Raw genomic sequence first — 57,671 nt, 5'->3', positions numbered from 1 at the left:
TCACCGCACTTTTATTGCCGAGGAATTTCTTCAGTACCCGGTTTTCCGTACGCGGCAGCGACGCCGTCACGCCCGTAGTGGTCAGTTCCGCCATTATTCGCTCCGCATTTTTGGGTTAATCAGCACGTACAGCACATCGGCCAACAGATTGAGCAACAGGAAGCCAATTGCCACCACCAGCACCACACCCTGTACCACCGCGTAATCACGGTTGAATACCGAGTCGACAATCATTTTGCCGAAGCCGGGAATGGTAAATACCTGCTCGGTCAGCACCGCACCACCCAGTAGTTCGCCAAACAGCAGCGTGGTCAGGGTGATCACCGGCACCAGCGCATTACGAAATGCGTGCTTCATGATCACCGTTTTTGGCAACAGCCCCTTCGCCCTGGCGGTGCGGATGTAATCCGCTTTCAAGACAGCAATCATGGATGCGCGGGTGTGGCGCATTAAGGTTGCCGCCAGCCCGGTGCCAAGCACCAGCGAAGGCAGCAGCAAGGTGCGCAGGTTCTGCAGCGGATCTTCGCTGAAGGGGACAAAACCCGACGCGGGCAGCCATTGCAGATTGACGGAGAAAATCAGGATCAGCAGAATCCCCAGCCAAAAGTGCGGCACCGAAATGCCGGAAATGGCGACAAAGTTCGTGCCGTGATCGATCCAGCTATTCTTGTTGACTGCCGCCATGATCCCCATGCTGATGCCGAACAGCAGCGCGAAAATCATCGCCAGCAACGACATCTCCAGCGTAACGGGCAATTTGGTGGCAATCAGATGTGTCACCGTCTCCTGAGTGCGTAAGGAGACACCAAGATCTCCTTGCAAGGCGCGGGTAAGCCAGTGGAAATATTGCACCGGGATAGGTGCATCCAGATTCAGCTCCGCGCGCAGCTGGGCGATCACCGCCGGATCGCGCTCTTCTCCCAACATGGCCGTCAGCGGATCGCCGGGCAGCAACTTTTGCAGCCCGAAGACCATCATACTGACCATCAGCAGCGTCGGGATGGCGAGCAGCAGGCGTTTGCATATCAATTCCAGCATGGTATCTCCTTACAACTCCCGTTACTTCGCGAAGGTCATACCTGCCAGACGCACAATGCCGTCCGGGTAAGGTTTAAAGCCCTCTACTTTTTTATTCAGCCCAAAAATGCGCGGCTCGAAGTAGAGGTAAGCAATCGGCATATCGGTTTGCAGTTGTTTAACGACGTTTTCATACAGCCCTTTTCGGGTGGCCGGATCGTTATGCAAACGCGCCTGCGTCAGCCAGTCATCCACCTGTGCATTGCTGTAGCGGCCATCGTTGAGAGTGCCTTTACTGTGAATAAAGCCGAAGATACTGCCGTCTGGATCCGGGCGGCCAGACCAGCCAGAGTAGCTAAGCTGGAAGTCACCGCTTTGCTGGCGATCCAGCAGCGTGGCGAATTCGGTCATTTGTAGATTGACGTTAAAACCGGCCTCGGCGGTCATCGCCTGTAACACCTGCGCCACCTGCTGTGAGGTTGGGTTATTCGGCACCAGTAGCGAAACGGTGATCGGCGTCTTCACGCCTGCCGCTTTTAGCAACGCTTTGGCTTTTTCGATATCGCGCGGCGGCACTGGCAGATTAACGTGATACGGGCTGACCGGAGAGAATGGCTGGTTCGCCGGGGCATAGAGACCTTCGAATACCACCTGGTTTAATGCCTCACGGTCAATCGCCTGCGAGAACGCTTCACGCACGCGTGCATCTTTAAACGGATCGTTAGCCGGGACTTTGCCATTGTTGATGTTAAATGTGATGCCCTGATAGCCCAGCCCGGTGACCTTCGCCAGTTTTAATTTGCCGTCGTTCTCTACCGTTTTCACATCGCTTGGTACGATGCCTTCGCTCAGATCCAGATCGCCTGCGCGCAGGTTAGCCAGACGCACCGAGGCATCCGGGATCGGCAGATAAATCACTTTGTCGAAGTGGTAAGCACCTTTGTTCCAGTAGTTGTCAAACCGCGAAAGCACGATGCGATCCTGCGAAACGCGGCTGTCGAACTTGTATGGCCCGGAGCAGACCGGATGCGCGGCGAAGTCTGGCTTTTTCGCCGCTTCAGGTGCCAGCATCGCGCCTGCGCGGTCGGTAAGCTGCATCAGCAACGCCGAATCTGGCGTTTTCAGGTGCAGAGTGATTTGCATCGGCCCGGTCACTTCCACAGATTCTACCGAGGAGATCTCGCTTTTGCGCAGCGAGCCCGGCAGCGTCAGGGCGCGATCGAGGCTGAATTTCGCCGCGGCGGCATCAAATTTCTCGCCATCATGGAAAGTCACGCCGTCGCGCAGGTTCATGGTCAGGGTTTTGCCGTCTTCACTCCACGACCAGTCTGTCGCCAGCCCCGGCACCACTTTCAGGTTTTCATCAACATCCACCAGCCGATCGCACAGCGAAGCGAAGACAAAGCGGCCATAGTAGGTACGCGCGAGGTGCGGATCGAGCATGTCTGGATCTGCGCCTAATCCAATACGCAGCACACTTTCAGCATGGGTTGGCAGCGCAGCGCCCAGCAACATAACACTTCCCAGAACGGTCAAAAGAGAATTACGCACAATCATTATTTTTTCCTTTAAAGGGATGAGTGAGAGGCCGCGTGTTCGAACAGCGCACGGCGACGCAGGAACGCGGCGGAGGGTGGAGCAATCTGGATGACCGTGCGGTCACGGTTGAGCTCCTGCCAGCGATGGCAGGAGACCTGGCGGCCGCCTTCAAGTACCTGAGCAATCGGTTCGCGTTGCCGACATTCATCGGTGACGTGCGGGCAACGGGTATGAAAACGACAGCCCTGCGGCGGACTGGCCGGATTGGGTAAATCGCCCTGTAACAGCGGCATCTCACGCTTGAGGCCGGGCTGGGTCTGCGGCGCAGAGGCGATCAGCGCCTGTGTGTACGGGTGTAGTGGCGCGTCGAAGATCTCATCAACGGTCGCCATTTCGACGATCTGCCCGAGGTACATCACCGCCACGCGATCGCTCATATGGCGGATCACCGCCAGCCCATGCGCAACGATGATCATCGTCAGCCCAAGTTGCTGTTTCAGATTTTCCAGCAGGTTTACCACTTGCGCCTGCACCGATACATCCAGCGCGGACACGGGTTCATCGCCCAGCAGCAGCTTCGGCCCGGAAGCCAGCGCGCGGGCAATGCCAATACGCTGGCGCTGTCCACCGGAGAACTCATGCGGGAAACGCCGCGCCCAGGCCGCAGGCAGACCCACGGTCGCGAGCAGTTCGGCGACGCGCGCCTGGCGATCCGCTTTGCCCATTTTCTGGTGCAGCCACAACGGTTCGCCGACGATCTGCTCCACGGTCATGCGCGGGTTCAGCGAGGCGAAGGGATCCTGAAAGATGATTTGCAGCTCGCGGCGCAGCTGGTTTAACCGTGCGCCGCTGGCGTGAGTGATCTCTTCGCCCTGGTAGTAAACGCGCCCTTCGGACGCAGACAACAGGCGTAACAGCAGACGGCCCAGCGTCGATTTACCGGAACCCGACTCCCCCACAATCGCCAGCGTTTCACCGGGATAAACGGCGAGCGAAATGCGATCGACTGCCGTGACAAAGCGTTTTGGCTCGAACAGACGCGTCGCGCCGACAAAACGTTTGCTGAGATCGTGGGCCTCAAGAATCGGTGTCTTCATGCGGTTTCTCCCAGCGCAATATGTTGTTCAAGGGGCACGCGAAAACAGGCTGCCTGATGGCCCCGGCCCAGTGGCTGTAGCGACGGTTTTTCCGCGTGGCAGCGGCTCTGCGCAAACGGGCAGCGGGTGGCGAAACGGCAGCCTTTTGGCATCGCTTCCGGTAACGGTACGGCACCGGGAATGGTGGAGAGCTGGCCTTTGCGCGCGCCCAGCGAGGGAATCGAGCCCATCAGACCGATGGTGTACGGATGCTGCGGATCGGCAAAAATCGCCTCCACGCTGCCCTGCTCAACCACTTGCCCGGCGTACATGACAGCGACTTGCTGGGCGACTTCCGCCACCACGCCGAGATCGTGGGTGATCATCAATACTGCCGTGCCGGTTTCGGCTTTCAGGGTGTTGAGCAACGCCAGGATCTGCGCCTGAATAGTGACATCCAGCGCAGTTGTCGGCTCGTCGGCAATCAGCAGCCGCGGGTTGTTAATCAGCGCCATGGCAATCATCACGCGCTGTCGCATACCGCCGGAAAGCTGGTGTGGATACGCTTTCAGACGCATCTCCGCCGCCGGAATTTGCACCTTTTCGAGGATCTGTAGCGCGATATCCCACGCGCTCTGCCGGGAGACATGCTGGTGACGCATCACCGCTTCACTCAGTTGATCGCCAAGGGTGAATGAGGGGTTCAGCGACGTCATCGGCTCCTGAAAAATCATCGCCAGCTCATTACCGCGCAGGTCAGCATATTCCCTCGGCGAAAGCTGGCGCAGATTGTGGCCGCGAAACACCATTTCGCCGCTGAGGATCTGAGCGCTGTTGGGCAACAGCCCCATCAACGCCAGCGAGGTAATACTTTTACCGCAGCCGGATTCCCCCACCAGCGCCAGCGTTTCCCCACTTTTTATAGTCAGTGAAATACCGTCCAGTATGCTGACCGGACTACCGGCAAACTGGACTTTCAGGTTGTGCAGACGCAGGACGGGCGCGGGATCGTGAAAAGGAATGGTGGTCATGGCGTATCGTCCTCGAGATGAATGGCCTGGATCAGGGCATGTTGCAGATCGAGCAGATGTTCACGCATCGCCAGGAAAGCCTCCTGCGGCTGACGCTGTCGGATGGCGTGCATAATGCGGTGGTGATGATCGTTATAGCGTTCGACCTTCGCCGGGGTACGCGCCAGCTCCCGCAGATGGTGCCAGGCGGGTTCGCGCCGCACGGCGTCAATGGCGTCAAAAAGACCGAGCATCAAACGGTTTCCCGCCGCTTCAGCGATGGCCCGGTGAAAAGCGCTGTCCCATAGCTCATTAAGATCCGGATCGTCCGGATTGACGTTATCGATGCGTTCCAGCATGCGCTGCATTAGCGCCAGGTTTTCCGGGTTGGCGCGAAGTGCCGCCAACCGCGCAAGTCCCGGCTCAACCTGCAAGCGCGCTTCCATCACTTCCAGCATATTGGTTTGTTGCACCAGTCCCTGGAGTGCCAGTGGCGCGACCGGCGCAGCGGGGCCAATAAACGTGCCTTTGCCCTGCTTACGCCAGATCCGTCCCTCTTCTTCCAGTACGTCCAGCGCGCGGCGTACTTCTCTCCGCCCGATACCTAAGCGTTCCGCCAGTTCACGTTCTGTGGGCAATGGAGTCCCTGGTGTTGACTCATGTTGATGAATAAGCCCACGAAGTTGTTCAAGCGCCGTACTGGAATTTGCCAGATAGCGTGACGGTTTTTCCATATTGGTTCATCCGTATTTGGCGTTATTTTTTTATTTAATTACATAAAGTTAATTATTTCATCTTCGATGCCTTGCCTTTATAACTAAGCAATAAACGAACCAATTTCGTATTGGTTCAGTCATATTTTTGAAATTTTTGTTAATGATTTGATTTACTAATGTTTATTTTTGCGTGCGAGACGAAGGGGTATCCGTGGCATGATTTACTGAGCAGATAATGCACAATTTTAGTGCAAGGAATGCACTAAAACGGGAAGAATGCCCTGTGGTACTGACGCTTATCGGGTTTATATTGTTGGCTGTGGTGTAAGCCGGATAAGACGGCGCCGCCATTCGCTATTTTGGGAGTATCGTGGAAAGGTTCCGCTCACCAGGAGGACGGCATTTTTGGCAGATCGTGGAATTATTCCGTTCACCAGAAGACTGGCAGACACTTACGCTTTATCTCCGTGAACGGGATAAGGGGCGCTTGCCGCGCTCCCCTTATCAATCCCCGCGGCCCTGCGGGGACTCAACCCCGTCGCTTCAGCCTTTGTGTTCATCGGAGAAAATGGTGTGTGGCACTGAACCGGGGCTGCATCATTGGCTGTGATGTTGGCCGGATAAGGCAGAGCCGCCATCCGGCAGGTTTACGGCTAAAGCTGTCCGGCGCGGCGGGCTGCGGTACGCGCCAGCGCGGCCCAGTCGAGATGTCCTTCATCATGGGCCAGGCTTTCCACATGCGCGGCACGCAGCGTACCGGCAATCGCCATTGGCACATTCACCCGCTCGGCAGCATCCTGCGCCAGACGCACATCTTTCAACCCCAACGCCAGCTTAAATCCGGCTGGCTCGAAGATATCGCTGGCAATCGCCTGGCCATAACCTTTATAGACCGGTGCGGCAAACAACGTGGAAGTGATTAAATCAATGAAATCGGCTTTACTGACCTCATATCCCTGCACCAGCGCAACCGCCTCACCCATAGAGCCAATGGCGCTGGCAATCATAAAGTTGGCCGCCAGCTTAGCGGCATTCGCCTGCTCCGGCCGTGCTCCAAGATACCAGGTCTTCTGACCCAGCACATCCAGCAGCGGCTGCACTTTTGCCAGCAGTGCGCTATCGCCAGCTGCCAGAATATTTAACTGCCCTGCTTCGGCGACATTCACCCGCCCCAGTACCGGCGCGGCAAGATAACCGATATTACGCGCTCGGTGCAGTTGCGCCAGTTCCACTGCCAGATCGACGGAGATAGTCGCCATATTCAGGTGGATAGCCCCGGGTTTCAGCATCGCCAGCACATTGCCCTCAAGCACGACGCTGCGCGTGGCGTTATCGTCCGCCAGAATGGAAATAACCACATCAGCACCCATCACCGCGTCTGCGGCCGTTTTCGCCGGAGTTGCACCCAGCGATGCCAGTTTCTCACGCGGCCCGGCGGAGCGGTTCCAGCCCTGGACCTGATAACCGGCTTTGATTAGATTCGCGGCCATTGGCAGCCCCATGGTGCCAAGCCCCAGAAACGCAATCTTCATCACAATGCTCCTGTTGTTAGGTGACTGTGTTTAACGATAAAAAAGGCAGAGATTTCTCCCTGCCTCATTGTTGACTCATTGTGTTTTAAAGTTTGATGCTGCCCTGTCAGCCTTCGTGCAGCCCGCACTCGCGTTTCAGGCCGAAGAAGCGCGTCTCTTCTTCCGCCATGCCTGGCTCCCATTTGCGGGTGGTGTGCGTGTCGCCTACGGACAGATAACCCTGATCCCACAGTGGATGATACTTCAGGCCGTGTTTTTGCAGGTACTGGTATACCGTGCGATTGTCCCAGTCGATAATCGGCAGCACTTTAAATACGCCACGCTGGATAGCCAGCACAGGCAGATTGGCACGGCTACCGGATTGTTCACGCCGCAGCCCGGCAAACCAGGTTTGCGCGTTCAGTTCAGCAAGGGCGCGATTCATCGGTTCAACTTTGTTGATTTCATTGTATTTTTCAATGCCTTCAACACCCTGTTCCCACAACTTACCGTAACGCGCTTCCTGCCACGCCGGGCTTTGTTCTGCGCGGAATACTTTCAGGTTCAGCTTGAGCGTGTCCGTCAACTCGTCGATAAACTGGTAGGTTTCCGGAAACAGGTAGCCGGTGTCAGTCAGGATCACCGGAATGTTCGGCTGAATCTGGTTTACCAGATGCAGGCTTACCGCCGCCTGGATACCGAAGCTGGAGGAGAGCACATACTCGCCCGGCAGGTTTTCCAGCGCCCAGGCGACGCGTGCTTCAGCGTTCAGCTTTTCGAGTTGCGCATTGGTTTCAGCAAGCTGAAGCACACGTTCAACTTTCGGCAGCTCATTCAGCGCATTCAGATCAAGTCTGGACATAAGTTCCTCACCGTGTTCATTGCCCGATGGCACTTCGCTTATCAGGCCTACACATTACGCAAATCGTAGGCCGGATAAGGCGTTTACGCCACCATCCGGCATAACTGCATTATTCCCAGAAATCGCGCGCCGGATCGAGTATCGGACGGACGATCCCGGCACGAATGGTGAAATCGCCGAAGCCTTCACCCTCTTCGCGCTCGCTTGCCCAGCGTGCGATCAGCTCATCGAGCGTCGCCAGAATTTCCGTTTCGGTGATATTTTCCCGGAACATACGCGGAATACGCGTACCGATGCGGTTGCCGCCGATATGCAGGTTATAGCGGCCCGGCGCTTTACCAACCAGACCCACTTCCGCCAACATGGCGCGGCCGCAGCCGTTCGGGCAACCCGTGACGCGCAACACGATATGATCGTTGCCAACGCCATGTTTCTCCATCACCGCTTCCACTTTATCAACAAATGAAGGCAGGAAGCGTTCTGCTTCGGCCATGGCCAGCGGGCAAGTCGGGAATGACACACAGGCCATGGAATTTTCACGCTGCGGTTTTACCGCATCCATTAAGCCGTGGCTGCGCGCCAGTTTTTCGATTTTCGCTTTCTGGCTTTCCGGCACACCCGCCACAATCAGATTCTGGTTCGCCGTTAAACGAAAGTCGCCTTTATGGATCTTAGCAATTTCCAGCAGACCGGTTTTCAGCGGACGGCCCGGATAATCCAGAATACGACCATTTTCAATAAACAGCGTCAGATGCCATTTATTATCGATACCTTTAACCCAGCCAATGCGATCGCCGCGACCGGTAAATTCATACGGGCGAATCGGTTCAAATTTGATCCCCGCGCGGCGTTCCACTTCCGCCTTGAACGTGTCAATGCCAACACGTTCCAGCGTATATTTGGTTTTGGCGTTTTTACGGTCGGTACGGTTACCCCAGTCGCGCTGGGTCGTAACCACCGCTTCTGCTACCGCCAGCGTATGCTCCAGCGGCAGATAACCAAACTCGCTCGCGGTGCGGGCGTAGGTTTTCTTATTGCCATGTTCAATGGAAAGCCCGCCGCCCACCAGCAGGTTAAAGCCGACCAGCTTGCCGTTTTCCGCTACCGCAACAAAGTTCATGTCGTTGGCATGCAGATCCACGTCGTTCTGCGGCGGAATAACCACTGTGGTTTTGAACTTACGCGGCAGGTAAGTTTTACCTAAGATAGGCTCTTCATCCGTGGTCGCCACTTTCTCGGCATCGTGCCAGATCTCCGCATAAGCGCGGGTACGCGGCAACAGATGCTCGGAGAGCTTTTTCGCCCACTCGTAGGCTTCTGCATGCAGTTCCGACTCAACCGGGTTCGACGTACACAGCACATTACGGTTAACGTCGTTGGCGGTCGCCAGCGCGTCCAGCCCGACTTCATGCAGCATCTGATGTGCCGGTTTGACGTTCTTCTTCAGAATACCGTGGAACTGGAATGTCTGGCGGTTGGTCAGACGAATGCTGCCGTAAAGGGTCTTATCAGCAGCAAACTTATCGATCGATAGCCACTGCTTCGGCGTAATGATGCCGCCTGGCAGTCGGCAGCGCAGCATCATCGCGTGGCGCGGCTCCAGTTTCTGCTCTGCGCGTTCGGCGCGAATATCGCGGTCATCCTGCTGATACATACCGTGAAAACGGATCAGCAGGAAATTGTCGCCGTTGAAACCGCCTGTCAGGCCGTCGTGCAGATCTTCTGCAATCGTACCGCGCAGATAGTTGCTTTCGAGCTTCAGACGCTCGGCGTCGGCCAGTTTACCTTCGACCACCAGTGGGCCGGGATGTTTTTCACTCATTAGTAGACATCTCGCTGATAACGGCGCTCAACGCGCAGCTCACTTAAGAATTCATCCGCCGCTTCGGTATCCATGCCACCGAATTCGGCAATCACGTCCAGTAAAGCCTGCTCGACATCTTTCGCCATGCGATTGGCATCGCCGCAGACATAAATGTGCGCACCGTCATTGATCCAGCGCCACAGTTCTGCGCCCTGTTCGCGCAGTTTGTCTTGTACGTAGACTTTTTCTTTTTGATCACGGGACCAGGCCAAATCAATACGATTCAGCACGCCCTCTTTAACGTAACGCTGCCACTCCACCTGATAGAGGAAATCTTCGGTAAAGTGCGGATTGCCAAAGAATAGCCAGTTTTTACCCGGCGCTTCATCAGCCGCGCGTTGTTGAATAAAGGCGCGGAACGGCGCAATACCCGTGCCCGGGCCAATCATAATGACCGGTGTTTCCGGGTTGGCTGGCAAGCGGAAGTTATCGTTGTGTTCGATGAACACACGCACTTCACCCTCTTCTTCCACACGATCCGCGAGGAAGCTGGAAGCACCGCCCATACGCGCACGCCCTTCCACGTCGTAACGCACCACACCGACGGTAACATGCACTTCGTTTTCCACTTCCGCCTGCGAAGAAGCAATAGAGTAGAGACGCGGCGTTAGCGGACGCAGCAGCCCCATCAGCGCTTGCGCATCAAGTTGCGCCGGAGAGAAACGCACCATATCGACAATCGGCGTTGTCGCGGCATAATGCTGTAACTGGGCTTTATCTCCCACCAGCGGCAACAACGTTTCGCTGCGCGTCAAAGTAGCGTAATTCTCCACAATGTTGGCGGTGTTGACCGTTAGCTCAAAGTGCCACTGCAACGCTTCAGCGAGCGGCTGTGTTTTACCGTCAACCGTCACTGGCTCATCGCCCTTCAACCACAGCAGTTCCAGTAGTTCTTTCACCAGGGCCGGATCGTTCTGATACCAGACGCCCAGTGCGTCGCCCGGCTGGTAGCGCAACCCCGAATCCCCGAGATCGATTTCGATATGACGCACGTCTTTTTCGGAATGACGACCGGTGATTTTCTGGTTCACGGATAAACTCGCCGTCAACGGCGCTTCTTTAGTATAGGGGCTGGAGAAAACCTCGTTCACCGCGCCCATCGCGCTCGCCACGGCCTGCGCCGAAGCGTCTTTCGGTACGCGGGATTTCAGCACCTCGACGATACGTGCGCGCCATTCGGCAGCCGCAGCCTGATACTCGACATCGGCGTCAACGCGGTCCAGCAGTCGCTCCGCGCCCAGTTCAGCAAGTTTGCTGTCGAAGTCTTTCCCCGCCTGACAGAAGAATTCATATGATGTATCGCCAAGGCCGAACACCGCAAAAGCAGTGCCATCCAGTTTTGGCGCTTTTTTCGAGAACAGGAATTTATGCAGTGCAACAGCTTCTTCCGGCGCTTCACCTTCGCCCTGGGTTGAGGCCACCATCACCAGCAATTTTTCGTTAGCGATTTGTTTGAACTTATAGTCGCCGGCGTTAACCAGGTTGACGTTAAGTTTCGCCGCCAGCAGATCGTCACGCAGCACTTCCGCCACGCGGCGAGCGTTACCGGTTTGCGACGCGGAAATCAGCGTAATTGCCGGAACTTCTGGCGCAGAGGTTGGCACTGTAGTAGCTGCTGAAGGCTGTTGGTTAAGCACGCCCCAGAAATAACCAGAAACCCAGGCTAACTGGGTGGGCGTCAAATCAGTGGTTGCGGCCTGAAGGCGCGCCAGTTGCTCCGGGTTTAGCGGCAGCAACGCGGAAGGTGGTGCCTGAGTTGTCATGCGTTGTTATGTTCCAGTAGCGAAAATTTCCCTTCGTTTTGCAGACAGCCTTTTTCACGGTCAACAGCGCAAAAACGATAAGGAGATATAATTTTAAAAAACGAAGTGAAGCTAAGGTTAACGGCGGGATAATAACAATTAAAGAAAGGTTGGAAATAATAAATAACCAAAAGAACTAACCTGTTTTAGCTATAGTTACTAACACTAAAACTGGTTAATTAACTTACTGAATTATAATAATAAAATAAATAGAGGTGAGCAGTATTTTGCGGGTAAACACTTTTAGCGATTTTAGTTAATGCTAAAAAAGGTCATTTCCGCTACTATGCGGCGGTTTTTTGTCAGTCTGAGAGTACATTATGCCGACCACGTTGTTTAAAGATTTCACCTTTGAAGCCGCTCACCATTTACCGCATGTCCCGCAAGGGCATAAGTGCGGTCGTCTGCATGGCCACTCCTTTCTGGTGCGCCTGGAGATCACCGGCGAGGTGGATCCTTATACCGGCTGGATCATGGACTTCGCCGAACTGAAAGCGGCGTTTAAGCCGTTGTATGACAGGCTGGATCACTATTATCTGAATGAGATCCCGGGTCTGGAAAACCCCACCAGCGAAGTGCTGGCAAAGTGGATTTGGGATCAGATGAAGCCAGTTGTGCCTCTGCTGAGCGCAGTCATGGTGAAAGAAACCTGCACCGCAGGTTGTGTCTATCGCGGCGAATAAGCGAGCCGGTCATTTCTTTCCGGGGATGTCTGACCGGTAGCCGTTAGCGAACCTGAAAGCCGCCATCAACGGTCAGCACATGGCCGTTGACAGAATCCGCTGCGCGGCTTGTAAAAATCCCCATCAGCCCCTGCTTAATCTTCTCGGCGGTTCGCCGGGACAGGATAGTAATACGTTTTGGCTTTACTGCGGGCAAACCGCGGCATATTCGTTGAATACTGGCCCGGTGCCATGAACATGAATCCTTTTTCGTCAACGATACAGAGAGTGATTAATAACGGCGCGGGCCTGGAAACGTGCCAGGCCTTGCAGTGAACATTTCATCAGGTATCATGCGGAAAAAACGGCCCACAGGTCGGGCCGTTTTATCAGGCAATGTTCAGGTATTTATGTGTCTGCATCGAGAGCCGCCAGTTGCGGGCGATGCAGGTTTCAATACACAGGCGAGTGGCATCCTCTTTCTGGCTGATAGGCTGCAAGGCGATCACCCGAGGCTTGTCATCGGTTAACTGCGCCAGCAGTTCGTCCAGCGCTTCGATATCGCGCATGCGCCCGACAGGATGCTTAATTTCATCCGCACGCTCCAGCGCCTGTAACAGCACATCGTAGCCGCCGCGCATATTCACCTTCGGCGATACCGTCACCCAGGTGGAATGGGAAGCACGCACTTCATGCGTGCCGCTGGTTTCGATCTGACAGCTAAAACCATTCAGCTCAAGCAGGCTGGTAAGCGACGTCAAATCATGAATACAGGGTTCGCCACCGGTGATCACCACATGACGCGCCGTCCAGCCCTGGCGAGCAATAATCGCCAGCAGATCTTCACTACTGGCCGCCCCCCACTTATCGCTCTCTTTGGTTTTCGCAAGGATGCTGAACAGCGACACTTCCCGATCCGCAAGCTTATCCCAGGTGTGTTTGGTGTCGCACCAGGCGCAACCAACCGGGCATCCCTGTAGACGAATAAAAATGGCAGGAACGCCGGTAAAATAACCCTCGCCTTGCAGGGTCTGGAACATCTCGTTAATCGGGTACTGCATAGTCAACTCTGATCGGAAATAAACGTTAATTATTGCAGATCCTGGCTTAACCTTCATAGCCTTTCGCGGTATCGCACTTTTCCGCCACCGGCAACCGCTTAAAAAAATGTAACTATATGTGTTTTTTATTACATATCGACGCAAATTGTCGTCGCTATGTAATGTTGTCAATAGAAATATAAAACAATTAAAATCAATGAGTTATTTTTTTGACTTTTTGTGCTGGAATTAATTACTCACTGCCGTTGTCAAAAGCAAATCCCCTATTTCCCTTTCCTTAAAACAAGCTTAAGAAAGCCCCCTTTCTCGCTCTACTTTATTGATATGGCGTTTAGCTTTCCGTGCTTACAATCCACCCTGGCAACGCTGGAGAGAAAGCATTCATGAAAACATTATTAATAACGGGCGTGACAGGATTTCTGGGTGGAGCGGTATTGGAAAAAATTCTCCACGGCAGTGAAGCCATAAATTTACTGCTGTTGGTAAGGGCAGAAGACAAAGAGGCCGGGCTTGAGCGCGTTAGAAGTAACATGCGCAAATTTGGTCTGACAGATGCAGTGCTCAGTACACTTGATACTTCGCAAATCCTGCTGGGGGATTTGGGCGAGCCGGAAGGCTTCATCAACGATCCTGCGCTGGACAGCGTCACTCACGTGCTGAACTGTGCTGCGGTTGCCTCTTTTGGCAATAACCCGCTGGTCTGGAAAGTGAATGTCGAAGGGACTCTGGCCTTTGCCCGCAGAATGTCGCAGGTTGCGGGTTTACAGCGTTTTCTTCACGTCGGTACAGCGATGTCCTGCACGCCGGAACCCGATTCTCTGGTGCCGGAAAGCGCAGAGTTTCGCGAGAATGCGGAGCATCTGGTGACCTATACCCGCTCCAAATCGACCATTGAGCAACTGATGCGCCAGGAGTGCCCGCAGATGCCGCTGGTAATTGCCCGCCCTTCTATCGTCGTTGGGCATACTCACCATGGGTGTCTGCCATCAACCAGTATTTTCTGGGTCTTCAGTATGGGGCTGATGTTGCAGAAATTTATGTGCTCGATGGAGGATCGCGTCGATGTTATCCCGGTCGATTATTGTGCCGATGCATTACTGATGCTGCTTAAAGGCCAAATCGCTCAGGGCGAAGTGGTGCACATTTCTGCCGGCGAAGAGAACAGCGTACGTTTTGCTGATATTGATAAAGCGATGGCACGAGCGCTGGAAAAAGCACCTGTGGGCGATAAATACGCGCAGGTCAGTTACGAGACGCTGGTGAAGATGCGCCGCGAGCTGAAGGGTATTTTCGGTCCCTGTAATGAGCGACTGATGTTGAAAGCGATGCGTTTGTACGGCGCGTTCGCCATGCTCAACGTGCGTTTCAGCAACGATAAGCTGCTGAGTATGGGTATGCCGAAGCCACCTCGCTTTACGGACTATATTGCCCGTTGCGTACAAACGACGCGTGGGCTGACAATCCCACAGCAGATGGAAGTGGATTTCAAATAGCAAAAAAATAGCAAAAAAAATGCCAGTCAGATGACTGGCATTTTTCATTTCACAAGGGCTTAGCGATTACGCCTGACCTTTGATCTCTTTACGACCGTTAAACGGAGCCTGTTCACCCAGCGCTTCTTCGATACGAATCAGCTGGTTGTATTTAGCAACGCGGTCAGAACGGCTCATAGAACCCGTTTTGATCTGGCCTGCAGCGGTACCAACAGCCAGGTCAGCAATCGTAGCGTCTTCAGTTTCGCCAGAACGGTGAGAAATAACAGCGGTGTAGCCAGCGTCTTTCGCCATTTTGATCGCAGCCAGAGTTTCGGTCAGAGAACCGATCTGGTTGAATTTGATCAGGATGGAGTTAACGATGCCTTTTTCGATGCCTTCTTTCAGGATCTTGGTGTTGGTTACGAACAGATCGTCACCAACCAGCTGGATTTTGTCGCCCAGAACTTTGGTCTGGTATGCGAAGCCCGCCCAGTCAGATTCGTCCAGACCATCTTCGATGGAAACGATCGGATACTGTTTGGTCAGATCTTCCAGGAAGTGGGTGAACTCTTCGGAGGTGAACGCTTTGTTACCTTCGCCAGCCAGAACGTATTTACCGTCTTTGTAGAATTCAGACGCTGCGCAGTCCATCGCCAGGGTGATGTCTTTGCCCAGTTCGTAGCCCGCAGCTTTTACCGCTTCAGCGATAACAGCCAGTGCTTCGGCGTTAGAACCCAGGTTCGGCGCATAGCCACCTTCGTCACCAACAGCAGTGTTCATGCCTTTGGATTTCAGAACTTTTGCCAGGTTATGGAACACTTCTGAACCCATACGTACAGCTTCTTTCAGGGTTTTCGCGCCAACCGGCTGAATCATGAATTCCTGAATGTCGACGTTGTTGTCAGCGTGCTCACCACCGTTGATGATGTTCATCATCGGAAGCGGCATAGAGTATTTGCCCGGGGTGCCGTTCAGTTCAGCAATGTGAGCGTACAGCGGCAGGCCTTTAGAGGCAGCAGCAGCTTTAGCAACGGCCAGAGACACGGCCAGGATTGCGTTTGCACCGAAGTTAGATTTGTTTTCGGTACCGTCCAGATCGATCATGATCTTATCGATGCCAGCCTGGTCTTTTGCATCTTTACCCAGGACTGCCTGAGCGATCGGGCCGTTAACCGCGCCAACCGCTTTCAGTACGCCTTTACCCATGAAACGGGATTTGTCGCCATCGCGCAGTTCCAGCGCTTCGCGGGAACCCGTAGAAGCACCTGACGGCGCAGCCGCCAGACCTACGAAACCACCTTCCAGGTGTACTTCGGCTTCAACAGTCGGGTTACCACGGGAGTCGATGATTTCACGACCGATGACTTTAACGATTTTGGACATTAGGTTTTCCTCAGTACAAGTTAAACTAAAACTCCAGACAAACAACGCGTACCAAAGGTACGCGTTGTCGTTGTAACTTTTTTACTTCGCCTGACGCTTTTGATGCTCGCTGGCGGCTTTTACAAAGCCAGCAAACAGCGGATGCCCATCACGCGGCGTAGAAGTAAACTCCGGATGGAACTGACAGGCGACGAACCATGGATGATTCGGTACCTCGATGATCTCGACCAACTGATCATCCCCGGAACGGCCTGCAATACGCAGACCCGCAGCTTCAATTTGTTTCAACAGCATATTGTTGACTTCGTAACGGTGGCGATGGCGTTCAACGATAGTCGGTGTGCCGTAAAGCTGACGAACCAGGCTATCATCGCCAAGCTGGCACTGCTGCGCACCGAGGCGCATCGTACCGCCGAGATCGCTCTTCTCAGAACGCTGCTCAACGTTGCCATCTTCATCACGCCACTCGGTAATCAACGCCACAACCGGGTATTTACAGTCTGGCACAAATTCCGTGGAGTTGGCGTTCTCCATCCCGACCACGTTACGTGCGAATTCAATCAACGCAACCTGCATACCCAGGCAAATGCCCAGGTAAGGAATATTGTTTTCACGCGCATAGCGTGCGGTGGCTATTTTGCCTTCCACACCGCGGTAACCGAAGCCGCCAGGGATGAGGATAGCATCCAGATCTTTCAGAATCTCCACACCGCGCGTTTCAACATCCTGTGAATCAATCAGCTTGATGTTGACAGTAACGCGGTTTTTCAGACCACCGTGTTTCAGCGCTTCGATCACCGATTTGTAGGCATCCGGCAGTTCAATGTACTTGCCGACCATACCGATGGTGACTTCGCCTGACGGATTCGCTTCCTGGTAAATAACCTGTTCCCATTCGGCCAGGTTCGCTTCCGGACAGTTCAAGCTGAATCGTTTACAAATATAATCGTCCAGCCCCTGGGATTTCAACAGGCCCGGGATTTTATAAATAGAATCGACGTCTTTCAGAGAAATCACTGCTTTTTCTGGAACGTTACAGAACAAAGCAATTTTCGCGCGTTCGTTAGCAGGAACAGCCCGATCGGAACGACAAATCAGGATATCAGGCTGAATACCGATGGAAAGGAGCTCTTTCACTGAGTGCTGTGTCGGCTTGGTTTTCACTTCGCCGGAAGCGGCCATGTACGGCACCAGCGTCAGGTGCATATAGAGCGTGCGCTCACGGCCCACTTCTACCGCCATCTGACGAATCGCTTCAAGGAATGGCAGGGATTCGATATCACCTACAGTACCGCCGATTTCAACCAGCGCGACATCGTGGCCTTCGCCGCCTTCAATGATGCGCTCTTTGATAGCGTTAGTGATATGCGGAATAACCTGTACGGTCGCGCCCAGATAGTCGCCACGACGCTCTTTACGCAGAACCTCGGAATAAATGCGACCGGTGGTAAAGTTGTTGCGACGCGTCATTTTAGTGCGGATGAAGCGCTCGTAGTGACCCAAATCAAGATCGGTTTCAGCGCCATCTTCGGTAACGAACACTTCGCCATGCTGGATTGGGCTCATCGTCCCTGGATCGACGTTAATATACGGATCCAGTTTCATCATAGTGACGTTAAGGCCACGAGCTTCGAGAATGGCTGCCAGGGAGGCTGCGGCAATGCCTTTACCCAGAGAGGATACGACCCCGCCGGTCACAAAAATATAGTTCGTTGTCATGCTGAACCTGAGAAGTTAGGTTTAAAAGACGATGGAGTAACCAAGACGGGAAAGCAGTATACCCGATCATGGCTGAGGCCACAAACTTTCATTCTCCCTCTCCTTCGTTCTTCAGGCCGCATCTGCCCTGACTTCATTCACCCATCGCGGACGCACAGCATGACGATACGCGCAGGGATTTTCACCGTTGACGCCTTGCTGCGCCCCGAATAAGTTGAAGAGGCGCTTCACAAAGCGTTCTGGCAGATATAAGGAGTGTGAAAATAGCGGCTTTCAGGTAAATGTTTTTGACGTAAATCAAGCGCTTGTTATTTAAAAAATCACACAAATGGCGCTTACTGAAACAATTCCGTTAAAGATCATGTTCCTGGCGTTTTACCTGTTGCCAGATATTTTCCATTGCTTCCAGATCCACACCGGTCATTTCCAGCCCGCGCTCGTGGACAATTCGCTCTACCTCGCGGAAACGGCGCTCAAATTTCAGGTTCGCTTTTTGCAGCGCGACTTCCGCTTTGATCCCCAGATGGCGCGACAGATTTACCGTAGCGAACAGTAAATCACCGACCTCTTCTTCCAGTCTTGCCTCATCCACCACGGCCTGTTTCGCTTCGTCCATCACTTCATCGATTTCTTCATACACCTTATCGAGTACCGGCCCAAGCGACGTCCAGTCAAAACCCACGCCGGAGCAGCGTTTCTGGATTTTATGTGCCCGCATCAGCGCAGGCAGGCTGTGGGGAATGTCGTCCAGCGCTGAGTGTTGCGCTTTCTCAGCACGTTCTTCGGTTTTGATTTGCTCCCAGCGCGCCAGCACTTCCGCGCTACTTCCGGCATGGGCGTCACCAAAAATATGCGGGTGACGGCGTTCCAGTTTGTCGCTAATCGCCGCGCAGACATCGTTAAAATCAAAGCGCCCCTCTTCCTGCGCCATCCGGGCGTAAAACACCACCTGGAACAGCAGATCGCCCAGCTCACCGCGTAGATCGTCAAAATCTTCCCGGTTGATAGCGTCCAGCACTTCGTACGTCTCTTCCAACGTATAGGGCGCAATGGTGGCGTAGGTCTGTTCGTTGTCCCACGGACAGCCGGTTTCCGGGTCGCGCAGACGTTGCATGATCCCGAGCAGACGATTAATTTGAGTCATGAGTCTTCCTGGTAAAAATGGGATCCTCTCCGCTGACGGGAGAGGATCGGATGAAGTGAAAATCAGCCACCGTGAAGACGACGGGCGTCGATAACATCCGGCACCTGGTTGAGTTTGCCAAGCACGCGGCCCAACACTTGCAGGTTGTAGATTTCGATATTCATATCGATGGTTGCGAGCTGTTCTTTGGTGTCGCTGCGGCTGGCAACGCCCAGCACGTTCACCTTCTCATTGGCGAGAATAGTGGTGATATCGCGCAGCAGCCCGCTACGGTCGTTTGCCGTCACGCGCACGACCAGCGAGTAACCCGCCGAGTAGCTCTCGCCCCAGACAGCATCCACGATACGCTCTGGCGCAACGGTACGAAGCTCTTCCAGTTGATCGCAGTCGGCGCGGTGGATCGAGATCCCGCGCCCCTGGGTGATAAATCCGACAATTTCATCGCCCGGAATCGGCTGGCAGCAACGTGCGATGTGATGCATCAGATTACCAACGCCTTCCACTACCACACGACCATTGTCTTTGCTGCGGTTTTGCGGCGTGTAAGTTTTCTGCTGCAACTGTTTCAGCGCGGCAGCGTCCTGCTCTTCTGCGCTTGGTTTATTGAACTGCGATTGCAGGAAATTCACCATCTGATTCAGACGGATATCGCCGCCGCCAATCGCCGCCAGCAACTCTTCCAGCTCGTTAAAGTTGTAACGCGGCAGCAGATGTTTTTCCGCCTCTTTCAGGCTGATCCCCAGGTGCGCCAGCTCATCGTCCAGAATCTGCCGCCCGGCAAGAATGTTTTTGTCGCGATCCTGCTTACGGAACCAGGCGTGGATCTTCGAACGCCCACGGCTGGTCGTCACATAGCCGAGGTTTGGGTTCAGCCAGTCGCGGCTAGGGTTCGGCTGCTTCTGGGTGATAACTTCGATCTGGTCGCCCATCTGCAACTGGTAGGTAAAGGGCACGATGCGCCCGCCGATCTTCGCGCCGATGCAACGATGCCCGACGTCGCTGTGAATGTGATAGGCAAAGTCCAGCGGTGTGGAACCCGCAGGCAGGTCGACAACATCGCCCTTTGGCGTAAACACATACACCCGATCGTCAAAGACCTGGCTGCGGACTTCATCCAGCAGTTCGCCGGAATCGGCCATCTCTTCCTGCCAGGCGATCAGCTTACGCAGCCATGCAATCCTGTCTTCATGCGCTGAACGCGGGCTACCAGCAACTGCCGTCCCCTCTTTGTACTTCCAGTGCGCAGCGACGCCCAGCTCGGCATCTTCATGCATCTGGCGCGTACGAATCTGGATTTCAACGGTTTTCCCGCCAGGCCCAAGCACTACCGTATGAATAGACTGATAACCGTTAGGTTTCGGGTTGGCGACGTAGTCGTCGAACTCATCTGGCAGATGGCGGTAATGGGTATGCACAATCCCCAGCGCCGCGTAACAGTCCTGCAAGCGTTCGGCGACGATACGCACGGCACGCACGTCAAACAGCTCGTCAAAGGCAAGGTGTTTTTTCTGCATCTTGCGCCAGATACTGTAGATATGCTTTGGTCGGCCGTAGACCTCAGCTTTGACGCCTTCGGTTTTCATTTCAGCGCGCAGATGACCGACAAACTCGTCGATATAGTGTTCGCGATCGATACGGCGTTCATGCAGCAGCTTGGCTATCCGTTTGTATTCCGCCGGATGCAGGTAGCGGAAGCAGTAATCCTCCAGCTCCCATTTCAGTTGCCCGATGCCCAGCCGGTTAGCCAGCGGCGCATAGATGTTAGTACACTCTTTTGCCGCCAGTACGCGTTCATCTTCCGGCGCATCTTTCACTTCACGCAGATGCGCGATACGTTCGGCCAGCTTAATAACCACGCAGCGGAAATCATCGACCATCGCCAGCAACATGCGGCGAACGTTATCGACCTGTTCAGAAGAGACGGAATCCGTATGGGTGGCTTTCAACTGGCGGATGGCGGCCATGTCGCGCACACCGTGGATCAGGTTGACCACCGAGGCGCCGACGTTTTCACGCAGCACCTCTTCGCTCACCACTTCAGCATCACCCAGCGGAAACAGCAGCGCAGCGCGCAACGTGTCGATATCCATACTCAGCATGGAGAGAATTTCCACCATCTCAATGCCGCGCCACAACAGTACACCGGCATCCGGATGCCCCTGCGTTTGTCGCAGACAATATTCCCAGGTTTCGGTTAAGCGTTCACACGACAGCTGATTGGTGATCCCCAGACTGGCAATCCACTTGGCTGGATCGAATTCACCCGCTTTGTTCAAATGCGCACTGCGTACCGCAACCATTGTCCTCTCCTTTCAGGGACCGGGCCTGCCGAATTCGACAAGCCGAAATTAATCATGTGTTTTTCACAAACAGCACCATTGATTCCAGATGACCAGTGTGCGGAAACATGTCCAGCATCGCCAGCCGCTGAATCTGGTAACCTGCATTTAATAGTGCTTCACTGTCACGAGCAAGCGTGGCAGGGTTACAGGAAACGTACACCACTCTGCCGGGAGACAATTTTATAATATGCCGCATCACCCCGGCAGCACCTGCCCGTGCGGGATCGAGCAACACCTTATCAAATCCCTGGCTCGCCCAATGTTGCTGAGTGACATCATCCTCCAGATTTTCATGAAAGAATGTCACATTCTGCAAGCCATTCTGTTGCGCATTCTCCTGCGCTTTCGCCACCAGATCGGCGACGCCTTCCACCCCAACGACACTTAACGCGCGCTGCGCCAGAGGCAGAGTGAAATTTCCCATACCGCAGAACAGATCCAGCACACGGTCGCCGGGCTGGATATCAAGCCACGCCAGCGCATGGGCCACCATTTGCTGATTGACACCATCATTGACCTGAATAAAGTCCCGCGGACTGAACATTAAGCGTAGACCGTCGGAGCTGTACCAGGGGGATTCTCCGCTAACATGTTCAAGTATCTCGCTTTGTGGCGCGAGGTACAGTGCAATACCCTGAGAATGCGAAAAACGTTCCAGTTTTTCTTTATCCGCGTGACTTAATGGCGCTGTGTGCCGCAGAACCATCAGTGGGCCATTGTCGGCCTCAACCAGTTCGACATGTCCCAGATGGCGCACTGCGCCAAGCCCCGCCAGACATTCACGCAGCGGCGCCAACATTGCCTCAAGACGGGGCACCAGTACCGGGCAACGCGTCACATTGATAATGTCGCTGTCGCCCGCTTTGCGAAACCCCATATCCAGACGCTGCGTTTTTGGTTGCCAACTCAGGCTCAAACGCGCACGACGGCGATATCCCCAGGGCTGCGCGGCAATCACCTCGTCCACGTCCTGCTTCATCAACCGTGCCAGCGCCGCGCTTTTACTGCGCTGTTGCAGGGCAACACTGGCATGTTGCTGCTGGCACCCACCGCAAACGCCAAAATGCGGACATTCCGGTTTAACGCGCTCCGGGCTGTCATTCAGACGACGTTTTACCTCTCCACGGGCAAACTGGCGTTTTTCCTCTTTGAGGGTAATTTCCGCCGTTTCTGCTGGCAATAAACTAGGGATAAACAATGCCTTACCATTGTGGCGAGCCACACCCTGACCAAAGGGGTCGAGGTCGGTTACCGTAACGGTAATGCGCTCGCGAGTCGTCACGCGTCTTTTTGCAGAGTAGAATTGCGCCATTGCAGTGAAAATTCTCAATAACTGTGTAATGGCCTAATTCTCCCATAACGGAACTCCATGACCAACTACAGCTTGCGCGCACGCATGATGATTCTGATCCTGGCCCCCACCGTGCTTATCGGTGTGCTGCTCAGTATCTTTTTCGTCGTTCACCGCTATAACGATTTACAGCGTCAACTGGAAGACGCAGGTGCCAGTATTATTGAACCGCTGGCGGTTTCCAGCGAATACAGCATGACACTGCAGGATCGCGAAGCCATTGGTCAGTTGATTAGCGTGCTTCACCGACGCCATTCGGACATCGTACGCGCTATCACCATTTACGATGGGCACAACGAGGTGTTCGTTTCTTCCAATTTCCAGCTTGATGGCGACGATCTCAAGCTGCCTGGAGGGCAGCCTTTCCCGCGCAGACTGAGCGTTACCCGCCGCGGCGATACGATGGTGCTGCGCACACCGATCCTGTCGGAAGAGCTTGAACCGGCAAAGATCGCTCTACCTGCGGATAAAATCACCGGCAATATGCTCGGCTATGTGGCACTAGAGTTGGACCTGAAATCGGTACGCTTGCAGCAATATAAGGAGATGTTTATCTCCAGTATGATGATTTTGTTCTGTATTGGTATTGCGCTGATTTTTGGCTGGCGTCTGATGCGTGACGTGACCGGCCCAATTCGTAATATGGTAAATACCGTCGACCGTATCCGTCGCGGGCAGCTCGACAGCCGTGTTGAAGGCTTTATGCTCGGCGAGCTGGATATGCTGAAAAACGGCATCAATTCGATGGCCATGTCGCTGGCGGCCTACCACGAAGAGATGCAGCATAATATCGATCAATCCACATCGGATCTGCGTGAAACGCTGGAGCAGATGGAGATCCAGAACGTTGAGCTGGACCTGGCGAAAAAGCGTGCGCAGGAAGCCGCGCGTATTAAATCTGAGTTTCTCGCCAATATGTCTCATGAGTTACGCACACCGCTGAACGGCGTGATTGGCTTTACGCGTTTGACATTGAAATCTCAGTTGAATCCTACCCAACGCGATCACCTGCTGACCATAGAACGCTCAGCGAATAACCTGCTGGCGATCATTAACGACGTGCTGGACTTCTCCAAGCAGGAAGCGGGCAAACTGATCCTCGAAAGCATTCCGTTCCCTTTACGCAACACGCTGGATGAGGTGGTGATTTTGCTGGCGCACTCGGCGCACGATAAGGGACTTGAGTTAACGCTGAACATCAAAAATGATGTCCCGGATAATGTGATTGGCGATCCGCTTCGTCTGCAACAGGTAATCACCAATCTGGTCGGCAATGCCATCAAGTTTACCGAACATGGCAATATTGATGTGGTGGTTGAGAAACGCGCTATCAGCAATAACAAAGTGCAAATTGAGGTGCAGATCCGCGATACCGGCATCGGCATTCCGGAACGTGATCAGTCGCGCCTGTTCCAGGCATTTCGCCAGGCGGATGCCAGTATCTCTCGCCGTCACGGGGGTACTGGTCTGGGGCTCGTGATCACGCAACGGCTGGTGAATGAGATGGGCGGCGATATCTCTTTCCATAGCCAGCCTAACCGGGGTTCGACCTTCTGGTTCTATATTGATCTCGACCTCAATCCTGACGCCATCACCGAAGCGCCGGCCACGGAAAGACTGGCAGGTAAACGTTTGGCGTATGTCGAACCCAATGCTGCGGCAGCACAAAGCACGCTGGAAGTGCTGAACAACACGCCGCTGGAGATAATTTACAGCCCGTCATTCTCGGCGCTCCCGCAAGGGCATTACGATATTTTGCTGTTGGCAGTGCCGGTAACCGTGCGCGAGCCGCTTAGTATGCAGCACGATCGTCTGGCACGTGCGGCAGCCATGACCGACTATCTGCTGCTGGCGCTGCCGTGCCATGCACAGGTGAATGCCGAAGAGCTGAAACAGGATGGCGCAGCAGCTTGTCTGCTTAAACCGCTGACTATCACTCGTCTGCTGCCCGCCCTGACCGAATATTGTCGCACGACACAACGGGTTCTGGCCTCACATGCAGATGAAAGCAAATTGCCGATGAGCGTTATGGCTGTGGATGACAACCCGGCGAACCTGAAGCTGATTGGCGTTTTGCTTGACGATCAGGTGCAGCACGTTGAGCTATGCGAGAATGGTTTGCAGGCCATCGAACGGGCTAAACAGATACAGTTCGATCTGATTCTGATGGATATCCAGATGCCGGATATGGACGGGATTCGCGCCTGCGAGTTGATCCGCCAGCTACCGCATCAGCAGCAAACACCGGTCATCGCTGTAACCGCACATGCGATGGCCGGGCAAAAAGAGAAGCTGCTCAGCGCCGGGATGAACGATTATCTGGCAAAGCCAATCGAAGAAGATAAGCTGCATAACCTGCTATTGCGCTACAAACCGGGCCTGAAATCCAGCACCCAGAATTCACCGGAAACTGAAGAGATCCCGGTGGAGCTGCCAATCAATAACGATGTCACACTCGACTGGCAACTGGCGCTGCGCCAGGCCGCGGGAAAAACCGACCTTGCTCGCGAGATGCTGCATATGCTGGTCGAGTTCCTGCCGGAGATCCGCAATATGGTGGAGGAACAACTGGTCGGCGAAGCGCCGAAGGGGCTGCCGGAAGCGATCCACAAACTGCATGGCAGTTGCGGTTACAGCGGGGTTCCACGGCTGAAAAACCTCTGCCAGCTCATTGAGCATCAACTGCGTAGCGGCATCAGTGCCGACGAACTGGAACCGGAGTTGCTGGAGCTGCTTGATGAGATGGATAACGTCACGCGTGAAGCGCACCGGTTAATTGGATAACCATAGAGAGAGTAATGGATGGCCTGAACGCCGGATGAGTGGCATGCCGGATGGCGGCTAACCCTTGTCCGACCCTGTATTATCTTTCCCATGCAGGGGGAACCGGCCAGTTCACCCTGCCATGCAGCTCACATGTCGTATCCGGCCTCAGGCTTTCTATTGTGCGTCATTTTGTCGCTTTGCAGGCAGGACAAGCGCCATCACCATCCGGCCAAAATCACTGCAGTTGCTGTCCCGCTTTTAGCACCGCCGCCACATTGCGCGCTGTCATGCGGACGTTTTCGCCTGCATTTTCCAGCGCTTTTTCTAGCGTACAGATCGTATAGAGCACGCTGAAAACGGCATCAATGCCATGATCGTGCACCACGCCAACATCAGCGGTGAGGCTTCCAGCAATGCCAATCACCGGAATATTGTAGCGTTTGGCCACTTTCGCTACGCCGACCGGCACCTTGCCATTTACCGTCTGGCTGTCGATTCGCCCTTCGCCAGTGATCACCAGATCCGCACCCCTGACATAGTTATCCAGCGCCAGCGCGTCGGTGACAATCTCGATCCCCTGACGTAATTCCGCGCCGCAAAAAGCATATAACGCCGCCCCCATGCCGCCCGCTGCGCCGCCGCCCGCCAGGTTCAGTACGTCGATATCCAGATCGCGGGCAATGATCCCGGCATAATGCGCCAGCGCCTTATCCAGCCGGATAATCATCTCCGGCGTCGCGCCTTTTTGCGGGCCAAAAACTGCCGATGCCCCCGCTTCGCCGGTTAATGGGTTGGTCACGTCGCAGGCCACCTCAATGCGACAACAGGAAAGGCGTTTATCCAGCTCACGGAGATCAATGCGCACCAGCGACTCCAGCGCTGCGCCACCTGGCGCAATCTGACGATTTTGCCCGTCGAGGAGCTTTGCCCCCAGCGCCTGCACCATACCGGCTCCACCGTCATTGGTGGCGCTGCCGCCGATACCAATAATGATATGTTTAACGCCCGCATCCAGCGCATGGCGGATCAGTTCGCCGGTTCCCCACGAAGTAGTAATCAGCGGATCGCGCTTCGCAGGCGGTACCCTTTCCAGTCCGCTGGCCGCTGCCATTTCAATGAACGCCGACTGCTCATCGCCGGAAATGCCATAAAATCCTTCAGTCTGTTCGCCAAGCGGGCCTTTCACCGCTACCTTAACAATACGACCGTTGGTCGCAGCAACCATGGCTTCTACCGTCCCTTCGCCACCGTCTGCAAGCGGGATTTTTATATACTCCGCCAAGGGGAATATCTCGCGAAAACCGCGCTCAATGGCCGTAGCAACGTCCAGGGCGCTTAAGCTTTCTTTGTAAGAGTCAGGAGCGATAACAATCTTCATAAGCCATCCTTATGCATTTTCCGGACAGATGAACTAAAGATGTCAATTCCAGAAAGTAGTGCCGTGCCCCCTGGAGCCTGGGAGCTATCCCAGCGTAAACCACCAAGCTGGCTTGAATCAGGGCGACCTCTTTCCAAACATGTCTGCTTGCTGATAAATAGTAAACCGTTAAAACGGTTACGAACAAAACAGCTTTCTGTCTAATTCTGGCAAAAAAGACCTCTTTTTTCATGATGCAGAAACATGAAAAATTCATAAATGCCTTTCGTTAATTTGTGCAAATGTCCCAGCACATGGGAACCTGCGCACACAATACAACTATTCCTTAGCACGCTTACGTTTTTAGAAAGGTACTGTTTAAAAATTAAAAAACCTCGTTTTATTTCATTCAAAATATTTTATCGTAAACACATGCTCAAATGATTCAATTAGACTTCATATAGAAATTCATGAGGAAAATATAACTAAACATTTAAGAATTTTAGAAAAACAAATTAAGAAAACTAGTAAGATTTTTAGTGCATAAAATTCTTTCGAGTAACTCAATCCATTGGATATGAATCGCCACAAATTTAACAGATACTTCAGCGTCATTTATGGACTGCCCCGTCCCGGCAAACGATCCTGCCCTATAATCGGACAGTATGCTGAGGTCAGATATAGTACTGGGATGAATATGCTGGTTGAATGAACGCCAGCTACTGTTCAGGCTTTTTGAAACAAACATTACGTCATCCGTGATTATAATTTCTATACATATCCCCTTAATAACATTGATGCAGACGCCATTTATTGATATGCCACGCTGAAAAAACCATTTTCATGAGCCTCCAGAACAGTATCCCTGGACATTTACAGTCATTAATTCCAGAAACCAATATAAATTTGGGATATATATCTAGATGATAAGATATTTAAGATACATCTTCCAAAGAGAAGTGGGGTTGTATAAATTCAATTGCATGCCTGATATGGCAAAGAAAATTCTTAATGCACCTGTTTTGCCTGTTCTGCATTAGAGAACAGGCAATAATTCCCAGCGAGGTCGGATAACAACGTTTGACTTAATTGTTGTAAAACCAGATGGCAATACGTTAACTCATTTACTTATTCAGTTTAGGCGCTAATACTTCTGAAAACATCACAAGTGTATTGAGTTTTTTACCATTCTGGTGAGGAATACCTGTGCCATAAAGTCTAATATTATTTAAGAGATTGCTTCATGCCTAAAAGAATTACAGTTAATCACCTTAACATAATCAGAAAGCTAAATGCCTATGCAGAGTCCGCGAAAGTAGACAGATTATCCAGAGGTAAGCGTATTTATAACTTTAACAGCAATGGTGTAAAACGCGTGTTTTTTATCATTGAGGGGGATTTTTTTCTCCGTTCATCTGAAACAGGAAAGATAATTAAAGTCATTTCAGCCCCTTTTGTAATAGGAGCAATGCCATCGCTGGAACCCCTGTCTGTATATATTGAAGTGATAGACTATGGGAAAATAAAATCTATTGACTATAATTACTTTTGGAGTTTGGTTAACTACCAGGAGTTACTTCCGGATGCAATGACAGTGATGTCTGAATATCATACTGATCTAATAAAATTCATTAATGGCTATAATGAAAGTAATGAAGAACACGTACGAACTTTAGTGGACCGATGGAAGTATCATCCATGTCATATCAAGAAAAAAATATCGCTTTTGTTCTTCATCACAAATAGCACTTTTATGTCAAAAAGCACAGCAGCCAGAATTATTAAACGAATGAAAGAAACCCGGTGTATCAATTTAAAGGATGGCAGGCTCGTGGTTGATGAAAACTAACCTTACGTCAAACTGGAGCTCGTACGGACAAATAAAAATTGTCGCGTATCACTGGCGGCCAGTGCCAGACCTGAAAAATTAATGTTATTGATGTAAATCAGAATGATAGCAATTTTATTTTTCTTCCCATCAATTAAAATCCAAAATTATTTTAGCAGTCCAGGAATAATTTCCTGAATGCTGGGGACATATCCACCTGACCGTGTCAGATATTGTACTTTGTTTACTGCTGATTTTTATTTTGTCAGGTACAGCACCCTGCAGCAAGAATATTGGCGAGTTACTGTCACCAGGATTTTTTGAATTGCTTTGTATTTCATACTTAACTGTTGCTTGAAAAGGAACGCTGCTATCAAATTGCCCGACAACTCTGGCATCAATTGCTACCGGTTTATTCACAACATCACCTGAATTACATATTCCCAGGTCAATAGTAGAAGGCACAATAAGCTCTGGCAAAGCCATCGCTGAGTGACGGACATTTACGATTAACCCTTGCGCATTGCTCCATGCATCCAACATGTTATTTGCGCGGGGCAGTCTTATGCAGTAAATCGTATCATATAATACTCCAGAATGTGCAACTCCAGCCTCTACACGCAATGGCGTGGGAACACCGGCTGGTGTAGCATCGGGTGTAGTAACAGTACGATATCTAAGGCCATTCTTGGTTTCTATAATGCCACCACTTACGTCATTATTCAACGCATCAGCCTTTGTAGGACCGCATATAGTGTATAACTGGGAATTGGCATAGGTCAACATGGTAGAAGTGGATGTAAAGTATTCTAAGATAAACATACCGCCGCTTACTGTTAAATAGCCAGGAAGCCAGGTTACGGTTTTACTTCCGAATGAAATTCCAGGGAACAAAACTATAATCAAAATAATAACTTTTGGAATGGAGATTATTAATGATTGATTTACACGATTTTGTATAGCAGCCATGTTATTTAGAACTCACATTTATAATGCAATTATATTTTATCAGGGCGATGATATCCGCACCATCAAGTGCAATGTCAATCACTGCATTTAAATTACATGAATTATCAGTAAGCCAGTCAAAGCTGAATTATAATATATATTGCGCATTGTCTCTTTCATACTTATATCACTGATACTCAAAGCTCATATTCACGACAGTGCTAAATTCCCCGGCGACCACCGCATCCTTTGTCCCTACGTAGGCTGCTTTATAAATCAGGGTATTATTTGCCGACGGTGTCAGTGTACTTCTCTCTTTTATCAACCCGTCAGGCTTAAATTTTGTCCTACCATCTGTCTGATAAAAGTAGAGCCCGACGCCCGTTGCGCCTTCACCCTCCGCCTTCGCATTTCTGAATGCCGAGGTATCATCGTTATCCGCCTCGCCCCAGGCTGTGACCATCACAGCAGTAGCTGCCGCTCCGCAGTCTCTGAGCACCATATTGACCTCCGTTTCACCGCCGGTGGTCCCTTTACCTTTAATGTCCCGGTCGGCAATATCACTGAGGGTAATAACCTGCTCTTTTGAACCGCTGCTGAGAGTACAGGTATTGGCCAGCACCTTACCGTTAAAGGTGATGGAGGAACTATCGCTGGCGGCCAGTGCCAGACCTGAGCAGACCATCAGTACTGCAGAAAAAGATTTATTGATTAATGATGCCATCCTGAACGTCCCGTCTTTTGTCTCTTAGGTTTGTATATTTACTGATAATCAAAGGTCATGTTTACCACCGTACTGAAGTCACCGGCTGTCACGGCATCTTTCGTACCGACAAACGATGCCTTATAGGTCAGGGTGTTATCCACTGACGGTATCAGCGAACTGGTCTGTGTTATCGTGCCTGCCGGCACGAATTTTGTGGTGCCGTCCGTCTGGAAAAAATACACCCCCACGCCTGTTGCGCCTCCGCTCTCCTGTACCCTGGCATTGGCAAAGGCCAATGCGTCGTCGGCATCCGGCGTACCGGATGCCCTGACCACCACACCAGAAGTCCCTGCGCCACAATTCGTCAGTTTAATGACCACATCTTTTTTTCCACCGGTAGTCCCTTTACCCTTGATATCACGGTCTGATATAGCACCCAGCGTGATGTTCTGTACTGCCGAGCTGCTGTCGATGGTGCAGGTATTGCTCAGCACCGTTCCGGTGATGGTAATGGTTGCCGTATCACTGGCTGCCTGCGTGGCGCCTGCTGCCATCAGAGCCATAAGCGCGGTGGCCCGGGTAAGTCTGTTCATCATTTCATTCCTCACTATATAACCGCTTACGTGCGGCATTCTGCGTTAATTCTCACAACCGGCTGGCTGACCGCATCTGCCGGCAGCCGGTATGTAACGTTACATTGCTGATCGGCTCCGGTTCCCCATTCTGCCTGGGCGGAGCCGGTCGCCTCCATGCCTGACAGGTAAACCTGTCCGTCATCCCCGACAATACCGCTTCGCTCGCCAGCGGTGACCAGTGTGCCGAACGGCAGCGGCCTGCCGTTGCGGGTTAACGTCATCAGAACCCGGCTCCCCGTGTACCCCTTAAAACCGGCCTTCACGACAGCCCCACGGGTCGGCACCACCTTCGTGACAGCGGAGTCCACATCGGTATTGTCCCCCATAGAAGCAGTATCAAGCGCAACGCGGTTTTCGCGATATGCTGAGGCATAAGGTTTAATGGTGTATCCGCGCCAGTCTGTGCGCACCCCGGTTTCATTCTCCAGGCGAATGTCAGCGGCACCGGGCGCAGCAACCAGCACGCTGGTGTCCCCGAGAGGCTGCCCCAGGGTCAGTCCTTCGGCGTGCAGGAGTGCTCCTCCGCTGATGCCATAGCTGACCTGACGGTAGCTGTCACTGTAGCTGTACCCTACATTGCTGTTGCCATAACCCCCGCGATAGCTGGCGTTCAGGTTGCCGCTATTTCCTTCGCTACGGGTTATTCCCTGAGATATGCCCCAACTGAGATTCCCCCCTTCCAACACAGTGCCGCTCAGGCCGGCCTGATGTGATATTTCACCGTCCCGGTTCCGACCAGCACTGTAGGTGGCATACACGGAACGGTTGTTTTCCCGGCCGGCGCTGAAAAGTACATCCAGCGGCATGGACAGTGACAGGAAAACGGATTTATCGGTTCCAGGTTGTCCGATCTGTCTGCTGTAGCTGTAGGTCAGACTGTAGTTAACCTGACCTGCTGCACCGTTAAACCCCACCTGCAGGGAGTCGCTGTAGCCCGCTGTGTTCCAGTAGCTCTGCCTGACACCTGACAAATACAGTGCCCCCAGGTCACCTACCCGCTGGGACACACTGGCCTGAATTTTGGCCCGCTTGTTGTTATAGAGGTTGTAGTAGTCGGTGTACGGGCGCTTAACCGGTTTTCCGTCAGCATCAACCGTATCGGTTTCATAACGCCAGCCTTTCATGCCTTTAAGTGCGGTTTCATCAAGCGTGTGGAATCCCTCCGTCGAATAGCGATAACCGGTCAACTGGAAGGTGGTACCCAGTGCGTTCAGGGAGCGCGCGTACAGAAAACGCAGGGACTGTCCCTGATGCTGGCTGCCGTCAGCAAGCGTACTGCTTGCCTGCGTGACGTCGGCGGAAATAGCCCCCAGAGAGCCCAGATTCAGGCCTATCCCCAGCAGACCGGCCAGATAGTTGTCTGAATACTGGACGCCACCGTAGCCGGTAATATTGTGCGGGAACCCCCGGATAAGCGTTCCCTGGATAAATTCAGGACTGCTGTAGCTGTCCCCTGACGCGCGATAGCGGCCTGCGGTCAGACTGTACTTCGTCCGGCCCTCACGCTGCAGCACGGGTACGGAGGAATACGGTACCGTGAACGTCTGGATACTGCCGTCCGCTTCGGTCACGGTGACATTCAGGTCACCGCTGGAATAGACCGGGTACAGGTCGTCAATCGCAAACGCGCCCGGAGAAACAAATGTTTCATAAACCGTGTAGCCATTCTGGCGGATACTGACCCGGGCATTGGTGCTGGCCACCCCCCGGATAACCGGGGCAAAACCGCGCTGACTGTCCGGATACATGCTGTCATCTGTTGCCACCTGCACGCCCCGGAAGCTGAGTGAGTCGAAGATGTCTCCGTCAGACGTCCCGTCACCCACAGTCAGGTTGCTGCGCAGGGGAATGATGGCCCGTTGGATGTACGTGTTCACGTGCTGCCAGCGGCGCCAGGTGTAATAATCACTGCTGTATTCGTTCCAGGTCCGGCGATCCCGTAAACGCCAGGGGCCAACATTGACCCCGCCATTAAGATTAAGATAACTGCTCCGGCTGTCACCGTACCGCCCGCGGCTTTGGCTGCCACTGTAGTTGTAATTAAGCAGCGCGGCGTTAATGCCCTCATCCCAGCGTTCAGGGGAGATGTACCCCCTTGCACTGTTACGCATGGCGGCCTGGGGCACGCTCACGTCAAGGCGCATACGCTGAAAATCAAAAGCGGTAAAGGCTTCCGGTATGTATTTGCCCGGAGAAACGCAGGCATCGTCAGGCTCATCCACGCCGATGGGGAGCTGACGGATATCAACGCCCAGTTCATCGAGATCATCACGTGTCAGACAGGCCATCAGGCCGGTGCTGTCATGCACTTCATTTTTATCCGTGCCGGCAGGCGCATCCTTAAAAAGCACGCTGCGGCTGACGGTTTGGGTACCGTTGATAAAGATATCGACCTGATAGTTCCCCGGAAGCTGGGTGCCTGCCTTCTGCAGGCGGGCCATGTCTGCCACCATGGACGGATCGTCTGAAATCAGCTCCGGAGCAAAGTAGAGCTCGGCCTGTGCGTCAGGCGAAAACAGTGCCATCGACACCAGGAAAGCCACAACGGAAACAAGTGGTCCGGGCTGCTTCTTTTCATGATGGCTGCTTCTCACCGGGCATCGTTGCTGCATGTCTGGCTCCTGACTCCTGTTGCGGGTGTTCATTCGGGAAGTGATTACTTGATATCTGCACGGATTTCCGGCGTGGCTGCCCCGAAATCATTGATGGTGCGGTAAGTCACGTAGCTTCCTGCACCAGACGGGAGCGGCAGTGACAGACTGCTTCGCGGGCTGACCATCGTGTCAGGCAGCGCCTGTCCACCGGATTTCATGCTGGCCAGGGTCACGTGGTATGGCGTCGGATTGTCGATGCGCAGCTGTGAGCCAGCGCGGTGGAAGGTCAGCATCCCGGGGACTTTTTCCACGGCAGGCTGAAGGCCAGCGGGACGAACAAACAGTTTTATACGGGTGGTTGCCGCGAGCATGAGGATGTTTTTTCCTTCAATATCCTTTTTGTCCATGGCCGGGATGGCTTTGGTGTTAAAGAAGTAGAGCGTTTCCTGGTCCGTACGGGCGGGCTGGCCGACGTACATAATGCGCAGGGTGTTCTCATTACCCGGACCGCTGACATACACCGGCGGGGTCACGACAAAATCCTGACTTTTTTTACCGTCCGCCTGTTCGACCCACGACTGGACCATGAAGCTTGCCTTCTCTGCCGTATTGCGCACGGACATGCTGACCTGCTTTTGCCCGGCCGGATATATAACACGGGTACCGCCGATAGTAATGCCGCCAGCATTCGCCAGGGACGGAGCAAGGCTGGTGAGAGAAAGCAGCGCAGCACACAGAAGTTTTCGGGATGGAAACATGAATAATTCCTTACACAATGAGGATAAAGCTGACAGTGCGGTGAAAATCACCGCACTGTCAGGGTGAAACCGTTACTTACTCGTAGCTGATCTGGAAGTTAACGACGGAGTTAGCGGAACCGGCGACAACACCATCATCGGTTGCCACGTAGGCGGCGCTGAACGGGATTTGATTATTGCCGCTCAGAATTTTCTGGGCGGCTGTGGCGGTGCTCCCGTCCACTTTTACCGCCCTATTATTCTGATAAATCTGAATACCCACGTTCTGGGCTGCGGAGGTGGTATCGCCAGCGCCATTGGAAGCAGGTTGAATGGCAAGCGTGGAGTCATCCCCGGCTGTTGCGCCGTTAAAGATGATGGAGGCACTGGTGTAACTGACGGTTGCATCAGCTTCAGCGGGATCGGCGACAGTCAAATCGCATCCGGTCAGACCAATGGTGAACGGAACAGCGGAACTGGTATCGCCTTTGGCAGCAAGGCGGCTGGTCGGAACCTGACCCAGGATAACGGTCTGTCCCTCGGTGGTATTATCAACCGCACATGGCGCTGCGACCACAGAGCCCTCAAAATTGATTTTCCCGCCATCAACAGTAACTGCAGGCGCTGCAGCGTGTCCGGAAAAAGCGGTAACAAACAAGGCTGGCATTAATGCCACTGTAGCCAGTTTTTTCATGGTATTTATTCCTTAAGTTAAGATAACAATCAGTGTCCCGTCCTTCCCGGACACTGAATCAAACATAGCGTCAGTAATAACAGAGGCATCGAATTCAGAGCGGGTCCGTAAATTCGTTTTCAGGGGCCAACCTGAGCCATTTCAGGAAAAGGAGAATAGTCGCCGCCGTTATTACCACTACCAGTGACACTTGGTTTGTTTTTTGGTAATAACATAAAACACCGATATCTCCACTGAATTTTCACAGACAGGTAAGGAAGTATTATATTTTCCATCAGTCAATGAATCCGTATATCCGGATTAACTGAATAAAACATTCACGACTGATTTCCTGGATTCATCTATGTATTAACTGACGAGGGTCATTCTGGGCTTTGACTGCTCAATCGGCAAGCTCGTTCAATAGCGCCTTTTGATCGCCAAAAACTATCAATGATGATAAAACTGATCGTTACAAACATCAGATTAAAAACAGGATGTGTACATAACAGTTTGTTTTATAAAAAATAAATATCATCACGGGAATTCTTACCTTTCGTTGCAATCTGATGATGAATATCATTGCTGCCAAATTTTTTCGTCATGCTTTATAAAAAAGACGGTGTCATTTGAGCGCGTGTGTTTAATATTATGATTAGGTGTTAATAATCATTTAGCGGAGTTTAGAATCGATAAAAATATTTTACGGTGTGATAACTTCACACAAACCGGAAATACTTTCCCTGCAATTGAAAGGGTAGTCCTCCCAAAAAACCAGCGCATACAAAAGTGGTATATTCTTCTTACCTGAATGCAGGAGGATTCCTATGAAGCGATCACGTTTTACTGACAGTCAAATCATCACCATTCTCAAACAGGCTGAGACAGGTATTCCGGTGCCAGAATTGTGCCGGGAGCATGGCGTCAGCTCCAGCTTCTATAAATGGCAGGCAAAATTTTGAGGGATGGATGCTGCGTTGATTAATCCTGTATACCAGAGCCTGCAGCGGCCGACGCCCCTGATTTCAGTAGTCGCATTCACAGTCACCCGGAGCGACCGAACGACATCAAGGCGTGAGCCCGTTGCGCGCAGTCATCCCTGGCAGGCATCCTGATACAGTCCACTGCTGTACGATATTTTGTATCCGGCCTTATTTGTCGGAATACAGGTTAATATTCAGGCAGCCCAAGAACATGAAACAGGAATACCCGGCACACTTAAATAACATGCCGGGTATTCTCAAAGGTTACTCCAGAAAACGGTTGCTTATTTTACCCAGTCTTCCAGCATTAGATCGGTACGCGCTCCAATTCCCGCGTAGATGATGGCCTACGCCACAATACGATGATTTGATTAACGCACCATGCAGGGCCGTTTGTTATCAAACCTCCAGTCAGGGATCAGATACTGCATCCCCATCGCATCATCACGCGCGCCAAGGCCATGTTTCTGATACAGCGCGTTGGCTTTCATCACCTGATCCATATCCAGTTCAACGCCCAGACCCGGCGTGGTCGGAACCTGTACCATCCCACCTTTGATTTCGAACGGCTGTTTGGTCAGCCGCTGATTGCCTTCCTGCCAGATCCAGTGAGTGTCGATAGCAGTAATGTTGCCAGGCGCAGCAGCAGCGACGTGAGTGAACATCGCCAGCGAAATATCGAAGTGGTTGTTGGAGTGTGAACCCCAGGTCAGGCCAAATTCGTGGCACATTTGCGCCACGCGCACCGAGCCTTGCATCGTCCAGAAATGCGGATCCGCCAGCGGAATATCCACCGATTGCAGCGACAGCGTATGCCCCATCTGACGCCAGTCGGTGGCGATCATATTGGTTGCCGTCGGCAGGCCGGTCGCGCGGCGGAATTCCGCCATCACTTCACGGCCGGAGAAGCCCTGTTCAGCACCGCAGGGATCTTCTGCGTAAGCCAGCACGCCTTTCAGGTGCTTACCGATTTTGATGGCTTCATCCAGCGGCCATGCGCCATTCGGATCCAGCGTGACGCGCGCCTGCGGGAAACGTTTTGCCAGCGCGGAAATGGCTTCCGCCTCTTCCATTCCAGCCAGAACGCCGCCTTTTAGTTTGAAATCGTTAAAACCATATTTTTCATAAGCGGCTTCCGCCAGACGCACCACGCTTTCCGGCGTCATTGCCTCTTCATGACGAACGCGATACCAGTCGCATTTGTCATCTGCCTGATTCTGGTACGGCAGCGGCGTTTTTTTGCTGTCGCCGATGAAGAACAGATAGCCCAACATCTCCACTTCATTACGCTGCTGGCCTTCGCCCAACAGGGAAGCGACGTTGACGCCAAGGTGCTGGCCTAACAGATCCAGCATCGCCGCTTCGATGCCTGTCACCACATGGATCGTGGTGCGCAGGTCGAAGGTTTGCAGGCCGCGGCCGCCAGCATCGCGATCGGCGAAAGTCTGGCGCACGCTATTCAGCACATTTTTGTATTCACCCAGCGTTTTACCGACCACCAGCGGAATCGCATCTTCCAGCGTTTTACGAATTTTTTCGCCGCCCGGAATTTCACCCACGCCGGAGTGCCCTGCGTTGTCTTTGATCACCACAATATTGCGAGTGAAGAAAGGGGCATGCGCGCCGCTCAGGTTCATCAGCATGCTGTCGTGCCCGGCAACCGGGATCACCTGCATGGATGCGACAACGGGGGTAGACGTATATGTACTCATTTTTTATCCTTTTCTCTCTCAATGACGTCCAAAGACCGGGCGTTTTTTGTCAAATGTCCAGCCGGGGATGAGGTACTGCATCGGGCCTGCGTCATTGCGCGCGCCACCAGGCAATCTTTTATAGGCGGCATGCGCTTTCTCGATTTGATGCCAGTCGATCTCCACGCCGAGGCCTGGCGCATCCGGCACGGCGATTTTGCCCTGCCTGATTTCCAGCGGTTGTTTGGTCAGACGGGCCTCGCCCTCCTGCCAGATCCAGTGAGTGTCGATAGCGGTTGGCGTTCCCGGCGCAGCAGCGCCGACATGGGTAAACATCGCCAGTGAAATATCAAAATGATTGTTAGAGTGACAACCCCAGGTCAGCCCCCAGTCGTCACATAATTGTGCAACTCGCACGGCACCGGAGAGCGTCCAGAAGTGCGGATCCGCCAGCGGAATATCGACGGCGTTCAGCATCACCGCGTGACCCATTTCTCGCCAGTTGGTGGCGATCATATTGGTTGCGACCGGCAGACCTGTGGCGCGGCGGAACTCCGCCATCACTTCGCGGCCGGAGAAACCCTGCTCCGCACCGCACGGATCTTCGGCGTAGGTCAGCACATCATTCAGCCCCTTACACAAGCTTATGGCTTCGTCCAGCAGCCAGGCACCGTTCGGATCCACCGTAATGCGCGCATTCGGGAAGCGTTTTTTCAACGCCTTCACGGTTTCAATCTCTTTCTCGCCGGGCAGTACGCCGCCTTTAAGTTTGAAATCTTTGAAGCCGTAGCGATCCTGCGAGGCCTCCGCCAGACGAACCACCGCATCGCTGGTCATCGCTTCCTGATGACGCAGGTGATACCAGTCGTGGCTGCCGGGCGTAGCATCCAGATAGGGGAGATCGGTTTTCGTGCGATCGCCGATATAGAACAAATAACCCAGAACGGTTACGGCATCGCGCTGTTTCCCGGGACCAAGCAGCTCGCACACCGGTACGTTCAGCGCTTTACCGAGCAGATCGAGCAGCGCGGCCTCTAGTGCTGCAACCGCATTGACGCGCAGTTCAAAGGTCCATGCGCCTTTTCCGAACGTGTCGAAATCGGCCGCCTGGTTGCCTTTATGCACGCGCTGCACCACTTTATTCAGCCGGGCAACTTCCTGCCCGACGACCATCGGAGTAGCATCAACCAGCGTTTTGTAGATCACTTCTCCGCCGGGCGCTTCACCGACACCAGTGTTCCCGGCGTTATCCGTAAGTACGACAATGTTGCGCGTGAAGTAAGCGTTATGCGCGCCACCAATGTTCATCAGCATACTGTCATGCCCGGCTACGGGAATGACCTTCATCCCGGTGATAATCGGGCTAGCTTGTGTATTCATTACTCACGTCCTGCAGGTTTCAGTACAATACGTTTGATATCGCCGACCAGCACCAGATAGCTCAATATCGCGACCAGCGCATGGATACCGACATAAATCAGCGCACCATTAAACGAACCGGTAGAACCCACAATGTAGCCGATAGCAATGGGCGTCACGATACCGGAGATGTTGCCGAACATATTGAACAGGCCGCCGCTCAGACCGCTGATCTCTTTCGGCGCGGTATCTGCCATCACTGCCCAGCCTAGCGCGCCAATCCCTTTACCGAAGAAGGCCAGCGACATAAAGCCGATGATCATCATTTCCGAGTTGGTGTAGTTACAGAACACCATGCTCATCGAGAGCAGCATGCCCAGCACGATCGGTGTTTTGCGGGCCATATTCAGCGAGCCGTAGCGACGCATTAACCAGTCTGAAATGATGCCGCCAAGTACACCGCCGACAAACCCGCAAATAGCCGGAATCGATGCGATAAACCCGGCCTTCAGGATCGACATACCACGCGCCTGCACCAGATATACCGGGAACCAGGTGATAAAGAAGTAGGTCAGGGCGTTAATGCAGTACTGCCCCAGGTAAACGCCGATCATCATGCGCGAAGCCAGCAGTTGCTTAATCTGCGCCCATTTTTCCGGGAATGGGACACGGTGAATGTTATTCTTCTGATCCATGTTGATCAGCGCACCGCCCTCGGCAATATACTCCAGCTCTTTCTTGTTGACGCCTGGGTGCTGATTCGGCTCGTGGATCATTTTCTGCCACAGCAGGCTGATGAAGATCCCTAAACCGCCCATGAAGAAGAAGACGTGCGACCAGCCCACTTCGTGCGTCAACCAGCCCATGATCGGCGCAAAAATAACGGTCGCGAAATATTGTGCGGAGTTAAAAATCGCCACCGCTGTGCCCCTCTCCTGTGCCGGGAACCAGGCCGCAACGATACGACTGTTACCGGGGAAGGAGGGCGATTCGGCCAGACCGACCATAAAACGCAGAGTAAAGAGAGCTACGATGATGCCGAAGCCATTGAAGATATCAACAAAGCCCTGCAATAAGGTAAACATCGACCATGTAAAAATGGACCAGAAATAGACCCGTTTGGAGCCGAAGCGGTCAAGTAACCAGCCTCCCGGGATCTGGCCAATCACATAGGCCCAGGAAAAGGCAGAAAAAACATAGCCCATTGCGATCGAATCAAGGCCGATGGATTTGGACATCTCCGAACCGGCAATCGACAAGGTTGCGCGATCGCCGTAGTTGAAGGATGTGACGATAAACAGCATCACCACTATCCAGTAGCGGGCGTTAGTGCGCTTTTCAACGCCGCTCGCCGCCTGGCTGAATGTACTCATGGTTGTACTCCCGAAGCATCAATGTTCTTTTGTACATTCATCCTGTACGGCACAACCTGTAGGGGAAGACAGGATGATGTAGTTGTGTTTTTTGCTGCTCCTGCCGGGGTTTTTCCCCTTAGCTGAGCGCATTTTTTAACTGGCAAGAAAAGTATAAGAAGCGGCCTTTTAACTCTCACCGTGCAACAACACAACATTCACCCGCCCCGGCAAGTTGCTTTATTGCATTAGCCCAGGCTGATGGGGAGTACTTCACGGAAATGGAAACCGGAGATCGGTAAAGAAGGGCTGACGAGGGTAAGGTCTAAGAATGTGAAATGCGTCGCTTGACGCCGTAAAAAGAGAGCATTTTTCCTCCCCGGCTGAGGAGGAAAAAACGTTATTTCAGCAGCGTAGCCCAGTGTTCAACCCACGGATTTGACACGTTTTCCGGCTCCGGGTCTTCACTTGCATCAATCAGCAACATATCACCAATGCGCTGTGCGCCCTGCTCCTGCAACAAAGCATCAAACTGTTTGCCGCCGCCGCAGAAATTGTCATATGTGCTGTCGCCCAGGGCAACCACACCATAATGTAAATCCGGCTGATAACCCACAGTATCGCGCAGGTAATGGAACAACGGTGCAATGCTGTCCGGCAAATCGCCCTGCCCGGTCGTAGACGTTACCACCAACGCGTAATGGCCTTTGTGGTTATCCCAGTCCGCCGCTGTAGGATCTTCAAACACCGCCGTGCTATGGCCATGGGCGTTTAAGATTTCCTGCGCTTCTTCCGCCACCAGCAACGAATTACCGTACATGGTGCCAACAAAAATTCCGACCTTCGCCATGCTCATCGCTCCTTGTGTGATTCGATATGGCCCTCATCCTGACCGTTCAGCGGCGCAAACTCAACCCTTTCATTCTCAGGGAGAAGACCGAGCCAGCCGAAGCGCGAAAGCGCCTGCATCCAGACATCATCCAGCCCGGCGCGGAGCGTTAAGGCTTCACCAGTAAAAGGGTGTGTGAGCGTTAACTGGCTGGCATGCAGCATCAGCCGCTGACAACCAAAATGCTCTGCGGCACTGCGGTTTTGCCGCAAATCACCGTGCTTGCTGTCGCCAATGATCGGATGGCGTAAGTGCGCCAGGTGGCGGCGTAATTGATGTTTGCGTCCGGTTTTCGGCTCCAGTTCGATCAGCCCATAACGGGTGGTCGGGAATTTACTGGTCGCCACTGGCATTTCGGTGGTTGCCAGCCCACGATAATGGGTTACCGCGGGCTGCGGATCTTTATTCGCGCGGGCGAATTTATCGGCAACTTTGTCCAGTTCCTCCACCAGCGGGTAATCAAGCAGTGCCTCTTCCATCAACCAACCGCGCACAATCGCATGATAGCGTTTCTGGATTTGATGCTGCTCAAACTGCTGCGCCAGGCGGCGGCCCGCTTCACTGGAAAGCCCCATCAATAAAACGCCGGATGTTGGCCTGTCGAGACGATGCGCGGTAAAAACGTGCTGGCCGATTTGGTCGCGCACGGTTTGCATTACCACCACTTTTTCATCGCGATCCAGCCAGCTACGGTGTACCAGCCAGCCGGAGGGTTTGTTCACCGCCACCAGCCATTCGTCCTGGTAAATAATCTCCAGCATTAGTCATCTTCGCCAGAGAACAGCGCATCAAGCTGCTGAAGGTGAATCAGCATCACCTCACGGGAGGGGTGCGTGGCGTCCACAGCGATTTCATAATAGGGTGCGATGGCAAATGCCTGCGGTAGCGGCTGCTGACTATCCAGCAACGCGTGCATACGCGGAATTAAGACCCATTGCAGCCACTCGAATGGCTCAAGGGTGTCCATACAAAAGGGTTGCGTGCTTTCAAAGGCATCCGGCGCTGGCGCCGCGCTTTGCCACAGATTTTGCTCACGCAGTTGCGTTTCGAGTTGATGAAGTTGCTCGCGCACTCGTTGATGCAGAGTCATAAAAACCCCCGGTAGAAAACAGACTGGCGCGCAGCATAGCAAAGACCAGAGCAAATAAAAAAAGGGAGCACTGTAAAAACAGTGCTCCCGGTTCGTTTCGCAGCAGTCCAGCTACTCATTGTGCTCCCTGCTCATCCGTGAAAACTTTTCCTGTGGTCTCCTGACCGGTTCATCCGTGAACTGTGCGTCATGCTCACACCACCCCGATGTGACTTAGCATCATCCTTAATGCGTGTCCCTGATCATCCTGATCTGCCGACCATCCTGGCCGACTCTCAATCTCCTTCCTGGAGGCGTCCTTTAGCGCAATCCTGCGTTGTCCCGTTGCTTCATCCTGAAGCCTTTCCCTGTAGCACCTTCCCGGCGTGTCCTTGAAGCAACATCATCCTAATGTACGCTTCGTTGTCAGACTCCCTGTCGACAGAAACAGAATTACCCATTCTGCGCCGCCTTACAAGGACACCTAACGCAGGGGTTTCTTTTGAATGAATCCTTTTACGTAAAAGGATTAAATCATAACGTTATGAAATTAAATAGTTATAGTGCAAATAGCACAGTAACTGTATGGTAAATATCCAGGCGATCTCTCACAGATTGTGTGAGAGATCTCGCACACGCAGAGTAGCATCGAGGACTACACGACAGGTTCGAGCTGGTTGAGGAAATCCGCAAGACTGGGGGCTAAAACAGTACGCTGACGGGTACCCAGCGTCTCCTGCACCACTTCACCACTCAGATTACACAGCGAAATAACATCCAGTTCGCTATCAAGCGTGGCGATAAACAACGTCGGCGAAAGCTTTAACCTTTTCTGCGTGACAAGATGACCAATCAGGTTTTCCTGTACGCGCAGAAAATCCTCTTCGCTCCAGGTTTGCAGCAGTGTCAGCGGCAGTGTACCAAGGCGAGCGTACATATCCCCGGCGAATTGCGTGGTATAAAACGTATGAACCGGGGTTTGTACCACAATGTCCATTGCCTGCTCAATCGGGTTTACGTTCGGTTGCGCGGGGAATGGCTGAGGTTGCCAGATCACATACTCATCGGTTGAAGAGATAATGCAGGGCGATGGAATGCCGTGCAGCTCCTCGCTTTGTGGCCAGGTGCCGCGCGCTGCGTGCCATGCGTCGCAATAACGTTCCGTAAAAGCTTTCAGCGCAATGGCCGTCTCGTTTTCCACCGATTTCTCTCTTCATATAAGCCAGGATAAACTCTGCATAATAGTTTACCTGCAAAATGGCGATGAAACATGTCTTCTTATGATAACCACCAGGCGCTGGCTAGCCTGACGCTTGGCAAAACCACTGATTACCGCGACACCTATGACGCCAGCCTGTTGCAGGGCGTTCCCCGTTCATTAAACCGCGATCCGCTGGGCCTGACGGCCGGGAATCTTCCTTTTCAGGGCGCGGATATCTGGACGCTTTATGAACTCTCCTGGCTGAATGCTAAAGGTTTGCCGCAGGTTGCGGTAGGCCACGTCGAGCTGGATTATGCCAGCATGAATCTGGTGGAATCGAAAAGCTTTAAACTCTATCTCAACAGTTTTAACCAGACGCGCTTCGCCAGTTGGGATGCGGTACGCGAGACCCTGCAACGAGATTTGAGTGCCTGTGCACAAGGCAACGTCAGCGTGACATTGTACCGTATTGATGAACTGGAAGGTCAGCCGATCGCCCATTTCCATGGTGCCTGCATTGATGATCAGGATATTCAAATCGAGAACTACGCCTTTGACGCTGCGTGGCTGACGGGTGCCGCCAGCGGAAAAGTTGTTGAAGAGACGCTGGTCAGCCACCTGCTAAAATCAAACTGTCTGATCACCCACCAGCCGGACTGGGGCTCAGTGCAGATCCAGTACCGGGGGCCAAAGATCGATCGCGAGAAACTGCTGCGTTACCTTGTTTCTTTCCGCCACCACAACGAGTTTCACGAACAGTGTGTTGAGCGCATTTTTACCGACATTCAGCGCTTCTGCCAGCCGGAAAAACTGAGCGTTTACGCACGCTACACGCGCCGTGGTGGGCTGGATATCAATCCGTGGCGTACCAATACCGATTTCATTCCCGCTACCGGGCGTCTGGTACGGCAGTAAAACATTCCGTGCCGGGTTGTTAAACATCATAAGCCAGGGCTATTGTAATCATCAGGAAGATAAATTCCGTCCCGTAAGGAGTTCACTTGATTACACATATTAGCCCGCTTGGCTCAATGGATATGCTGTCGCAGCTGGAAGTCGATATGCTTAAACGCACGGCCAGCAGCGACCTTTATCAACTGTTTCGCAACTGCTCGCTTGCTGTACTGAACTCAGGAAGCCAGACGGACAGCAGCAAAGAACTGCTTTCCCGCAATGTAGATTTTGATATTAATGTGTTGCGCCGTGAGCGCGGCGTGAAGCTGGAACTGATCAACCCGCCGGAAGAGGCCTTTGTTGACGGGCGGATCATCCGCTCGCTGCAGGCCAACCTGTTCGCGGTCCTGCGCGATATCCTCTTCGTCAGTGGGCAAATTCATAATGCCGGGCGCTTCCAGCATTTAAATCTGGAAAGCTCTACCCATATTACTAACCTGGTGTTCTCCATTTTGCGCAACGCACGCGCCCTGCATGTAGGCGAAGCGCCAAATATGGTGGTTTGCTGGGGCGGCCACTCTATCAACGAAACCGAATACCTTTACGCCCGTCGTGTGGGTACGCAGTTGGGTTTGCGCGAGCTGAATATCTGCACCGGCTGCGGACCGGGCGCAATGGAAGCACCGATGAAAGGTGCCGCTGTTGGCCATGCGCAGCAACGCTATAAAGATGGACGTTTTATTGGCATGACCGAGCCATCCATTATTGCCGCTGAGCCGCCGAACCCGCTGGTCAATGAGTTGATCATCATGCCGGATATTGAAAAACGGCTTGAAGCTTTTGTCCGCATCGCGCACGGGATCATTATCTTTCCTGGTGGCGTGGGCACAGCAGAAGAGCTGCTCTATCTGCTGGGGATCCTGATGAATCCGGCAAACAAAAATCAGGTGCTGCCGCTGATCCTCACAGGGCCGAAAGAGAGTGCGGACTACTTCCGCGTTCTGGACGAATTTATTGTCAATACGCTGGGCGAAGCCGCGCGTCGCTACTACACCATCATCATTAATGATGCGGCGGAAGTGGCGCGTCAGATGAAAAAAGCCATGCCGCGGGTGAAAGAGAACCGTCGCGATACCGGGGACGCCTACAGTTTCAACTGGTCAATGCGCATTGCGCCGGATCTACAAGTACCGTTCGAACCGAGCCATGAAAATATGGCGAACCTGAAACTTTACCCTGACCAACCGGTAGAAGTGCTGGCGGCGGATCTGCGCCGTGCCTTCTCAGGTATTGTGGCAGGCAACGTGAAAGAGCCCGGAATCCGGGCGATTGAAGCGTTTGGTCCCTATAAAATTCACGGCGATAGCGACATGATGCGCCGGATGGACGATCTGTTGCAGGGTTTTGTTGCCCAGCACCGTATGAAACTCCCCGGTTCCGCTTACATTCCTTGCTACGAAATTTGTGCCTGATTGACCTTCCAGGGCGGATTCATACGCCGCCCTTATACCTTGCATTTAACCGCACGTTTGCTGACCAGCAATTCATGTATTACAGCCGCTTTTAATATTGATAAATAACTGCAAAATCGTTTTTTTGCAGTACTTTTATCATATTTCATTACCAAAAATTCGTTCGTATATCTGGTTAACACTCTTCTGTTCACACATAAATTTCACATGCTAATAATTAGCCAGATAAATGAGCTAAATATATTCGCATAAGATAGTGGATTATTGCATTTGAGATCCGCGTCACTGATGTTGTCATAACTTATCTGTATCTTTCCGCCGCAAATAGTTACAGGAAGAAATTATAAAAAAACTGTAATTGGCCGACTTAAATATCGACACTGGCGTTTGCGACATTTGATTTGTCTACAACGGCAGTATTTTGCTTCCCCAGGAGATGTATAAATGGAAACTATTCAGACTGGCGCGAGAACCTCTGTAGTAGAAACACGCAGTTCATGGCGTAAAACCGACACCATGTGGATGCTGGGCCTTTACGGCACTGCCATCGGCGCAGGCGTTCTGTTTCTGCCGATTAACGCCGGTGTCGGCGGCCTGATCCCGCTCATCATCATGGCAATTCTTGCTTTTCCGATGACCTACTTCGCCCACCGGGGCCTGACCCGCTTTGTGTTGTCCGGTAAAAATCCGGGAGAAGATATTACTGAAGTGGTCGAAGAGCACTTCGGTATCGGGGCAGGTAAGTTGATTACCTTGCTTTACTTCTTCGCGATTTATCCGATCCTGCTGGTTTATAGCGTGGCGATCACCAACACCGTGGACAACTTTATGACCCACCAGTTGGGAATGACCCCGCCGCCGCGCGCGATCCTGTCTCTGATCCTTATCGTAGGTATGATGACCATCGTGCGCTTCGGTGAGCAGATGATTGTGAAAGCGATGAGTATTCTGGTATTTCCGTTCGTTATTGCACTGATGGTGCTGGCGGTGTACCTGATTCCACAGTGGAACGGCGCCGTGCTGGAAACCTTGTCGCTGAGCAGCGTTTCCGCTACGGGCAATGGCCTGTGGATGACGCTGTGGCTGGCAATCCCGGTCATGGTATTCTCGTTTAACCACTCGCCGATCATCTCCTCTTTTGCCGTTGCCAAGCGTGAAGAGTACGGTACAGAAGCCGAGAGTAAATGCTCCCGCATTCTGGCCTTCGCTCACATCATGATGGTGCTGACGGTTATGTTCTTTGTGTTTAGCTGTGTGCTGAGCCTGGCCCCCACCGATCTGGCTTCGGCGAAAGAACAGAACATCTCCATTCTCTCTTATCTGGCGAACCACTTTAATGCGCCGGTTATTGCCTGGATGGCGCCGATCATTGCGATGATCGCCATCACAAAATCGTTCCTCGGTCATTACCTGGGCGCGCGTGAAGGTTTTAACGGTATGGTGATTAAGTCTCTGCGCAGCAAAGGTAAATCCATCGAAATCAGCAAACTGAACAAAATTACCGCGCTGTTTATGCTGTTGACCACCTGGGCCGTTGCCACCTGGAACCCAAGCATTCTGGGCATGATCGAAACCCTGGGTGGACCAATCATTGCGATGATCCTGTTCCTGATGCCGATGTATGCCATTGCAAAAGTACCGGCAATGCGCAAATACAGTGGGGCTATCAGCAACATCTTCATCGTGATTATGGGGCTCATCGCCATCTCTGCGATCTTCTTCTCCCTGTTCCGCTAATCTTTTCGCGCCGTCCTGTCGGGCGGCGCATCCCCTATAGCAATGGATAATGCGTCATGATCAGCGTATTCGATATTTTTAAAATCGGTATCGGGCCGTCCAGCTCGCATACCGTTGGTCCGATGAAAGCCGGTAAACAGTTCACAGACGATCTGATTGCCCGTGGCATTTTGCACGATGTAACGCGTGTTGTGGTGGATGTTTACGGCTCTCTCTCCCTGACCGGTAAAGGGCACCATACTGACATCGCGATTATTATGGGCCTGGCGGGGAATCTGCCGGATAGCGTTGATATTGATGCCATTCCGGGTTTTATTCAGGATGTTAATACCCATGGTCGCTTGCTGCTGGCCAACGAAGCGCATGAAGTGGCGTTTCCGGTCGATCAATGCATGAATTTCCATACGGATAACCTCTCGCTGCACGAAAATGGCATGCGTATTACCGCGCTGGCGGGCGAACAGGTGCTCTATAGCCAGACCTATTACTCCATCGGCGGCGGGTTTATCGTTGACGAAGAACACTTTCGCCAGCCTGCCAGTGCGCCGGTAGAGGTGCCCTACCCTTACCGAACCGCCGCCGATTTGCAGCGCCATTGCCAGGAGACCGGTTTATCGCTCTCCGGGTTGATGATGAAAAACGAGCTGGCGCTGCACAGCAAAGCCGAGCTGGAACAGCATCTCGCCCGCGTATGGGAAGTGATGCAGGGCGGAATAGAGCGCGGCATCGCTACGGAAGGGGTATTACCCGGCAAACTGCGCGTTCCGCGCCGTGCTGCTGCGTTGCGCCGTATGCTGGTCAGCAGTGACAAAACCAACACCGACCCGATGGCCGTGGTTGACTGGATCAATATGTTCGCGCTGGCGGTGAATGAAGAGAATGCCGCCGGTGGGCGCGTGGTGACAGCGCCGACAAACGGCGCATGCGGGATCGTGCCTGCGGTACTGGCGTATTACGATCGCTTTATCCGCCAGGTTAACGCCAATTCACTGGCGCGTTATCTGCTGGTCGCCAGCGCTATCGGCTCGCTGTATAAGATGAACGCCTCCATTTCAGGCGCGGAAGTGGGCTGCCAGGGGGAAGTCGGCGTCGCCTGCTCCATGGCGGCGGCCGGGCTGGCAGAGTTGCTGGGCGGCAGCCCGGCGCAAGTCTGTATCGCGGCGGAAATCGGTATGGAGCACAACCTCGGTCTGACCTGTGACCCGGTAGCCGGCCAGGTGCAGGTGCCCTGTATCGAGCGTAACGCGATTGCTTCGGTGAAAGCGGTCAATGCGGCGCGAATGGCGCTGCGGCGCACCAGTGAACCGCGTGTTTGCCTCGATAAGGTTATCGAAACAATGTATGAAACAGGGAAAGATATGAACGCCAAATACCGTGAAACTTCTCGCGGCGGGCTGGCGATGAAGATCGTTTCCTGTAACTAATTCCGCATCAGATGCCTTGTTTTGCGAGGCATCTTCCTGATTACTCCCTGCTTTATAGCCTCGCCTGGCGTGCGATGATACCCTTAGCGGATGATCTCAAGGAGGGTATCTGTGGCTCATCTGCTTATTGTTGACGCACTTAATCTGATTCGCCGTATCCATGCGGTGCAAGGTTCACCCTGCGTGGATACCTGTCTGCATGCGCTGGAGCAGTTGATTATCCATAGTCAGCCAACCCATGCCGTCGCGGTTTTTGATGATGAGGCCCGTAACCAGGGCTGGCGCCATCAGTTGCTGCCGGATTACAAAGCGGGCCGCCCTCCCATGCCGGAGACCTTACAGACGGAAATGCCATTACTGCGCGCCGCTTTCGAACAACGCGGGCTCCGCTGTTGGGCAACACCTGGCAACGAAGCCGACGATCTTGCTGCGACGCTGGCGGTAAAAATGGCGCAGGCAGGGCAACACGCGACGATCGTCTCAACCGACAAAGGCTACTGCCAGTTGCTCTCTCCGACCATCCGCATTCGCGATTACTTTCAGAAACGCTGGCTGGATGCGCCCTTTATTGCTCAGGAATATGGGGTTACGCCAGAGCAATTACCGGATTACTGGGGGCTGGCGGGGATCAGCAGTTCGAAAGTGCCGGGCGTGGCGGGTATTGGTCCAAAAAGCGCAACGCAGTTGCTGGGCATGTTTCCAACGCTGGAGGCGCTATACGGAAACCTCGAAGCGGTACCGGAGAAGTGGCGGCAGAAACTAGAAACACACCGGTCGATGGCATTTACCTGTCGGGATGTGGCGCGTCTGCAAACCGATCTGCAACTTGATGGCAATTTACAACAGCTTCGCCTGACGCGCTGAACGCCAGTGGCACTCACTGGCGTTTGACCATTGATCTTTTTCGATCCTGTGACCGGAGCAAATGGAGATACCGGCCTTCATAACAAGAGATGCCGGGTTACGCCTTTTTTACGCTGAATCATGTAATAACTGACCTGATAAGTATTGAGCGTAACGCTATTTCCTGTGGGCTCATGAACATGATACTCAGATTACATAATCGCCCAAAATAATCAGCGCCAACCGGCGCTGATTTATTGTCGTCTTATAGATAGGGTATATCAGAGAATTTATTTTTTAGACGCCCTCTAAATAACATTTCACTAAATGAGCCAATCATTTTTTGTTAAGCCTCCATTAAAATACCTTACTCATTTGTTACATGCATTCTCTTTTGCCCTCCATCCCGTTTATGCTTCGTTTAAAAAAATCAATATCATATTAAACAATCCCTAAACAAGATGGATAATATTATTTTTAACACTTCCTGAGATGTTTAATTTACTGACCTGAATGCCAATGCATAGCAATAACAGGGCAAATACGTAACACATTAATTTTCAATGACTAAAATTTATCTTTATCAAAAAATAAATAAGCATCAATGATCATTATTTGAACATTAATATCCAATAGTTATATTTTAACTCCTACCAACCATCATTAGAACCGTCTTCAACCTCCCGATATTATGCGTATAATTACCAGGTAAGAAGCATTGCAGGATCGAGGTTGATCTCATATTTTAAATGGCAGGCAATAGGACGTTTTCATCATTCAAAAAACAACTCAAGGAAAGGAAAACGCACCGCCAAATTGAGATTTAATGATAATTATCTCAGGTGGTAAATCTGCGTTGCCGGATTTTTAATGGCGGCGACAAGCTACAAGAACCGTGTTTAGTTCATTCACTGAACTACATTTTGAATTGAGCGTAAATTAGCAAACATAGTTTACCCCTGAATAATATGTGCGGGCCTACGTATATTGGGCAAATACCCGCCAATGGTTGCTGTTCCTTTCATGAATGGACGATAAAACAGTTTCATAACAACTAAGGTGTAAAAACAACTAAGGTGTAAAAAATGTTCTTCAAAAAAACCGTACTATCCGCCCTCGCCGTTGGCCTGGGCATGACGACACTTCCAGCCCTGTCCAACGGCGGCATTTCCGTGCAGGGCACCAGGATCGTTTACCCGCAGGATGCGAAGCAGGCGAGCCTGTCGGTAAGCAATTCTTCCACCACCGACTCCTTTCTGGTTCAGTCGTGGGTGGAGGACGCCTCCGGTCATAAAACCTCAGACTTTATCGTCACGCCGCCGCTCTATCTTAGCGGCCCGAAAAATGAAAACACCCTGCGCCTTATTCACACGGGTGGCGCGCTGCCGACCGACCGGGAGACGCTCTACTACTTCACCGCCAAGGCCATTCCGTCGATTGACGACAGCAAGTCCGGCGGCAACAGCGCTGTGCTGCGCATCGCCACGGCCAACCGGATAAAGCTGTTTGTCCGCCCGGCCGGATTGAAGCCCTCGCCGGGCATGGCCCCCGCCATGCTGGAGTTTCATCAGCAGGCAGGTGAGCTGGTCATCCGTAATCCCACCCCGTACTACCTCACACTGGCGGAGATAACCTCCGGCGGAAAAGCGCTCAGAGACATCATGGTTCCGCCGTTGGGCACGGCCTCAGACCCGCTTCCGGCGGAGCATGGGAGTACCGTCTCATTCCGCACCATTAACGATTACGGTGCTACCACGCCAGCTATTATCGCGACCATCAGGTAGTGCCTTCGTATTCGTGTCTGATTCTTTTGTTATGGGAAAACGGGAAATGGATTTCAAATTACGTCCATTATTGGTTCTGGTGGGGAGCTCATTGTCCGCTCATGCCCTGGCCGGGCTGCACTTTGATCCGGCTATGCTATCAGATGACCCGAACGCCGTGGCGGATCTCTCGCGCTTTGAAAGCGGTCACGCTCAGGCACCCGGCAGCTATCCGCTGGACATCTACCTGAACGGTACCTTTCTCCGGTCCGATACCCTACGTTTTGACGCCCTGGCTGGCGATGGCCGTCGGGAGGACATCCACGACAGCACAGGTCTGATGGCCTGCCTGACCCTCCGGGACCTGGTGGACATGGGCGTGAACGTACCGGCTTTCCCCGGACTGGCGTCCGTGCCGGAAGGGCAGTGCGTGGCGCCCGGGCAAACTATTCCCCAGGCCTATACAGCGTTTGACTTCCAGAAAATGCGCCTGGACGTCAGCATTCCACAGGCAGCCCTCCTGGTCCGACCTCAAGGCTGGGTAGCGCCGGAGCGGTGGGACAATGGCATCAACGCGGCCCTGCTGAACTACCAGTTCAGCGGAAGCGATAACCGCGGGCGCTACGGCAGCAGCCGCAGCAGCTACCTCAACCTGACCAGCGGCCTGAACGTCGGGGCGTGGCGCTTGCGCGACAACAGAACCTGGAGCGATAACCAGAACAGCTACGGCGACCAGCGCCACTGGCAGCACATCAGCACGTATTTCCAGCGGGCCATCATTCCCTGGCGGAGCGAGCTGACGGCCGGGGACGGCTACACTGGCGGGGAGGTGTTTGACTCTCTCTCGCTCCGGGGCGTCCGGCTCGCCACTGACGACGAAATGTATCCGAGCACCCAGCGCGGTTACGCGCCCGTTATCCGTGGCATCGCAAACAGCAATGCTCAGGTCAGCATCCGCCAGAGCGGCAACGAGATTTACCGGACGTTTGTGGCCCCCGGCGCGTTCGCCATCCGGGACCTCTATCCGGTCTCGTCGGGCGGGGACATGAACGTGATCATTACGGAGGCGGACGGCACAAAACGTACCTTTATCGTGCCCTATTCGTCTCTTCCGGTCCTGCAGCGTCAGGGACACGTCCGCTACGACCTGGCCGCGGGCCGCTTTCGCAGCAGCAGTGACCGCTACAGCGAGCCGTCCTTTGCCCAAGGCTCGTTGCTCTGGGGATTGCCCCACAACATCACACTCTTCGGCGGCACCCAACTGGCGGATACCTACCGCGCACTTGCCGTAGGCGCGGGGCTCAGCATGGGCGAGTGGGGCGCGGTATCAGCCGACGTGACGCAGGCCGACAGCACCCTCGTGGACGGCTCGCGGCACAAGGGGCAGTCCCTGCGATTCATGTATGGCCGCTCGCTGATGAGCACCGGTACTACCGTAACGCTGGCCGGTTACCGCTACTCCACCCAGGGCTTCCATACCCTGGAAGAGACCGCGCTGAAGAGCATGTCAGGCTGGTTGTACGACGAGGATGAGGTTGACGCCGCCGGCCGACCGGTGAAGCGCAACTGGGTCGACCACTACAACCTCTATAACAACCGGCGGCAGCGTATTCAGCTCACTCTGTCTCAGCGGCTGGGCCGCCTCGGCTCGTTCTACGTAACGGGCACGCGTCAGACCTACTGGCAAGAGAGCGCCAAGACCGACACGATTCAGGCGGGCCTGAGCAGCACGTTGGGTCAGGTCAGCTACAACCTTTCCTGGAACTACAGTCACATCAGCGGCCAGCCGGGTGCCAGCCGTACGCTCTGGCTCAGTATGTCCGTGCCACTGGATGCGCTGTTGTCCGCCAGAGGCATTACTGAACAGGACCATCAACTCATGGCCACCTACAGTGCCGGGCAGAGCGCAGACGGGCAGGTTACTCATCAGGCCGGGCTCAGTGGAACGGCGCTGGAGGGCAACAACCTGGACTGGAGCGTCTCCCAGGGCTACGGGCGTGACAACGGCAGCAGCGGGGACGCCAGCCTCAGCTATCGGGGCGGGCCGGGCAACGCCTCGCTGGGCTACGGCTACAGCCGCGACTATCGGCAGGTGCGCTACGGGGTGTCGGGCGGCGCGCTGGTGCACCGCGACGGCCTGACACTGAGCCAGTCGTTGGGCGAGACCAGCGTTTTGATCGCCGTGCCGGGGGCGGCTGAAGTGCCGGTGGAGAACGGCACCGGCATCCACACCGACTGGCGTGGTTACACGGTGGTGCCGTACGCCGGGCCATACCGGGAGAACCGGGTGGCGCTGGATGTCAGCCAGTTGGACGACCACACGGATATTGATAACGCCGTCACCCGTGTCGTGCCAACACGCGGGGCGGTGGTCAGGGCGAGCTTCACCGCCCACGAGGGTATTCGCGCCCTGCTGACCCTGCGGCACAACGACATGCCCTTGCCCTTTGGCACGCCGGTAAGCGCGGAGGGAGGGGGCAGCGGCCTGGTCGGGGATGACGGCCAGGTGTGGCTGACGGGCCTGCCGCTGCGGGGCACCCTGACGGCGAAGTGGGGCAAGGGAGCTGGCCAGCGCTGCACGGTGCGCTACAGCCTGCCGGAGAAGGTGCTCCGGGAGTCAGTGATTCAGGCGCAGGAGGTTTGCCTCTGACGCGCTGCCATTCCGGCCCGGGCTACTCCCGGCCCCGGATGCTGAAATTACCCGTGGTGAAATTCGCATGTGTTCATCATCCATAAGCAAAGTAGTAAATAAGAAGGAAATATAAGTATGTTTTTAAACGTTAAAAAAAATAGTGTCGCCTGCTCTGTAGCGATTGCATTGATTACAACATCGTGGGGCGTGCACGCCGATGACCCGACCACGGATCCGGCCCAGGTGTCCGTGAAGTTCAAGGCTACTGTCACGGCCCAGACCTGCACACCGAACTGGGATACCGCTGACGGCGTCACGGTTGACTTTAAAAAGGTGTCTTCCAAGGCTCTGGCCATCGCGGGCAGCGTGGGCTCGGCCCGGCCGTTTACCCTGAGTCTGAAAGAGTGTGCCGGCGTAACAGGCGTTACCGTCATAGCGGGTGGGACCGCGGACGACAATGATGCAAATTCCTTTGCTAACACGAATACGGATACTACTGCAGCCAAAAACGTCGGGTTTCGTCTGCTGGGCGGGGACCAGCAGAAGGCGATGGTGCCAAACGACGCATCCACCGCTGTCGAGTATATCATTCCGAGCACCGACGATGGTGCGGGCGGCCAGACTTACGCGGACCATTTAACCATGCCGTTTCTTGCTCAGTTAGTGGCAACGGCCGACAACGCGACGCCGGGGGACGCAACCGGTGAGGCCACACTGTACTTAGCCTACGAGTAAGGTGACGGTCTGATATTGTCAGATCATCCTTGACGGTAGCCTGGTGCCTAACCGGCTGCCGTCGGAGCGAACCCCCGGGGTTTTTCATGGAGGACAGAAGTGATGCCCATATTTAAATCCGCGCTGTGTGTGTGTTTCTGCAGTGCGCTGCTTACGGTCGCGCACACAGTGCCAGCGCAGGCCGGCGATACAGCTACTATTACCGTTTCGGGCACCGTCGTTAACCGGACCTGCACAGAGGGCTGGACGTCAGCTGACACGCACATCGAGCTAGGTACGGTTGATGCTTCAACCATGAAATCCAAACACGATATCGGGGCTAGCAAAGATTTCACCCTGACGCTGACGAACTGCTCCAGCGACGTAAAAACGGTGAAGGTGACTGCAACCGGAACGGCCGATCCTGCTTTAAGTGAAGCCTTCAAAAACACTGGAACCGCAACCGGTGTTGACGTGAGTATTTGGAGCGGGCCGGGGTTGTCGGAATTCGGTACCGAATTAATACCCAACAACCAATCTACGGCGATTGCGTTTAAGCCAGCCAACGGCGTGGTCGACATGAGTTTCCGAGTCAAGTTGGGACAGGACAGTGATGCAACAGTAACGGCCGGTACCGTTTCCGCCCTGATTACGCTCAATATGAACTACGAGTAGCCCCGACATGATTCTCTGCCAAAGAAAAACAGACCTTGTCCACAGCTGTCTCTGGCTGCTGTTCACCATGGTACTGCTGTCCCAGTCGGGTTGCGCCCGGGCTGACGCCTCAGCAGGGGTGACCGTGACGGGAGAAATAATAAACCCCTGCGCCCCAGTGGTTACGACGACGGAGTATACGGTTACGGTGAAGCCCAGCGACGGGCAGGCAGAACTCGCTGCGGAAAGCGGGCGGAGCTATTTCCCTGCGCAGGTGGCAACCATCGACAACTCGATGTGTGCCAATGACGTCGACGTTAAAGGGGAGACCCCAACCGAGCTGATATCCAGCCCCAATGTGGTTCTGGACGATATCGGTGCACGCATTTCGCTGGACTATGTTGCGGGAGGCGTCGGGGGCAACTGGAAGTCAGGCACGACGACAGTAAAGGCCGGTACGACGATGGTGCTGTACGCGGGCATTAATCCGCTGAAGAACCACAGCGCCTATATCCCTGGCAGCCATGAAGGGCGATGGCCCTGGTCCTGACACCGCACTGAGCGGGAAGGAAGAAGCATTTTCTCACCGGAGATAAACGCCGGACAGTTGATCAGCCTGTTTTATCGCCGTATCAGTGACTCGCTGTGCCCTGTCATCCGTCTTAACGGCAACGTTAACATGTAACTGGTGTCCGTACGCTATGGGGGTGCAATGTACAGAACTCTAATCAGCAGCTGCAATTTACCTGGGGGACAGCTGCGATGCCCGAGGACGGGCAGATGTCAGCAATCGCCAATATGCTGCACACCGGGGTCGATTCTTCCGGGCATATAGCACGCAGTGGCAGACTTTTAAGTCCTGGCCTGATGAGCTATCCCTAAGTGCTGAATGAATTGAGATTTAGTGTTCAGAAACCTGATTGCAGTAAAGCTACTGTTAACTTCATTTAATTTTTGACTGGATATGATTAAAAAAACCTTTTTTATAACGTTAATCCTGACAGGGCTGACGGGATGTGTTGAGTATCAATGGGTTAAGGCCGGCACGAACAAGCAGCAAGAAGAGATGGCAGAAACTCAATGCCAGGCACAGGCACTAAGGGATTTGCCACCTGACAATAAAATTACTGGCAAATACACATCTAAAGATGAAAAACATAAAACGACGGATACAAGCTACTCAACACGTGATGAAAACGAGAGTGGCCGAAATATTTTAGTAAAGGACTGCATGTATCGTAAAGGCTGGTCACAGATTGAAATCCAGCATTAAATAATGGTTAACACTTGATGTCGAAAATAAAGGGTACTGAAGTATTGTGCGCACACCGCGAAGTTCAGGCCGAATCATTTTATTTCGTTCATCCCCTGGACGAGAAATGAACGGAAAACCGACCGGAAACAAGAAGCGTACGTCACGTTATTTTCCGGCGATGAGTACCACCGGTAATGGTGAATCTGATAATTTCTGAAGGTGACAATATGGCAGGTAGTAAATGGCGGGTGCGATACGGCGGGAGACCTTTTTTGTAGTGACTGCCAACGTTCATCCCCCACAGTTTATCCATTTGCGCCTGCTGGTGGTCTATTTCAGGTTCACTGTCCGCCAGCCATTCACGCGAGTACGGTTCAGCACTCCTGTTCGATCAGCGCTGTTTCAAGGGAAGAATGTTATAAGAGGAGGTGTCCTCCATAATTTCTTATTTTAATATGTCTACTCTGCATCTGCAGTATCCAGGATTAAAGAGGCTTACAGCATGCTCAGGGATGCCAGTCACTGCCTGCCTGTCGTGCAGCATCACCAGTTGATCTGCAGGGCGCATAACGCCTCGTTTTCTGATGCTGGCTGAGAATATGGAGGATCGTGATTGCATGATGGGAGGTCATAAAAGAGATCATGTACTGTTCAACCCCTCTGTTTTCGGAATAACGATGCCTCTTCAGTCCCTTGCACTCAGCTCATTTGCCAAACGCGAAATACACATACCGACGGCGTGCTTCCCGGCATTGCAGAAACTGGTGATGTGCAGGCCATAGTACATCCAGGATGTCGCTGGCGCTCCGTGCGAAGTTTGATTTTTACCGGCGATCGCCAAAGATGGGCCACTCTTTAAAGAGGTGGTGTACGTTCGACCCGGCTGACATGACGGCCTCAATTTCTGGGGCCATTTTGCGGCAGAAAACAAACTGATAATCTAAAAACGCCATTACTGCCA

The 57,671-nt window shown here is 53.3% G+C and carries 45 protein-coding genes and 1 pseudogene (1 of these 46 running past the window's edge); 16 read left to right on the top strand and 30 right to left on the bottom strand.

What is annotated here, in order from left to right; all coding sequences use genetic code 11:
* From BM427_RS00225 to cysJ, 10 genes are all read right to left on the bottom strand, one after another.
* Positions 1–94 carry the 5' end (the start) of an ABC transporter permease gene (locus tag BM427_RS00225; RefSeq protein WP_090118274.1) on the bottom strand. It extends 782 nt beyond the left edge of the window, so 94 of the gene's 876 nt are visible here — the first part of the coding sequence; it begins with the start codon at positions 92–94; its stop codon lies beyond the left edge, outside the window.
* Positions 94–1,038 (bottom strand): ABC transporter permease, encoded by a 945-nt coding sequence (locus BM427_RS00220; protein ID WP_064568343.1) that lies wholly within the window; start codon positions 1,036–1,038, stop codon positions 94–96. Before BM427_RS00220 ends, BM427_RS00225 begins: the two co-directional genes overlap by 1 nt.
* A 21-nt stretch (positions 1,039–1,059) precedes the next feature.
* Positions 1,060–2,574, bottom strand: a complete 1,515-nt coding sequence (locus BM427_RS00215) for an ABC transporter substrate-binding protein (protein ID WP_175539115.1) — start codon at positions 2,572–2,574, stop codon at positions 1,060–1,062.
* Between the two features lie 11 nt (positions 2,575–2,585).
* Positions 2,586–3,653, bottom strand: a complete 1,068-nt coding sequence (locus BM427_RS00210) for an ABC transporter ATP-binding protein (protein ID WP_090118273.1) — start codon at positions 3,651–3,653, stop codon at positions 2,586–2,588.
* Positions 3,650–4,663 carry an ABC transporter ATP-binding protein gene (locus tag BM427_RS00205; RefSeq protein ID WP_090118272.1) on the bottom strand — a complete coding sequence of 338 codons (1,014 nt, stop codon included), beginning with the start codon at positions 4,661–4,663 and terminating at the stop codon, positions 3,650–3,652. Before BM427_RS00205 ends, BM427_RS00210 begins: the two co-directional genes overlap by 4 nt.
* Positions 4,660–5,376, bottom strand: coding sequence for a FadR/GntR family transcriptional regulator (locus tag BM427_RS00200; RefSeq protein WP_090118271.1), 717 nt, complete (start codon positions 5,374–5,376; stop codon positions 4,660–4,662). The genes BM427_RS00205 and BM427_RS00200 overlap by 4 nt, the downstream gene beginning before the upstream one ends.
* 635 nt (positions 5,377–6,011) lie before the next feature.
* A complete protein-coding gene (locus BM427_RS00195; RefSeq protein ID WP_090118270.1) occupies positions 6,012–6,890 on the bottom strand; it encodes an NAD(P)-dependent oxidoreductase in 879 nt (292 codons plus the stop codon).
* A gap of 106 nt (positions 6,891–6,996) precedes the next feature.
* On the bottom strand, positions 6,997–7,731 hold the full coding sequence (gene cysH, locus BM427_RS00190; RefSeq protein WP_090118269.1) for a phosphoadenosine phosphosulfate reductase: 735 nt from the start codon (positions 7,729–7,731) through the stop codon (positions 6,997–6,999).
* 109 nt (positions 7,732–7,840) lie between these two features.
* Positions 7,841–9,553 (bottom strand): assimilatory sulfite reductase (NADPH) hemoprotein subunit, encoded by a 1,713-nt coding sequence (cysI, locus tag BM427_RS00185; protein ID WP_090118268.1) that lies wholly within the window; start codon positions 9,551–9,553, stop codon positions 7,841–7,843.
* The gene (gene cysJ / locus BM427_RS00180; protein ID WP_090118267.1) at positions 9,553–11,358 is read right to left on the bottom strand and encodes an NADPH-dependent assimilatory sulfite reductase flavoprotein subunit; all 1,806 of its coding nucleotides are present in this window, start codon (positions 11,356–11,358) and stop codon (positions 9,553–9,555) included. Before cysJ ends, cysI begins: the two co-directional genes overlap by 1 nt.
* A gap of 359 nt (positions 11,359–11,717) precedes the next feature.
* On the opposite strand from cysJ, the gene queD reads away from it, so the two are divergent.
* On the top strand, positions 11,718–12,080 hold the full coding sequence (gene queD / locus BM427_RS00175) for a 6-carboxytetrahydropterin synthase QueD (RefSeq protein WP_090118266.1): 363 nt from the start codon (positions 11,718–11,720) through the stop codon (positions 12,078–12,080).
* 368 nt (positions 12,081–12,448) lie between these two features.
* Here queD and queE read toward each other — a convergent pair whose 3' ends face one another.
* Entirely contained in the window at positions 12,449–13,120 is a 672-nt protein-coding gene (gene queE / locus BM427_RS00170; RefSeq protein ID WP_090118265.1) for a 7-carboxy-7-deazaguanine synthase QueE, read from the bottom strand.
* A gap of 383 nt (positions 13,121–13,503) precedes the next feature.
* Between queE and BM427_RS00165 the strand changes: the two genes are divergently transcribed.
* Complete coding sequence (locus tag BM427_RS00165; RefSeq protein ID WP_090118264.1) at positions 13,504–14,613, top strand: SDR family oxidoreductase; 1,110 nt, start codon at positions 13,504–13,506, stop codon at positions 14,611–14,613.
* A 66-nt stretch (positions 14,614–14,679) separates the two neighbouring features.
* Here the strand turns inward: BM427_RS00165 and eno are convergent, their stop codons facing one another.
* The 5 genes from eno to rlmD all read right to left on the bottom strand — a co-directional run bounded on the left by eno (position 14,680) and on the right by rlmD (position 22,495).
* Positions 14,680–15,978: a phosphopyruvate hydratase gene (eno, locus tag BM427_RS00160; RefSeq protein WP_090118263.1), complete on the bottom strand. Its 1,299-nt coding sequence runs from the start codon at positions 15,976–15,978 to the stop codon at positions 14,680–14,682.
* A gap of 81 nt (positions 15,979–16,059) precedes the next feature.
* Entirely contained in the window at positions 16,060–17,697 is a 1,638-nt protein-coding gene (pyrG, locus tag BM427_RS00155) for a glutamine hydrolyzing CTP synthase (RefSeq protein WP_090118262.1), read from the bottom strand.
* Between the two features lie 352 nt (positions 17,698–18,049).
* Positions 18,050–18,841 carry a nucleoside triphosphate pyrophosphohydrolase gene (gene mazG, locus BM427_RS00150; RefSeq protein WP_090118261.1) on the bottom strand — a complete coding sequence of 264 codons (792 nt, stop codon included), beginning with the start codon at positions 18,839–18,841 and terminating at the stop codon, positions 18,050–18,052.
* 62 nt (positions 18,842–18,903) lie between these two features.
* On the bottom strand, positions 18,904–21,141 hold the full coding sequence (gene relA / locus BM427_RS00145) for a GTP diphosphokinase (protein ID WP_090118260.1): 2,238 nt from the start codon (positions 21,139–21,141) through the stop codon (positions 18,904–18,906).
* Between the two features lie 52 nt (positions 21,142–21,193).
* Entirely contained in the window at positions 21,194–22,495 is a 1,302-nt protein-coding gene (gene rlmD, locus BM427_RS00140) for a 23S rRNA (uracil(1939)-C(5))-methyltransferase RlmD (RefSeq protein ID WP_090118259.1), read from the bottom strand.
* 57 nt (positions 22,496–22,552) lie between these two features.
* Here rlmD and barA point away from each other — a divergent pair, with 57 nt between their 5' ends.
* Positions 22,553–25,318, top strand: a complete 2,766-nt coding sequence (gene barA, locus BM427_RS00135; protein ID WP_090118258.1) for a two-component sensor histidine kinase BarA — start codon at positions 22,553–22,555, stop codon at positions 25,316–25,318.
* A gap of 217 nt (positions 25,319–25,535) precedes the next feature.
* Here barA and BM427_RS00130 read toward each other — a convergent pair whose 3' ends face one another.
* Positions 25,536–26,678, bottom strand: a complete 1,143-nt coding sequence (locus BM427_RS00130) for a glycerate kinase (RefSeq protein ID WP_090118257.1) — start codon at positions 26,676–26,678, stop codon at positions 25,536–25,538.
* Between the two features lie 1,222 nt (positions 26,679–27,900).
* Between BM427_RS00130 and BM427_RS00125 the strand changes: the two genes are divergently transcribed.
* Positions 27,901–28,506: a cyclic nucleotide-binding domain-containing protein gene (locus BM427_RS00125; RefSeq protein WP_090118256.1), complete on the top strand. Its 606-nt coding sequence runs from the start codon at positions 27,901–27,903 to the stop codon at positions 28,504–28,506.
* Positions 28,507–28,635: 129 nt separating this feature from the next.
* Here BM427_RS00125 and BM427_RS25120 read toward each other — a convergent pair whose 3' ends face one another.
* The 6 genes from BM427_RS25120 to BM427_RS00100 form a co-directional block, all read right to left on the bottom strand.
* Positions 28,636–29,454 (bottom strand): hypothetical protein, encoded by an 819-nt coding sequence (locus BM427_RS25120; protein ID WP_139234365.1) that lies wholly within the window; start codon positions 29,452–29,454, stop codon positions 28,636–28,638.
* Between the two features lie 166 nt (positions 29,455–29,620).
* Positions 29,621–30,157 carry a fimbrial protein gene (locus BM427_RS00120; protein ID WP_090118255.1) on the bottom strand — a complete coding sequence of 179 codons (537 nt, stop codon included), beginning with the start codon at positions 30,155–30,157 and terminating at the stop codon, positions 29,621–29,623.
* Positions 30,158–30,195: 38 nt separating this feature from the next.
* The gene (locus tag BM427_RS00115; protein ID WP_167518527.1) at positions 30,196–30,735 is read right to left on the bottom strand and encodes a fimbrial protein; all 540 of its coding nucleotides are present in this window, start codon (positions 30,733–30,735) and stop codon (positions 30,196–30,198) included.
* 23 nt (positions 30,736–30,758) lie between these two features.
* On the bottom strand, positions 30,759–33,386 hold the full coding sequence (locus tag BM427_RS00110; protein ID WP_090118253.1) for a fimbrial biogenesis usher protein: 2,628 nt from the start codon (positions 33,384–33,386) through the stop codon (positions 30,759–30,761).
* 44 nt (positions 33,387–33,430) lie between these two features.
* The gene (locus tag BM427_RS00105) at positions 33,431–34,126 is read right to left on the bottom strand and encodes a fimbria/pilus periplasmic chaperone (protein ID WP_090118252.1); all 696 of its coding nucleotides are present in this window, start codon (positions 34,124–34,126) and stop codon (positions 33,431–33,433) included.
* Positions 34,127–34,202: 76 nt separating this feature from the next.
* On the bottom strand, positions 34,203–34,799 hold the full coding sequence (locus BM427_RS00100) for a fimbrial protein (protein WP_090118251.1): 597 nt from the start codon (positions 34,797–34,799) through the stop codon (positions 34,203–34,205).
* 806 nt (positions 34,800–35,605) lie between these two features.
* On the opposite strand from BM427_RS00100, the pseudogene BM427_RS00095 reads away from it, so the two are divergent.
* A pseudogene (locus tag BM427_RS00095) lies at positions 35,606–35,737 on the top strand (transposase); the annotation flags it as partial.
* Positions 35,738–36,132: 395 nt separating this feature from the next.
* Here the strand turns inward: BM427_RS00095 and gudD are convergent.
* From gudD to syd, 7 genes are all read right to left on the bottom strand, one after another.
* Positions 36,133–37,473: a glucarate dehydratase gene (gudD, locus tag BM427_RS00090; protein WP_090118250.1), complete on the bottom strand. Its 1,341-nt coding sequence runs from the start codon at positions 37,471–37,473 to the stop codon at positions 36,133–36,135.
* Between the two features lie 18 nt (positions 37,474–37,491).
* Positions 37,492–38,832 (bottom strand): enolase C-terminal domain-like protein, encoded by a 1,341-nt coding sequence (locus BM427_RS00085; protein ID WP_090118249.1) that lies wholly within the window; start codon positions 38,830–38,832, stop codon positions 37,492–37,494.
* On the bottom strand, positions 38,832–40,184 hold the full coding sequence (locus tag BM427_RS00080) for an MFS transporter (protein WP_090118248.1): 1,353 nt from the start codon (positions 40,182–40,184) through the stop codon (positions 38,832–38,834). The genes BM427_RS00085 and BM427_RS00080 overlap by 1 nt, the downstream gene beginning before the upstream one ends.
* 379 nt (positions 40,185–40,563) lie before the next feature.
* Positions 40,564–41,013, bottom strand: coding sequence for a flavodoxin (locus BM427_RS00075; RefSeq protein WP_090118247.1), 450 nt, complete (start codon positions 41,011–41,013; stop codon positions 40,564–40,566).
* 2 nt (positions 41,014–41,015) lie between these two features.
* Entirely contained in the window at positions 41,016–41,813 is a 798-nt protein-coding gene (truC, locus tag BM427_RS00070; RefSeq protein WP_090118246.1) for a tRNA pseudouridine(65) synthase TruC, read from the bottom strand.
* Entirely contained in the window at positions 41,813–42,142 is a 330-nt protein-coding gene (locus BM427_RS00065; RefSeq protein ID WP_090118245.1) for a YqcC family protein, read from the bottom strand. The genes truC and BM427_RS00065 overlap by 1 nt, the downstream gene beginning before the upstream one ends.
* A gap of 634 nt (positions 42,143–42,776) precedes the next feature.
* A complete protein-coding gene (gene syd / locus BM427_RS00060; protein ID WP_090118244.1) occupies positions 42,777–43,322 on the bottom strand; it encodes a SecY-interacting protein in 546 nt (181 codons plus the stop codon).
* Between the two features lie 69 nt (positions 43,323–43,391).
* Here syd and queF point away from each other — a divergent pair, with 69 nt between their 5' ends.
* The 11 genes from queF to BM427_RS00005 all read left to right on the top strand — a co-directional run bounded on the left by queF (position 43,392) and on the right by BM427_RS00005 (position 56,728).
* A complete protein-coding gene (gene queF, locus BM427_RS00055) occupies positions 43,392–44,237 on the top strand; it encodes an NADPH-dependent 7-cyano-7-deazaguanine reductase QueF (protein ID WP_090118243.1) in 846 nt (281 codons plus the stop codon).
* 86 nt (positions 44,238–44,323) lie between these two features.
* A complete protein-coding gene (gene ppnN, locus BM427_RS00050) occupies positions 44,324–45,688 on the top strand; it encodes a nucleotide 5'-monophosphate nucleosidase PpnN (protein WP_090118242.1) in 1,365 nt (454 codons plus the stop codon).
* A gap of 444 nt (positions 45,689–46,132) precedes the next feature.
* Complete coding sequence (locus tag BM427_RS00045; RefSeq protein ID WP_090118241.1) at positions 46,133–47,425, top strand: HAAAP family serine/threonine permease; 1,293 nt, start codon at positions 46,133–46,135, stop codon at positions 47,423–47,425.
* Between the two features lie 56 nt (positions 47,426–47,481).
* Positions 47,482–48,849: an L-serine ammonia-lyase gene (locus BM427_RS00040; RefSeq protein ID WP_090118240.1), complete on the top strand. Its 1,368-nt coding sequence runs from the start codon at positions 47,482–47,484 to the stop codon at positions 48,847–48,849.
* Positions 48,850–48,960: 111 nt separating this feature from the next.
* Positions 48,961–49,713 (top strand): flap endonuclease Xni, encoded by a 753-nt coding sequence (gene xni, locus BM427_RS00035; RefSeq protein WP_254779574.1) that lies wholly within the window; start codon positions 48,961–48,963, stop codon positions 49,711–49,713.
* 1,064 nt (positions 49,714–50,777) lie between these two features.
* Positions 50,778–51,476, top strand: a complete 699-nt coding sequence (locus BM427_RS00030) for a fimbria/pilus periplasmic chaperone (RefSeq protein WP_090118238.1) — start codon at positions 50,778–50,780, stop codon at positions 51,474–51,476.
* A 46-nt stretch (positions 51,477–51,522) separates the two neighbouring features.
* Positions 51,523–54,105: a fimbrial biogenesis usher protein gene (locus BM427_RS00025; protein ID WP_090118237.1), complete on the top strand. Its 2,583-nt coding sequence runs from the start codon at positions 51,523–51,525 to the stop codon at positions 54,103–54,105.
* 117 nt (positions 54,106–54,222) lie between these two features.
* The gene (locus tag BM427_RS00020; RefSeq protein ID WP_090118236.1) at positions 54,223–54,822 is read left to right on the top strand and encodes a fimbrial protein; all 600 of its coding nucleotides are present in this window, start codon (positions 54,223–54,225) and stop codon (positions 54,820–54,822) included.
* Positions 54,823–54,924: 102 nt separating this feature from the next.
* Complete coding sequence (locus BM427_RS00015; protein WP_090118235.1) at positions 54,925–55,476, top strand: fimbrial protein; 552 nt, start codon at positions 54,925–54,927, stop codon at positions 55,474–55,476.
* Positions 55,477–55,483: 7 nt separating this feature from the next.
* Positions 55,484–56,005, top strand: a complete 522-nt coding sequence (locus tag BM427_RS00010) for a hypothetical protein (protein ID WP_090118234.1) — start codon at positions 55,484–55,486, stop codon at positions 56,003–56,005.
* A gap of 414 nt (positions 56,006–56,419) precedes the next feature.
* Positions 56,420–56,728, top strand: coding sequence for a hypothetical protein (locus BM427_RS00005; protein ID WP_090118233.1), 309 nt, complete (start codon positions 56,420–56,422; stop codon positions 56,726–56,728).
* The last annotated feature ends 943 nt before the right edge of the window (positions 56,729–57,671 follow it).

It is taken from the genome of Kosakonia arachidis, from assembly GCF_900116535.1.
GTDB lineage: Bacteria > Pseudomonadota > Gammaproteobacteria > Enterobacterales > Enterobacteriaceae > Kosakonia > Kosakonia arachidis.
The sequence above is the reverse complement of the archived record's forward strand: the minus strand, read 5'-3'. Positions and strand labels throughout refer to the sequence as shown.

Excerpts from the sequence above, each read along its gene's own strand:
- BM427_RS00220 (WP_064568343.1), bottom strand. The coding sequence starts at position 1,038 with ATGCTGGAATTGATATGCAAACGCCTGCTGCTCGCCATCCCGACGCTG.
- BM427_RS00215 (WP_175539115.1), bottom strand. The coding sequence starts at position 2,574 with ATGATTGTGCGTAATTCTCTTTTGACCGTTCTGGGAAGTGTTATGTTG.
- BM427_RS00210 (WP_090118273.1), bottom strand. The coding sequence starts at position 3,653 with ATGAAGACACCGATTCTTGAGGCCCACGATCTCAGCAAACGTTTTGTC.
- BM427_RS00205 (WP_090118272.1), bottom strand. The coding sequence starts at position 4,663 with ATGACCACCATTCCTTTTCACGATCCCGCGCCCGTCCTGCGTCTGCAC.
- BM427_RS00200 (WP_090118271.1), bottom strand. The coding sequence starts at position 5,376 with ATGGAAAAACCGTCACGCTATCTGGCAAATTCCAGTACGGCGCTTGAA.
- BM427_RS00195 (WP_090118270.1), bottom strand. The coding sequence starts at position 6,890 with ATGAAGATTGCGTTTCTGGGGCTTGGCACCATGGGGCTGCCAATGGCC.
- cysH (WP_090118269.1), bottom strand. The coding sequence starts at position 7,731 with ATGTCCAGACTTGATCTGAATGCGCTGAATGAGCTGCCGAAAGTTGAA.
- cysI (WP_090118268.1), bottom strand. The coding sequence starts at position 9,553 with ATGAGTGAAAAACATCCCGGCCCACTGGTGGTCGAAGGTAAACTGGCC.
- cysJ (WP_090118267.1), bottom strand. The coding sequence starts at position 11,358 with ATGACAACTCAGGCACCACCTTCCGCGTTGCTGCCGCTAAACCCGGAG.
- queD (WP_090118266.1), top strand. The coding sequence starts at position 11,718 with ATGCCGACCACGTTGTTTAAAGATTTCACCTTTGAAGCCGCTCACCAT.
- queE (WP_090118265.1), bottom strand. The coding sequence starts at position 13,120 with ATGCAGTACCCGATTAACGAGATGTTCCAGACCCTGCAAGGCGAGGGT.
- BM427_RS00165 (WP_090118264.1), top strand. The coding sequence starts at position 13,504 with ATGAAAACATTATTAATAACGGGCGTGACAGGATTTCTGGGTGGAGCG.
- eno (WP_090118263.1), bottom strand. The coding sequence starts at position 15,978 with ATGTCCAAAATCGTTAAAGTCATCGGTCGTGAAATCATCGACTCCCGT.
- pyrG (WP_090118262.1), bottom strand. The coding sequence starts at position 17,697 with ATGACAACGAACTATATTTTTGTGACCGGCGGGGTCGTATCCTCTCTG.
- mazG (WP_090118261.1), bottom strand. The coding sequence starts at position 18,841 with ATGACTCAAATTAATCGTCTGCTCGGGATCATGCAACGTCTGCGCGAC.
- relA (WP_090118260.1), bottom strand. The coding sequence starts at position 21,141 with ATGGTTGCGGTACGCAGTGCGCATTTGAACAAAGCGGGTGAATTCGAT.
- rlmD (WP_090118259.1), bottom strand. The coding sequence starts at position 22,495 with ATGGCGCAATTCTACTCTGCAAAAAGACGCGTGACGACTCGCGAGCGC.
- barA (WP_090118258.1), top strand. The coding sequence starts at position 22,553 with ATGACCAACTACAGCTTGCGCGCACGCATGATGATTCTGATCCTGGCC.
- BM427_RS00130 (WP_090118257.1), bottom strand. The coding sequence starts at position 26,678 with ATGAAGATTGTTATCGCTCCTGACTCTTACAAAGAAAGCTTAAGCGCC.
- BM427_RS00125 (WP_090118256.1), top strand. The coding sequence starts at position 27,901 with ATGCCTAAAAGAATTACAGTTAATCACCTTAACATAATCAGAAAGCTA.
- BM427_RS25120 (WP_139234365.1), bottom strand. The coding sequence starts at position 29,454 with ATGGCTGCTATACAAAATCGTGTAAATCAATCATTAATAATCTCCATT.
- BM427_RS00120 (WP_090118255.1), bottom strand. The coding sequence starts at position 30,157 with ATGGCATCATTAATCAATAAATCTTTTTCTGCAGTACTGATGGTCTGC.
- BM427_RS00115 (WP_167518527.1), bottom strand. The coding sequence starts at position 30,735 with ATGATGAACAGACTTACCCGGGCCACCGCGCTTATGGCTCTGATGGCA.
- BM427_RS00110 (WP_090118253.1), bottom strand. The coding sequence starts at position 33,386 with ATGCAGCAACGATGCCCGGTGAGAAGCAGCCATCATGAAAAGAAGCAG.
- BM427_RS00105 (WP_090118252.1), bottom strand. The coding sequence starts at position 34,126 with ATGTTTCCATCCCGAAAACTTCTGTGTGCTGCGCTGCTTTCTCTCACC.
- BM427_RS00100 (WP_090118251.1), bottom strand. The coding sequence starts at position 34,799 with ATGAAAAAACTGGCTACAGTGGCATTAATGCCAGCCTTGTTTGTTACC.
- gudD (WP_090118250.1), bottom strand. The coding sequence starts at position 37,473 with ATGAGTACATATACGTCTACCCCCGTTGTCGCATCCATGCAGGTGATC.
- BM427_RS00085 (WP_090118249.1), bottom strand. The coding sequence starts at position 38,832 with ATGAATACACAAGCTAGCCCGATTATCACCGGGATGAAGGTCATTCCC.
- BM427_RS00080 (WP_090118248.1), bottom strand. The coding sequence starts at position 40,184 with ATGAGTACATTCAGCCAGGCGGCGAGCGGCGTTGAAAAGCGCACTAAC.
- BM427_RS00075 (WP_090118247.1), bottom strand. The coding sequence starts at position 41,013 with ATGGCGAAGGTCGGAATTTTTGTTGGCACCATGTACGGTAATTCGTTG.
- truC (WP_090118246.1), bottom strand. The coding sequence starts at position 41,813 with ATGCTGGAGATTATTTACCAGGACGAATGGCTGGTGGCGGTGAACAAA.
- BM427_RS00065 (WP_090118245.1), bottom strand. The coding sequence starts at position 42,142 with ATGACTCTGCATCAACGAGTGCGCGAGCAACTTCATCAACTCGAAACG.
- queF (WP_090118243.1), top strand. The coding sequence starts at position 43,392 with ATGTCTTCTTATGATAACCACCAGGCGCTGGCTAGCCTGACGCTTGGC.
- BM427_RS00045 (WP_090118241.1), top strand. The coding sequence starts at position 46,133 with ATGGAAACTATTCAGACTGGCGCGAGAACCTCTGTAGTAGAAACACGC.
- BM427_RS00040 (WP_090118240.1), top strand. The coding sequence starts at position 47,482 with ATGATCAGCGTATTCGATATTTTTAAAATCGGTATCGGGCCGTCCAGC.
- BM427_RS00030 (WP_090118238.1), top strand. The coding sequence starts at position 50,778 with ATGTTCTTCAAAAAAACCGTACTATCCGCCCTCGCCGTTGGCCTGGGC.
- BM427_RS00025 (WP_090118237.1), top strand. The coding sequence starts at position 51,523 with ATGGATTTCAAATTACGTCCATTATTGGTTCTGGTGGGGAGCTCATTG.
- BM427_RS00020 (WP_090118236.1), top strand. The coding sequence starts at position 54,223 with ATGTTTTTAAACGTTAAAAAAAATAGTGTCGCCTGCTCTGTAGCGATT.
- BM427_RS00015 (WP_090118235.1), top strand. The coding sequence starts at position 54,925 with ATGCCCATATTTAAATCCGCGCTGTGTGTGTGTTTCTGCAGTGCGCTG.
- BM427_RS00010 (WP_090118234.1), top strand. The coding sequence starts at position 55,484 with ATGATTCTCTGCCAAAGAAAAACAGACCTTGTCCACAGCTGTCTCTGG.
- BM427_RS00005 (WP_090118233.1), top strand. The coding sequence starts at position 56,420 with ATGATTAAAAAAACCTTTTTTATAACGTTAATCCTGACAGGGCTGACG.